General features: G+C 71.3%; 48 protein-coding genes and 1 pseudogene (1 of these 49 running past the window's edge). 25 read left to right on the top strand and 24 right to left on the bottom strand.

Annotated features, from left to right (window positions below; translation table 11 throughout):
• The 3 genes and pseudogenes from ACFYZA_RS14190 to ACFYZA_RS14180 all read right to left on the bottom strand — a co-directional run.
• A pseudogene (locus tag ACFYZA_RS14190) lies at window positions 1-434 on the bottom strand (hypothetical protein); the annotation flags it as partial.
• Complete coding sequence (locus tag ACFYZA_RS14185; RefSeq protein WP_388490262.1) at window positions 431-874, bottom strand: DUF6507 family protein; 444 nt, start codon at window positions 872-874, stop codon at window positions 431-433. The gene ACFYZA_RS14185 and the pseudogene ACFYZA_RS14190, both read right to left, overlap by 4 nt.
• A 211-nt stretch (window positions 875-1085) precedes the next feature.
• Window positions 1086-1862, bottom strand: coding sequence for a DUF4253 domain-containing protein (locus tag ACFYZA_RS14180; RefSeq protein ID WP_388490259.1), 777 nt, complete (start codon window positions 1860-1862; stop codon window positions 1086-1088).
• Between the two features lie 300 nt (window positions 1863-2162).
• Between ACFYZA_RS14180 and ACFYZA_RS14175 the strand changes: the two genes are divergently transcribed.
• Window positions 2163-3419, top strand: coding sequence for a PLP-dependent aminotransferase family protein (locus tag ACFYZA_RS14175; RefSeq protein ID WP_388490256.1), 1257 nt, complete (start codon window positions 2163-2165; stop codon window positions 3417-3419).
• Between the two features lie 46 nt (window positions 3420-3465).
• Here the strand turns inward: ACFYZA_RS14175 and ACFYZA_RS14170 are convergent, their stop codons facing one another.
• On the bottom strand, window positions 3466-4140 hold the full coding sequence (locus ACFYZA_RS14170) for a helix-turn-helix domain-containing protein (RefSeq protein WP_388490253.1): 675 nt from the start codon (window positions 4138-4140) through the stop codon (window positions 3466-3468).
• A gap of 117 nt (window positions 4141-4257) precedes the next feature.
• Between ACFYZA_RS14170 and ACFYZA_RS14165 the strand changes: the two genes are divergently transcribed.
• Window positions 4258-5763, top strand: coding sequence for an MFS transporter (locus ACFYZA_RS14165; RefSeq protein WP_388490251.1), 1506 nt, complete (start codon window positions 4258-4260; stop codon window positions 5761-5763).
• A 22-nt stretch (window positions 5764-5785) separates the two neighbouring features.
• On the opposite strand, the gene ACFYZA_RS14160 is transcribed toward ACFYZA_RS14165, so the two are convergent.
• Window positions 5786-6601: a DUF4232 domain-containing protein gene (locus tag ACFYZA_RS14160; RefSeq protein ID WP_388490248.1), complete on the bottom strand. Its 816-nt coding sequence runs from the start codon at window positions 6599-6601 to the stop codon at window positions 5786-5788.
• A gap of 397 nt (window positions 6602-6998) precedes the next feature.
• On the opposite strand from ACFYZA_RS14160, the gene ACFYZA_RS14155 reads away from it, so the two are divergent.
• A complete protein-coding gene (locus ACFYZA_RS14155; RefSeq protein ID WP_388490245.1) occupies window positions 6999-8405 on the top strand; it encodes a helix-turn-helix domain-containing protein in 1407 nt (468 codons plus the stop codon).
• Window positions 8406-8436: 31 nt separating this feature from the next.
• On the opposite strand, the gene argS is transcribed toward ACFYZA_RS14155, so the two are convergent.
• Window positions 8437-10197: an arginine--tRNA ligase gene (argS, locus tag ACFYZA_RS14150; RefSeq protein WP_382590768.1), complete on the bottom strand. Its 1761-nt coding sequence runs from the start codon at window positions 10195-10197 to the stop codon at window positions 8437-8439.
• A gap of 177 nt (window positions 10198-10374) precedes the next feature.
• On the opposite strand from argS, the gene lysS reads away from it, so the two are divergent.
• Window positions 10375-12093, top strand: a complete 1719-nt coding sequence (gene lysS / locus ACFYZA_RS14145; protein ID WP_388490242.1) for a lysine--tRNA ligase — start codon at window positions 10375-10377, stop codon at window positions 12091-12093.
• Between the two features lie 126 nt (window positions 12094-12219).
• Here the strand turns inward: lysS and ACFYZA_RS14140 are convergent, their stop codons facing one another.
• The 3 genes from ACFYZA_RS14140 to ACFYZA_RS14130 form a co-directional block, all read right to left on the bottom strand.
• The gene (locus ACFYZA_RS14140; protein WP_388490239.1) at window positions 12220-13593 is read right to left on the bottom strand and encodes a DUF2637 domain-containing protein; all 1374 of its coding nucleotides are present in this window, start codon (window positions 13591-13593) and stop codon (window positions 12220-12222) included.
• A gap of 104 nt (window positions 13594-13697) precedes the next feature.
• Entirely contained in the window at window positions 13698-14465 is a 768-nt protein-coding gene (locus ACFYZA_RS14135) for a DUF3558 domain-containing protein (RefSeq protein WP_388490236.1), read from the bottom strand.
• A gap of 34 nt (window positions 14466-14499) precedes the next feature.
• Window positions 14500-15369, bottom strand: coding sequence for a DUF3558 domain-containing protein (locus ACFYZA_RS14130; protein ID WP_388490233.1), 870 nt, complete (start codon window positions 15367-15369; stop codon window positions 14500-14502).
• A 200-nt stretch (window positions 15370-15569) separates the two neighbouring features.
• Here ACFYZA_RS14130 and ACFYZA_RS14125 point away from each other — a divergent pair, with 200 nt between their 5' ends.
• Window positions 15570-16763, top strand: a complete 1194-nt coding sequence (locus ACFYZA_RS14125; protein ID WP_382590782.1) for an RtcB family protein — start codon at window positions 15570-15572, stop codon at window positions 16761-16763.
• 482 nt (window positions 16764-17245) lie between these two features.
• Here the strand turns inward: ACFYZA_RS14125 and ACFYZA_RS14120 are convergent, their stop codons facing one another.
• The gene (locus ACFYZA_RS14120; protein ID WP_382590785.1) at window positions 17246-18322 is read right to left on the bottom strand and encodes a hypothetical protein; all 1077 of its coding nucleotides are present in this window, start codon (window positions 18320-18322) and stop codon (window positions 17246-17248) included.
• A 595-nt stretch (window positions 18323-18917) separates the two neighbouring features.
• Here ACFYZA_RS14120 and ACFYZA_RS14115 point away from each other — a divergent pair.
• Window positions 18918-19745: a helix-turn-helix domain-containing protein gene (locus ACFYZA_RS14115; RefSeq protein WP_382590788.1), complete on the top strand. Its 828-nt coding sequence runs from the start codon at window positions 18918-18920 to the stop codon at window positions 19743-19745.
• A 30-nt stretch (window positions 19746-19775) separates the two neighbouring features.
• Here ACFYZA_RS14115 and ACFYZA_RS14110 read toward each other — a convergent pair whose 3' ends face one another.
• Both ACFYZA_RS14110 and ACFYZA_RS14105 read right to left on the bottom strand, forming a co-directional pair.
• Window positions 19776-20540 carry an SDR family NAD(P)-dependent oxidoreductase gene (locus tag ACFYZA_RS14110; protein WP_382590791.1) on the bottom strand — a complete coding sequence of 255 codons (765 nt, stop codon included), beginning with the start codon at window positions 20538-20540 and terminating at the stop codon, window positions 19776-19778.
• A 117-nt stretch (window positions 20541-20657) separates the two neighbouring features.
• Window positions 20658-20993 (bottom strand): YnfA family protein, encoded by a 336-nt coding sequence (locus tag ACFYZA_RS14105; RefSeq protein WP_388490228.1) that lies wholly within the window; start codon window positions 20991-20993, stop codon window positions 20658-20660.
• Between the two features lie 75 nt (window positions 20994-21068).
• Here ACFYZA_RS14105 and ACFYZA_RS14100 point away from each other — a divergent pair, with 75 nt between their 5' ends.
• Window positions 21069-21791 carry a hypothetical protein gene (locus ACFYZA_RS14100; protein ID WP_382590794.1) on the top strand — a complete coding sequence of 241 codons (723 nt, stop codon included), beginning with the start codon at window positions 21069-21071 and terminating at the stop codon, window positions 21789-21791.
• Between the two features lie 64 nt (window positions 21792-21855).
• Here the strand turns inward: ACFYZA_RS14100 and ACFYZA_RS14095 are convergent, their stop codons facing one another.
• Complete coding sequence (locus ACFYZA_RS14095) at window positions 21856-23406, bottom strand: FAD-dependent monooxygenase (RefSeq protein WP_388490224.1); 1551 nt, start codon at window positions 23404-23406, stop codon at window positions 21856-21858.
• A gap of 185 nt (window positions 23407-23591) precedes the next feature.
• On the opposite strand from ACFYZA_RS14095, the gene ACFYZA_RS14090 reads away from it, so the two are divergent.
• The gene (locus ACFYZA_RS14090) at window positions 23592-24173 is read left to right on the top strand and encodes a TetR family transcriptional regulator (protein WP_382590800.1); all 582 of its coding nucleotides are present in this window, start codon (window positions 23592-23594) and stop codon (window positions 24171-24173) included.
• A gap of 131 nt (window positions 24174-24304) precedes the next feature.
• Window positions 24305-24808, top strand: a complete 504-nt coding sequence (locus ACFYZA_RS14085) for a MarR family winged helix-turn-helix transcriptional regulator (RefSeq protein WP_382590803.1) — start codon at window positions 24305-24307, stop codon at window positions 24806-24808.
• Window positions 24809-24909: 101 nt separating this feature from the next.
• On the opposite strand, the gene ACFYZA_RS14080 is transcribed toward ACFYZA_RS14085, so the two are convergent.
• A complete protein-coding gene (locus ACFYZA_RS14080; RefSeq protein WP_382590806.1) occupies window positions 24910-25662 on the bottom strand; it encodes a Mut7-C RNAse domain-containing protein in 753 nt (250 codons plus the stop codon).
• Window positions 25663-25825: 163 nt separating this feature from the next.
• A complete protein-coding gene (locus ACFYZA_RS14075) occupies window positions 25826-26665 on the bottom strand; it encodes an NAD(P)H-binding protein (RefSeq protein WP_388490219.1) in 840 nt (279 codons plus the stop codon).
• Window positions 26666-26889: 224 nt separating this feature from the next.
• Here ACFYZA_RS14075 and ACFYZA_RS14070 point away from each other — a divergent pair, with 224 nt between their 5' ends.
• On the top strand, window positions 26890-27321 hold the full coding sequence (locus ACFYZA_RS14070; protein ID WP_382590810.1) for a GNAT family N-acetyltransferase: 432 nt from the start codon (window positions 26890-26892) through the stop codon (window positions 27319-27321).
• A 56-nt stretch (window positions 27322-27377) separates the two neighbouring features.
• Here ACFYZA_RS14070 and ACFYZA_RS14065 read toward each other — a convergent pair whose 3' ends face one another.
• From ACFYZA_RS14065 to ACFYZA_RS14035, 7 genes are all read right to left on the bottom strand, one after another.
• On the bottom strand, window positions 27378-27905 hold the full coding sequence (locus ACFYZA_RS14065) for a GNAT family N-acetyltransferase (RefSeq protein ID WP_388490216.1): 528 nt from the start codon (window positions 27903-27905) through the stop codon (window positions 27378-27380).
• A gap of 206 nt (window positions 27906-28111) precedes the next feature.
• Complete coding sequence (gene mgtA / locus ACFYZA_RS14060; RefSeq protein WP_388490213.1) at window positions 28112-30697, bottom strand: magnesium-translocating P-type ATPase; 2586 nt, start codon at window positions 30695-30697, stop codon at window positions 28112-28114.
• Complete coding sequence (locus ACFYZA_RS14055) at window positions 30681-31034, bottom strand: metalloregulator ArsR/SmtB family transcription factor (protein WP_053728831.1); 354 nt, start codon at window positions 31032-31034, stop codon at window positions 30681-30683. The genes mgtA and ACFYZA_RS14055 overlap by 17 nt, the downstream gene beginning before the upstream one ends.
• Window positions 31035-31103: 69 nt before the next feature.
• Window positions 31104-33071 carry an ABC transporter permease gene (locus ACFYZA_RS14050; RefSeq protein WP_388490209.1) on the bottom strand — a complete coding sequence of 656 codons (1968 nt, stop codon included), beginning with the start codon at window positions 33069-33071 and terminating at the stop codon, window positions 31104-31106.
• A 105-nt stretch (window positions 33072-33176) separates the two neighbouring features.
• The gene (gene modA / locus ACFYZA_RS14045; protein ID WP_382591031.1) at window positions 33177-33995 is read right to left on the bottom strand and encodes a molybdate ABC transporter substrate-binding protein; all 819 of its coding nucleotides are present in this window, start codon (window positions 33993-33995) and stop codon (window positions 33177-33179) included.
• A 159-nt stretch (window positions 33996-34154) separates the two neighbouring features.
• A complete protein-coding gene (locus ACFYZA_RS14040; RefSeq protein WP_382590823.1) occupies window positions 34155-34550 on the bottom strand; it encodes a molybdopterin-binding protein in 396 nt (131 codons plus the stop codon).
• 198 nt (window positions 34551-34748) lie between these two features.
• Window positions 34749-35333 carry a hypothetical protein gene (locus ACFYZA_RS14035; protein WP_382591034.1) on the bottom strand — a complete coding sequence of 195 codons (585 nt, stop codon included), beginning with the start codon at window positions 35331-35333 and terminating at the stop codon, window positions 34749-34751.
• Window positions 35334-35507: 174 nt separating this feature from the next.
• Here ACFYZA_RS14035 and hemL point away from each other — a divergent pair, with 174 nt between their 5' ends.
• The 7 genes from hemL (at window position 35508) to ccsB (ending at window position 43374) form a co-directional block, all read left to right on the top strand.
• Window positions 35508-36830 carry a glutamate-1-semialdehyde 2,1-aminomutase gene (gene hemL, locus ACFYZA_RS14030; RefSeq protein WP_388490206.1) on the top strand — a complete coding sequence of 441 codons (1323 nt, stop codon included), beginning with the start codon at window positions 35508-35510 and terminating at the stop codon, window positions 36828-36830.
• Window positions 36827-37522, top strand: coding sequence for a histidine phosphatase family protein (locus ACFYZA_RS14025; RefSeq protein WP_388490203.1), 696 nt, complete (start codon window positions 36827-36829; stop codon window positions 37520-37522). The genes hemL and ACFYZA_RS14025 overlap by 4 nt, the downstream gene beginning before the upstream one ends.
• A 378-nt stretch (window positions 37523-37900) precedes the next feature.
• Window positions 37901-39124: a hypothetical protein gene (locus tag ACFYZA_RS14020; protein WP_388490200.1), complete on the top strand. Its 1224-nt coding sequence runs from the start codon at window positions 37901-37903 to the stop codon at window positions 39122-39124.
• A gap of 77 nt (window positions 39125-39201) precedes the next feature.
• Entirely contained in the window at window positions 39202-39810 is a 609-nt protein-coding gene (locus tag ACFYZA_RS14015) for a TlpA family protein disulfide reductase (RefSeq protein WP_382590835.1), read from the top strand.
• A gap of 7 nt (window positions 39811-39817) precedes the next feature.
• A complete protein-coding gene (locus ACFYZA_RS14010) occupies window positions 39818-40579 on the top strand; it encodes a cytochrome c biogenesis CcdA family protein (protein ID WP_382590838.1) in 762 nt (253 codons plus the stop codon).
• Between the two features lie 3 nt (window positions 40580-40582).
• Window positions 40583-42286, top strand: a complete 1704-nt coding sequence (locus ACFYZA_RS14005; RefSeq protein ID WP_382590841.1) for a cytochrome c biogenesis protein ResB — start codon at window positions 40583-40585, stop codon at window positions 42284-42286.
• The gene (ccsB, locus tag ACFYZA_RS14000) at window positions 42283-43374 is read left to right on the top strand and encodes a c-type cytochrome biogenesis protein CcsB (protein WP_388490195.1); all 1092 of its coding nucleotides are present in this window, start codon (window positions 42283-42285) and stop codon (window positions 43372-43374) included. The genes ACFYZA_RS14005 and ccsB overlap by 4 nt, the downstream gene beginning before the upstream one ends.
• A gap of 299 nt (window positions 43375-43673) precedes the next feature.
• Here ccsB and ACFYZA_RS13995 read toward each other — a convergent pair whose 3' ends face one another.
• Entirely contained in the window at window positions 43674-43949 is a 276-nt protein-coding gene (locus ACFYZA_RS13995; RefSeq protein WP_388490192.1) for a PLD nuclease N-terminal domain-containing protein, read from the bottom strand.
• An 88-nt stretch (window positions 43950-44037) separates the two neighbouring features.
• Here ACFYZA_RS13995 and ACFYZA_RS13990 point away from each other — a divergent pair, with 88 nt between their 5' ends.
• The 3 genes from ACFYZA_RS13990 to ACFYZA_RS13980 all read left to right on the top strand — a co-directional run bounded on the left by ACFYZA_RS13990 (window position 44038) and on the right by ACFYZA_RS13980 (window position 47190).
• On the top strand, window positions 44038-45495 hold the full coding sequence (locus tag ACFYZA_RS13990; RefSeq protein WP_382590849.1) for a menaquinone biosynthesis decarboxylase: 1458 nt from the start codon (window positions 44038-44040) through the stop codon (window positions 45493-45495).
• Entirely contained in the window at window positions 45495-46397 is a 903-nt protein-coding gene (mqnP, locus tag ACFYZA_RS13985) for a menaquinone biosynthesis prenyltransferase MqnP (RefSeq protein ID WP_382590852.1), read from the top strand. Before ACFYZA_RS13990 ends, mqnP begins: the two co-directional genes overlap by 1 nt.
• A 76-nt stretch (window positions 46398-46473) precedes the next feature.
• Window positions 46474-47190 carry a UbiX family flavin prenyltransferase gene (locus ACFYZA_RS13980; RefSeq protein ID WP_382591037.1) on the top strand — a complete coding sequence of 239 codons (717 nt, stop codon included), beginning with the start codon at window positions 46474-46476 and terminating at the stop codon, window positions 47188-47190.
• Here ACFYZA_RS13980 and ACFYZA_RS13975 read toward each other — a convergent pair.
• The gene (locus ACFYZA_RS13975) at window positions 47187-47312 is read right to left on the bottom strand and encodes a hypothetical protein (RefSeq protein WP_262985355.1); all 126 of its coding nucleotides are present in this window, start codon (window positions 47310-47312) and stop codon (window positions 47187-47189) included. The genes ACFYZA_RS13980 and ACFYZA_RS13975 overlap by 4 nt on opposite strands.
• 142 nt (window positions 47313-47454) lie before the next feature.
• Between ACFYZA_RS13975 and ACFYZA_RS13970 the strand changes: the two genes are divergently transcribed.
• The 5 genes from ACFYZA_RS13970 to ACFYZA_RS13950 form a co-directional block, all read left to right on the top strand.
• Entirely contained in the window at window positions 47455-47904 is a 450-nt protein-coding gene (locus ACFYZA_RS13970; protein WP_100578735.1) for an Lrp/AsnC family transcriptional regulator, read from the top strand.
• A gap of 55 nt (window positions 47905-47959) precedes the next feature.
• Window positions 47960-49123, top strand: coding sequence for an aminofutalosine synthase MqnE (mqnE, locus tag ACFYZA_RS13965; RefSeq protein ID WP_100578736.1), 1164 nt, complete (start codon window positions 47960-47962; stop codon window positions 49121-49123).
• A gap of 9 nt (window positions 49124-49132) precedes the next feature.
• Window positions 49133-49657: a GNAT family N-acetyltransferase gene (locus ACFYZA_RS13960; protein WP_388490186.1), complete on the top strand. Its 525-nt coding sequence runs from the start codon at window positions 49133-49135 to the stop codon at window positions 49655-49657.
• Window positions 49658-49757: 100 nt separating this feature from the next.
• The gene (locus ACFYZA_RS13955) at window positions 49758-50054 is read left to right on the top strand and encodes a DUF4229 domain-containing protein (RefSeq protein ID WP_382590861.1); all 297 of its coding nucleotides are present in this window, start codon (window positions 49758-49760) and stop codon (window positions 50052-50054) included.
• Between the two features lie 445 nt (window positions 50055-50499).
• Window positions 50500-50890: the start of a dicarboxylate/amino acid:cation symporter gene (locus ACFYZA_RS13950; protein ID WP_388490183.1), read on the top strand. The gene runs 983 nt beyond the window's last position; 391 of the gene's 1374 nt are visible here — the first part of the coding sequence; its start codon is at window positions 50500-50502; its stop codon lies off the right edge, out of view.

Genomic DNA, 50890 nt, shown 5'->3' with positions numbered 1-50890 from the left:
AACGCCTGCATCGCCGCCTCGACACCGCCCTTCAAGGCGTTGTTCCGGTCGACCTTGTCCTGGTCGCGGTGCCAGTGCGCGTCACCCTCGATGCTTGTGGTGAACGCGAGGGCCTGCGCCTTGAGGTCGTCGAGGCGCTTGGCGAGCGGCCGCACCGTGTCCCCGTACACCGTCAGCGCCCCGGCGACCTTCTCCAAGTCACCGGCGAACGCGTCCGACTTGGCCGCCACCGGCGCCGTCGTCGCGAACAGCCGCTCCGCCTCGGGGGCGTGGTAGAACGCCGACAGGCCCTGGAACTCCTTGTGCACATCGGCACCCGAGTCCCGGAACTGGCCGGCCTGCTTGGCCAGCGCGGCCGCGTCCTTCGTCAACTGGTCCAGATCGCCGGTGAAATGGTAGATCCCGCCCGGCTCTATGACCCCGCCGTCACTCACCGCCCACCACCGTGGCGACCACCATCATGCTGACCACCACCGTGCTCACCGCCCGGCGTCGTGTCATCCAGGACTTCCTTGCCCGTGCCGTCGATGACGGGATCCCTCAGCGCCTGACGCTCCTTGTTCGCCGCCATCTCCAGGTCCCCGTGCACGTACGCGGTCGTCGCCTCCAAGGCGCCGGTCAGCGAATGCCCGGTACGCGCCGCGATATAGCCCAGCTCACGCGCCTTCTTCTCCAGGAACTCGCCCAGCGCGCTCCCGACCGGCCCCATCCGCTCCGGCCCGCACGACGGCCCCGAAATCGTTCCCGCCGCATGCGCCGCCGACGGCAGACTCACCTGCATCGCCTCGCCCGCCTTCGACAGCCCCTCAGCAGCCGTCGCGGCCCTGCCCAGAACCCCCGACACACCCGACGGCGAAACATCCCACCCCGACACGAAAATCCAACCCCCGCACGTCAGTTGACCCCACACACCGCCACACGGGTCCCATACGCCCCCCGGCGAACGCCAATCCTCCCCGAACCGGCATTGCAACCGCAACGAGGTTGCGAACCCATGGACATGGATCCGGCCATGTCCAGCGCCGGCCCGCCTTCTGGGCCTGGTCTTTGCTCCCGCGTGCGAGCCAGTACGCCGAGGTCGTCGCTCAGGCCTGCGGGCGCCAATCCCACCAGAACGTCCAACTCGCGCTCTCCCGAAGGGACTCCGCGTGCTCCGCCAGGTCTGTCGCTATCGCGTCCGGGCAGAACGCGAAGTGTTCCGCCGCGAGCACCAACGCCTCGTCCCCGTCCGTGGGCGGGGTCGCCACCGACACCGTCAGGCGGTCGGGGCTCAGGCCCACCACGCGCGCCCCGAACCTGTCCTCCCACGAGCGCAGCACCGCGCACAGCCGTGCCACGTCGTTCTCGTGGTTCGCCGAGCCGTGCCAGCCCAGGGCCGCCGGTACGTCCGCGCTGCGGCGGGCCGGGACCAGTGCCGCGCGGGCCCCCTTCAAGTGGCCTTCGGACGTCGCCGCCGCCGCGACCTCCGCCGCCCTGCGGTCCGGGTCCGCCCGCGGCTCGGGCGCCTCCGCCAGGCCGGGCCAGTCCTCGGCCCCGAGCCCCAGCTCGCCCTCCGCGTACGCCGCCCAGAACTCTTCCAGTACGTCCTCGGCGTCATGGTCGCCCGGGTACGACATCTCCTCCGGGGCCAGCTCCCATTCCGCCAACTCGGCTTGCCCGCCCAGCAGTACGGGGTGCAGACCCGCCGCCCTGCGGGCCGGCGCCAGGCGCGCCCAGTCCTCCGGGGTCGCCGGGTCGTCCGCGTACCAGAGCAGCGGTCCGGCCGCCGGGCCGATCACCCTGCCCGGCGGCAGGTCGAGCCCCAGCGCCTTGCCCGTCGGGTCGTCCGTCAGCCGGGGGAGTGGATTCGCAAGCATCGCCATGCCCCGAATGTAGGTCCCCCCACTGACAACGCCCCCCACTGACAACGCCGTCAGCGAACTCGCCCCGAACGCGTTGTTGCACGGGGTGCCGCCCGGACGGGGGCTGGTGCTCGTGGCCGTGCCGGCCGGCAAGTGGGGTGTGGGGGAACGGGATCCGGGCAAATTCGTGTGGTGTGAGTTCATTTGCCCGGGCGGCGAACCCGGCGATGGCTCGGATCTTGGAATGGTCGGATTCGAGCCAGGGGGTGCTGCGTAGGGTGCCGGTACTTGGACGTCCGAGCAACTGACAGGAGCCGCCCCATGCCCGCCTCCTCATCGGCAGCCGCCGAGCCGGCCGGAGTCGCGAAGCCCGCCGCGGGCGCCCCCGTGCCGCCGCTCGCCGCGCGTGCCGCGTCCGTCGGGGCCTCGCCCGTGCGGGAGATCCTCGCGTTGACCGCCCGGCCCGAGGTCATCTCGTTCGCGGGCGGGCTTCCCGCGCCCGAGCTGTTCGACGGCGCGGGGATGGCCGCCGCGTTCCGGGCCGTGATGGACGAGCAGGCCGCCACCGCCCTCCAGTACTCCACCACCGAGGGCAGCCCGGCGCTGCGCGCCGCCACCGCCGACCGGCTCACCAAGCGCGGGCTCGCCACCGGTGCCGACGACCTCCTCATAACCACCGGCTCCCAGCAGGGCCTGACCCTGCTCGCGGCCGCGCTGCTCGAACCCGGTGACGTGGTTCTGGTCGAAGACCCCTGCTACCTCGCCGCGTTGCAGGTCTTCGGCTTCGCCGGGGCCCGGGTCGTCGCCGTGCCCTGCGACGAGGACGGGCCCGACCCCGTCGCCCTCGACGAGATCGTCGCGCGCGAGCGGCCCAAGCTGTTCTACTGCGTGCCCACCTTCCAGAACCCCACCGGCCGCACCATGACCGCCGAGCGGCGCCGGGCCGTGGCCGACGTGGCCGTGCGGCGGGGGCTCTGGATCGTCGAGGACGACCCGTACGGCGAGCTGCGCTACGAGGGCGAGGACGTGCCCTGGATCTCCTCGTTTGAGGACGCCGCCGACCGCACGGTGCTGCTCAGCAGCTACTCGAAGATCATGGCGCCGGGCCTTCGGATCGGCTGGGTGCGGGCGCCCCACGCGATCCTGCGTGCCTGCGTCATCGCCAAGCAGGCCTCCGATCTGCACACCCCGACCGTCAACCAGCTCGTCGCGGCACGGTACTTGGCGGACCGGGACCTGGATGCGCACCTCGCCACCGTGCGGGCCGCCTACGGGGAGCGCCGGGACGCCATGCTCGCGGGGCTGGCCGACGCGCTGCCCGACGGGTCCACCTGGAACCGGCCGCAGGGGGGCATGTTCCTGTGGGTCCGGCTGCCCTCGGGGTGGGACGCGACTGCCCTGCTGGGCAGGGTGGTTGAGCACGACGTGGCCTACGTTCCCGGGGCGCCCTTCTTTGCCGGTGTGCCCGATGTGGCGGCCCTTCGGCTGTGCTTTGTCACTTCTGCGCCGGGTGAGATCCGGGAGGGGCTGGGTCGGCTCGGCCGGGCGTTCAACTCCGTTGGTGTAGCTGGTTGTTGAGATGCGGGGGCACCCCTGGGGCTCCGCCCCAGACCCCGTTCGCGCCTTAAGGGCGCTCGCCCTCGAACGCCGGACGGGCTGAAGATGCCTTCGGCTTCGCTCTCACGTGCATTCGTTCGCCCTGCCTTCCGAACAGGCTCAGTACCTCCACCGGGCGCGCGTCCGCGCTGCTGAACCAGTGGGGCACCTTGGTGTCCCACTCGGCCACCTCGCCGGGGCCGAGCACCAGGTCGTGGTCGCCGAGGACGAGCCTGAGCCGGCCGTCCAGGACGTACAGCCACTCGTAGCCCTCGTGCGAGCGGAGGTCCGGCTCGGTGCCGCGGTTCGGGATGACCAGTTTGTACGCCTGGAGGGGGCCGGGCGAGCGGGTCAGCGGGACGAACGAGCCGCCGTTCGCGTGGGGGCGCGGGGTCAGTCTGACCCGGGGGTCGCCGACCTCGGGGGCGCCGACCAGGTCGTCCAGGGGCACGGCGTACGCGCCGGCCAGCGGCAGCAGCAGTTCCAGGCTGGGGCGGCGCTGGCCGGATTCCAGGCGGGACAGGGTGCTCTTGGAGATGCCGGTCGTCTCGGCGAGGGCGGCCAGGGTGAGACCGCGCTGGGTGCGCAGCCTCTTGAGGCGGGGCCCGACCTCGTCCAGTACCGCCTGGTGGGCAGAGGCCGGTGGGGCCTGCTCGGGCGGGGGCGGCTCGGCTCGGGGCGGCTTGCTGTCCGGTCGGGGCATACCCGCATTCCACCCGGCCGTCCCGGAATTGGCAACACAGATTGCCGTTCCAGGCGTACCGGAGGAGCTTCTGCGGCATGAGCCCCTTCGGCGGGCTCCGGCCGGAGAGCGGGGATCATGGTGAAGTCCATAGACGCGGGGACGTCCCGGGCGGTGGCGGGGCGCGGTGGGCCGACGGCCCCGGTGCGATGGGTGCTGGCGGGGCTCTCGCTCTCGATGCTGCTCTCGTCGCTCGGCACCAGCATCGCCAACGTCGGCCTGCCGGCCCTGGCGCACGCGTTCGGCGCCTCGTTCCAGCAGGTCCAGTGGGTGGTGCTCGCCTATCTGCTCGCCGTCACCACGCTGATCGTCGGCGCCGGACGGCTCGGCGACCTCATCGGGCGCCGACGGCTGCTGCTCGCCGGAGTCCTGCTGTTCACTGTGGCCTCGGCCCTGTGCGGGGCCGCGGCCACGCTCTGGCTGCTGATCGCGGCGCGGGCGGCGCAGGGGCTCGGGGCGGCCGTGATGATGGCGCTCACCATGGCGTTCGTCGGCGAGGCGGTTCCCAAGGCGCGGACGGGCCGGGCGATGGGGCTGCTCGGCACGATGTCCGCCATCGGCACCGCGCTCGGGCCCTCGCTCGGCGGTGTCCTCATCTCCGGGTTCGGCTGGCGGGCGATCTTCCTCGTCACCGTGCCGCTCGGCCTCGCGACCCTGGTCCTGGTCCGCCGCCATCTGCCCGCCGACCGCCATCTGCCCGCCGACCGCCACCTGCTCGCGGACCGTACTCCGCCCGGCGGTCCGCAGCGGTCCAGCACGCCCCGGCCCGCCTTCGACCACCCGGGCACGGTGCTGCTCGCCCTGACGCTCGCCGCGTACGCGCTGGCCATGACGCTGGGGCACGGGCACTTCGGCGGCCTCGGCGCGGTGCTGCTCGCGGCCGCCGTCCTCGGGGCCGTCCTGTTCGTACGGGTCGAGGCGCGGGCCGCGTCCCCGCTGATCCGGCCCGCCATGTTCCGCGATCCGGCGCTGAGCGCGAGCCTCGCCATGAGCACCCTCGTCTCGACGGTGATGATGGCGACGCTGGTCGTCGGGCCGTTCTACCTTTCGAGGGCGCTCGGCCTCGACGACGCCCTGGTCGGCCTGGTGCTGTCCGCCGGTCCGCTCGTCGCCGCGCTGACCGGGGTTCCGGCCGGACGGGTCGCGGACCGGTTCGGGGCGTACCGCATGACCGTCGCCGGGCTCGGCGCCGCGGCCACCGGGTGTGTCCTGCTCGCGGTGACGCCGACGGCGTTCGGGGTGCTCGGCTACGTCGGCCCGCTCGTGATCGTCACCGCCGGGTACGCCGTCTTCCAGACGGCCAACAACACCGCCGTCATGGCCGACGTCCCGGCGGACCGGAGGGGCGTCACCTCCGGGATGCTCAACCTGTCGCGCAACCTCGGTCTCATCACCGGGACTTCGGTCATGGGTGCGGTGTTCGCGTTCGCCTCGGCGACGGACGACGTCACCACGGCCGGCTCGGGGGCGGTGGCCACCGGTATGCGGGTGACCTTCGCCGTCGCGGCGGCCCTGGTCCTGGCCGCCCTTGCCCTCGCGGCCACCGGCCGCACCCTCACCCGGCGCCTGGCGCAAGGGAGTTGAGGCGGGGCCGGCCCCGGCCCGGCTACCAGGCCTCGATCGTCGACAGGTCCGACTGCCAGTACGTCGCCATGGCCTGGCTGTCCACGACGGCCACGCTCTTGGAGAGCGCCGCGTAGGCGGACGGGCCCGTGGACTCGTTGCCGGAGCGGCCGTGGAAGTACACGGTCACGTGGTCGGCGTCGTACGCCCTGTGGCCGTCGTCCTCGCCCTGGGTGCGGACCATCGCGTACGCCGAGGCGCCGGGGGACAGCGTGACGACGGCCTGGGGGATGGTGTCCCGGTCGATCCGGATCGGGGACTGCGCGTCCTTGGAGAAGGAGATGGAGGGGGCGCCGTAGGCGCTGCACAGCGTCTTGCCGGTGTTGGTGACCGTCAGGAGGATGTGGTTGACCGGACGGGACACCGGGGTCGCGGTCAGCTTCACATTGGCGCCCGTGCAGGGCGCGTCGACGGCCCCGCCCCCGGACGAGGGCTTCTTCGCGGGCTTGCCGTCCGCCTTGGCGGGGGTCGCGGGGTGCTTGCCGGAGCCCGAACCGGACGACCCCGTACCGGACGACCCCGAACCGCTCGACCCGGAACCGGAAGACCCCGTACCCGTACCGGGACCCGAGTCCGGGCCCTTGCCGTTTCCGGCCGTGGCGCCCGCCGAATCGTTCGCGGAGTCGTTCGCCGAAGGGGCCTGGCCGTCGCCGGTGGCCGGGGTGGCGACCGAGGAGGCGGCCGGCTTGTCGCCCGCCTTCGCTCCGCCGGAACCGTCGGCGCCTCCGCAGGCGGTCAGGGCGAGGGCGGCGACGAGGGTGGTGGTCGCGGCGGCGGCGATACGGAAGTTGGTACGCATGTGAGAGGTGCTCCCCGTGTGATTCGTGAGATGCGAGTTGTGCGCCGTGAGCCGTGAGGCGTGAGTCGTCGTTCGAGCGTGGTGAGCCGGCTCGTCCGACGGCGTGGACGCGTCAGCGGCGGTAGTGGTGGAGAAGCGTGATGAGGGTGGCGATGGACGCGGCCAGGACGACGACGGCCATCGAGTCCGCGAGGTTGAACCGGATGCGGATTCGCATGGACTGCTCCCGGAACGAGCTGTTCGGCTGCTTGCTGCACCTACCTTGCGGGCCGGTCCGGCGGCCCGGCAACGAGCAAGGGACAATGGGGGAAGCTGGAACGCTGAAACACCCTTTGACCTGGGGAAACGACCTGTCCCTGGAATGCGTTCCTGGGATGGATGGGGAGGGAACCGGGGCATGGCGACGACGGAGTCCGAGCAGTTCGCGGCGCTGCTGCGGGAGTTGAAGGACCGCTCGGGGCGCAGCTACGGAGTGCTGGCGGGCAAGCTCCACATGAGTACGTCCACGCTCCACCGGTACTGCAACGGGGACGCGGTCCCCACCGAGTACGCGCCCGTCGACCGGCTCGCCCGGCTGTGCGGGGCGAGCTCCGATGAGTCCGTCGAACTGCACCGGCGCTGGATCCTGGCGGACGAGGCGCGGCGCCGCTCGCGCGGGGCGGGCCCGGCGGCCGCCGCCGCTGTCGAAGCCGCCCCCGCCGCCCCCGCTCCTGGCGATCCCGTCCCCGCCGCTGAGACCGCCCCCGCCGCCACCGAGCCTTCCTCCGCCTCCGCTCCCGTCCCCGCTCCCAAGCCCCCCGCCGAAGTCCCGCCCGCGGAGCGGCGGTCCGGCCCCGAGGCCGGGGAGTTGCCCGATGTGGTCGCGTCCGACGGGGGCGGGGCGCCCTCGGCGGCGGGACGGTTCCGGGGCAAGAAGGTGCGGCTCGCGCTCATCGGCGCGGCCGTCGTGGCGCTCGCCGTGCCCGTCGTGGCCGTCGCCGCCATGTCGGGACCGGACGACGACCGGCCCAGCGGTGCGGTCGCCGATTCCGAGCAGAGCCACCCGGCCCCGAAGAGCGCGGCCGGGCGTACCCCGAGCGCCTCACCGAGCCCGACGCCCAGCCCGTCGGCACCGTCCTCGGCGAGCCCGTCGGCCTCCGCCTCGCACCCGGCGCCTCCGCCGAAGCCGGGCGCCACCGGCACGCCCATCAGCGTGGGGATCAGCTCGTACGACTGGGACACGCCGTGCGGCAAGTACTACCTGCTCGACCAGAAGCCCACCGCCGTGCCGCCGCCCCCGCCCAGCGCGCAGGACCGGCGCTCGTGGGCACGGGCGCTCGGCGGGGTCGACGGCGGGAACCTGAAGCTGGAGCTGACCACGACCGGCAAGGCCCAGGAGGCCGTGGTCATCACCGGGGTCAACGTGCGGGTGGTGGGGCGCGAGGCGCCGCTGAACTGGACGGCGTACTCCATGGGCACCGGCTGCGGCAGCGGCGTCGTCCCGCAGACCTTCGACATCGACCTGGACGCGGCCCAGCCGGTCACGAAGCCGGTCGCGGGGAAGCAGGGCGACGAGGTCGTGCCGGCCAAGGGCTTCCCGTTCAAGGTGTCCACGCACGACCCCGAGGTCTTCGACCTGGACGTGCACGTCCAGGCGCACGACGTCAGCTGGTACCTGGAGGTCGGCTGGAGCAGCGGCGAGCACTCCGGCACGGTCAAGGTGGACGACGGCGGCAAGCCGTTCCGCACCAGCGCGATCAAGGGCCGGCCGTCGTACGACTACAACACCCAGAGCAACGCGTGGGACCGGCTCGAAGAGCAGTGAACCGGCCGGTCCCGCGCGGGAGTTGACGCGATCAGAGGCGCTCGGGCGTCCGGATGCCGAGCAGGGCCATGCCCTGGGTGAGCGTCCGGGCGGTCAGGTCGCAGAGGAACAGGCGGTTCTCCACCTGGGCCTCGGTGTCGGCCTTCAGGACCGGGCACTGGTCGTAGAACGTCGTGTACAGCGAGGCCAGTTGGTACAGGTACGCGGCCAGCTTGTGCGGGGCGTACTCGGCCGTCGCCTCCGCGAGCAGCTCACCGAACGCGTCCAGGTGCAGGGCCAACGCCCGCTCCGCCGGGGCGAGTTCGAGCTCGGGGTGGGCGGCGGGGGCCACGCCCCCGGCCTTGCGCAGGATCGACTTGATCCGGGCGTACGCGTACTGGAGGTAGACCGACGTGTCGCCGTTCAGGGAGACCATCTGGTCCAGGTCGAACTTGTAGTCCCGGTTCGCCGAGGTGGAGAGGTCCGCGTACTTCACGGCGCCGATGCCGACGTACCGGCCGTTCTCGACGATCTCCTCCTCGCTCAGGCCCACCTTCTCGGCCTTCTCGCGCACGACCGCGGTGGCCCGCTCGGCGGCCTCGTCCAGGAGGTCCTCCAGCTTGACCGTCTCGCCCTCACGGGTCTTGAACGGCTTGCCGTCCGCGCCGAGCACCGTGCCGTAGCCCATGTTGTGCGCGGTGACGTCGTCGCCGAGCCAGCCCGCCCGGCGGGCCGTCTCGAAGACCATCTTGAAGTGCAGCGACTGGCGTACGTCCACGACGTAGATCAGCGTCGTGGCGTCCAGGTCCGTGACCCGGTTGCGGATCGCCGAGAGGTCGGAGGCCGCGTAGCCGAAGCCGCCGTCGGCCTTCTGCACGATGAGCGGGACCGGCTGGTCGTCCTTGCCGCGGATCTCGTCGAAGAAGACCACGAGCGCGCCTTCGGAGCGCACGGCGACGCCGGACTCCTCGAGCAGTCGGGCCGTCTCCGGCATGAGGTCGTTGTAGGCGGACTCGCCGACGATCTCGTCGTCCCGGACCTCCATGTCCAGCTTCTCGAAGACCGAGTAGAAGTAGACCTTCGACTCGTCCACGAACTGCTGCCAGAGCTCCAGGGTCTCCTTGTCGCCGGACTGCAGGGCGACGACCCGCTTGCGCGCCCGCTCCTTGAACTCCTCGTCGGAGTCGAAGACCGCGCGGGACGCCTTGTAGACCCGGTTCAGATTGCTCATGGCCTGCTCGCCGTCGACGTCGTCGGCCGGGGCCAGCTCGCCGGGGTTCTCGATCAGGTACTGGATGAGCATGCCGAACTGGGTGCCCCAGTCGCCGATGTGGTGGCGGCCGATCGTCTTCTCGCCGGTGAAGTCGAGCATGCCGCGCAGCGCGTCGCCGATGACCGCCGAACGCAGGTGGCCGACGTGCATCTCCTTCGCCACGTTCGGCTGGGCGTAGTCGATGACCGTGACGCCCGGGTTCTCCTTCAGCGGCACGCCGAGCCGGTCGTCGGCGGCGCGCGCGGCGAGGGTCTCGATGATCGCCTTGTCGGTGAGCGTGATGTTGAGGAAGCCGGGGCCCGAGACCTCGACGTCCTTCAGGAGGCCGGGCGCGTCGAGCGCGTCGGTGACCTTCGTCGCGAGCTCGCGCGGGTTGCCCTTGAGCTTCTTCGCGAGCGCCAGGATGCCGTTGGCCTGGAAGTCGGCCCGGTCGCTTCGTCGCAGCAGCGGGTCGGTGGAGCCGGCCTCCGGCAGGGCAGCCGAGAGGGCGTCCGCCAGGCGCTGCTGGACAGTGGAAGCGAGGGAATGGACCGAGGCCATGAGGTGCCGTTCCTGTCGGGAGTGAGGACGATTGCCCTCCGATTCTCCCACGCGGCCCCCTTGCCTTTCTCCCGAGATACGGGCAACCCCGGAGGAGCTCCTTCCGTCTGGGAGAATGAGCGTGCCGGCCTCTCCAGGGCAGACGAGGGCATTACGAGAAAGAAGGACGTGCCGACCGTGGCTCAGAGCAGCACCGAGACCGACTGGGTCTCCCGTTTCGCGGACGATGTCATCGCCGAGTCGGAGCGACGTGCGCCTGGCAAACCGGTCGTCGTCGCGTCCGGCCTCTCCCCCTCCGGCCCGATCCACCTGGGCAACCTGCGCGAGGTCATGACCCCGCACCTGGTCGCCGACGAGGTGCGCCGCCGCGGGTACGAGGTGCGGCACCTGATCTCCTGGGACGACTACGACCGCTACCGCAAGGTGCCGGCGGGTGTGGCCGGTGTCGACGAGTCGTGGAGCGAGCACATCGGCCGCCCGCTGACCTCGGTCCCGGCGCCGGTGGGCTCGGCGTATCCGAACTGGGCCGAGCACTTCAAGGCCGCCATGACCGAGGCGCTGGCCGAGCTGGGCGTCGAGTACGACGGCATCAGCCAGACCGCCCAGTACACCAGCGGCGTCTACCGCGACCAGGTGCTGCACGCGATGAAGCACCGCGGCGACATCGACGCGATCCTGGAGCAGTACCGGACCAAGAAGGCCCCGGGCAAGAAGTCGCAGAAGCCGGTCGACGAGGCCGAGCTGGAGGCCGCCGAGGGCTCCGGCGCGGCGGCCGAGGACGACGGCACCGGCTCGACGGGCTACTTCCCGTACAAGCCCTACTGCGGCGGCTGCGGCAAGGACCTCACGGTCGTCTCCGCCTACGACGACGACACCACCGAGCTGACCTACACCTGCTCCGCGTGCGGGTTCTCGGAGACGGTCCTGCTCAGCGAGTTCAACCGCGGCAAGCTGGTCTGGAAGGTCGACTGGCCGATGCGCTGGGCGTACGAGGGCGTGATCTTCGAGCCGTCCGGCGTCGACCACTCCTCGCCGGGCTCCTCGTTCCAGGTCGGCGGCCAGATCGTGTCGATCTTCGACGGCGTCCAGCCGATCGGCCCGATGTACGCCTTCGTCGGCATCAGCGGCATGGCCAAGATGTCGTCGTCCAAGGGCGGCGTGCCGACCCCGGCCGACGCGCTCCAGATCATGGAGCCGCAGCTGCTCCGCTGGCTGTACGCCCGCCGCAGGCCCAACCAGTCCTTCAAGATCGCCTTCGACCAGGAGATCCAGCGGCTGTACGACGAGTGGGACAAGCTGGAGGCGAAGGTCGCCGACGGTTCGGTGCTGCCCGCCGACGCGGCCGCGCACAGCAGGGCCGCCCGCACCGCGGCCGGTGAGCTGCCGCGCACCCCGCGTCCGCTGCCGTACCGCACGCTGGCCTCGGTGGTGGACGTCACCGCCGGCCACGAGGACCAGACCCTGCGCATCCTCACCGAGCTGGACCCGGCGAACCCGGTCACCTCGCTCGACCAGGTGCGCCCGCGCCTGGACCGCGCCGAGAACTGGATCACCAGCCAGGTCCCGGCCGACCAGCGCACCCTGGTCCGCGAGGAGGCGGACACCGAACTGCTCGGCTCGCTCGACGCCGAGGGCCGCGAGTCGCTGCGGCTGCTCGTCGAGGGCCTGGACTCGCACTGGTCGCTCGACGGGCTGACCACGCTGGTCTACGGCGTGCCGAAGGTGATGGCCGGTCTGGAGCCGGACGCCAAGCCGACGCCCGAGCTGAAGGTCGCCCAGCGCTCGTTCTTCGCGCTGCTCTACAAGCTCCTGGTGAGCCGTGAGACGGGCCCGCGCCTGCCCACGCTGCTGCTCGCCGTGGGCGCGGACCGGGTGCGCAAGCTGCTCGCCGTCTGATCCCCGTACGAACTCCGCACGAACTCGGTGCGGTCCCGTACACGGCGAAGGGCCGTCACCCGTTCCCGGGTGGCGGCCCTTCGGCTTGGATCAAGTGCGGTGCGCGGTACGGCTTTTGACGAGCCGTCAGGCGATGTGGTCCTCGACGGCCTGGGCCTCGAAGTGCTGCTTGAACTGCGGGTGCAGCTTGCGCAGGACGGCGGCGCTGTCGGGGTAGCGCACCCCGTGCTCGTCGGTGAGCTTTATGTCGAGCGTCTCGACGGTGGGGTAGTCGCCCTCCTGGTGCACGTGCTGGCGGAAGACGTCGTAGGCGATGTCCGCGAACTGGGCGAACTCGTCCTCCGTCGGGGCCGGTTCGGCGACGGGCGCCTGCTCCTGCGCGGGCTGCGGACCCGCCGCGCGCGGCGCGGGCACGCCGAGGGGGCGTTCGCGGCCGGGCCCGGACGGCACCATCACCGGGTCCTGGCCCGGCACTTGGCCCGGCTGGGGCTGCTGTTGTTGCGGTTGCGGTTGCGGTTGCGGTTGCGGTTGCGGTTGCGGCTGCTGCGGCTCGGCCTCGGCGAAGGCCGGGTCGTAGGTGCCCTCGTACTCCTCGGGCGAGACGTGCTGGGCGGCGAACCACGGGCTCTCGTGCGTGGTGGGCTGCTCCGGCCCGGCGTAGGCCCGCGCCTGCGCCTGCTCCCGGCCCGGCTCCGGCTGGGCGGGCTCGGCCTGGAGCGGGGGCTCCTCGGGCGGGGTGTGCGTGTGCACGGGCGGCAGTTCGGGCTGCGGCTCGGGGCGGGGGGCCGGCGGCGCGGGCGGCAGGAGCACCGGTTCCATGCCGGCGGCGGCCAGGCCCGCGGGGGCGGTCTCGGCGAGCGGGACGCCGAACTTGGCCAGGCGCAGCGGCATCAGCGACTCGATGGGGGCCTTGCGGCGCCAGGCGCGGCCGTAGACGGCCTGGAGGCGGGCGCGGTAGACCAGGCGGTCCTGTTCGAGCTTGATGACCTGCTCGTAGCTGCGCAGTTCCCACAGCTTCATGCGGCGCCACAGCCGGAAGGTGGGGATGGGCGAGAGCAGCCAGCGGGTGAGGCGGACGCCCTCCATGTGCTTGTCGGCGGTGATGTCCGCGATCCGGCCGACCGCGTGCCGGGCCGCCTCGACGGAGACGACGAACAGGACCGGGATCACCGCGTGCATGCCCACGCCCAGCGGGTCCGGCCAGGCGGCGGCGCCGTTGAAGGCGATCGTCGCGGCCGTGAGCAGCCAGGCCGTCTGCCGCAGCAGCGGGAACGGGATGCGCATCCAGGTCAGCAGCAGGTCGAGCGCGAGCAGCACACAGATGCCCGCGTCGACGCCGATCGGGAAGACGTAGGAGAAGTTCCCGAAGCCCTTCTGCAGCGCGAGCTCGCGGACCGCGGCGTACGAACCCGCGAAACCGATCCCGGCGATCACCACGGCACCCGCGACCACCACCCCGATCAGAATGCGGTGCGTCCGTGTCAGCTGAGTCGCGGCCACCCGCGTCCCCTCCCCTTGTCAAGCAACTGGCGGGCACAGCCTGGCACATGCGTACGGAGTCCGGCCCACAGGGGAGGGCCGGACTCCGGACGGTCGCGCGGGGGTTACTTGTTGTTCGCGGTGGCCACGGCCGCCACGGCCTCCTTGGCGGCGGCGCTCGCGCCCTCCTGGACGTCGCCGGCCGCCGGGGCGTCCGCGCCCTGGTAGCCGGTGCCGTTGTAGTCGACGGCGACCACGGCGTTGGCGGTGCGCACCACGACGACGCCGTAGCGGAAGTCCGCGTCGGCCTTCTTCAGGTCGAAGGTGATGGCGGTCGCCTGGTCGCCGAGGCCGGAGACCGGCGCGGTCTTCACGTTCTTCGCGTCGCCCGTCGACTGGGCCGCCGAGACCGCCCGGTCGAACTGCTTCTGCGCGAGCGAGTCACCGGTGCCGAGGCCCTGCGTGGAGTCGTAGCGCTTGAAGTCGATGTCGAGCCAGCGGTAGTTCGAGCCGTCGACGCCCTTGTCCTCCAGGCCGTTCCAGGTGCAGCTGGCCTGGGACTGCGGGTCGGAGGTCTTGCCGACCTCGCCCGCCTTCGTCTTCGCCTTGGGCACGTACTTGTCGATCGTCTTCTCGCTGACCGACGGGCACGCCTCGGGGAGCTTCTTGAACTTCGCCGGCGCGAGCGAGGGCGAGGAGGAGGCCTGCTTGCCGGCGCCGGAGGAGGACGCCGAGGACGGCGAGTCCGTCTTCTTGTCGCCGCCCGAGTCGGAGGAGCAGCCCACTGCGACGAGCATCACAGGGACGGCGGCACAGGCGAGGACACGGGCGAGCCGGATGCGCGGGGCCGGGGCGTGGGCCTTTTCGGGGGTGGCCGGGGCTGATCGGTGCATGATTCCTTCGCTCTTCGTTCTTCGCGCTGGCGCGCTATTCGCTGAACTGCTCGACGAGCTTGCCGGCCAGGGCCTGGGCCTGCTCCTGCAGCTCCTTGCTGTCGGGGGCCACGGCGGACGCGGTGGCCTGGTCGGTGTAATCGATGGTCACGATGACATTGGACGTACGGAACACCACTGTGACGGTACGTTGTCCGGCCGCCGAGGCACCGCCGGTGCCGGACGGGGAGGATACGTCGTTGAGGAACGCGGCGTCGCCGAGGCCGCTGAGCCTGCGCGGCTGGAGGCCGTCCTTGTCGCCGCCGTCCGAGGGGCTCGGCGACGCGGTGCCCGTGCCCGTTCCCGTGCCCGGTGAGGACGGGGCGCCGGTGGGCGGCCCCGCCGGGACGGAGGGGGTGCCGGAGGACGGCGAACCGCCGGGGCTCGGGGACTTGGAGGCGGAAGGTGTGGGGGCGGCGCTGTGCGGGGCGGGCAGGTTCGCCGCCGTCTCCTTCTTGGCGTAGAGCTGCTTGGTCTGGTCGTCGTCGCTCACCGTGGGGTCGTAGGAGACGACCCGTTCGAAGTCGACCGTGAGCCTGCGCACACCGTCGGGCGTCTCGTCCTTCCAGCGGCAGCCGACCCGGCGGTCGGTGTCGTAGGTCAGGTCGGCGCTGCCCGCGTACTCCTTGGTGGCGTCCGCCTCCGCGAGGGACGCGGCGCCGGGCAGCATGTCCTTGAGCACGCTCTTGTTCACGGCCCGGCAGGGCTCGGGGAGGGTGCGGTACTTGCCGGGGGGCGCCGCGGCCGTCCTGGTCTCGCCCGCCTTGGAATCGGTGGTCGAGCCGTCGCCGCCGGAGGCCGCGGAACAGCCGGAGGCGAGCGCCACCAGGAGCGCGAGACCAGGCACGTACGCCTTTCGCTGCACGGTTTCCGGGCTCCTTTCAGCGGGCCGACTGGGGAAAAAGTAGTTGCCGCCCGAGGGCGGTGGCCGGACACAATGTGTATCGCACGTGCACCTGTGAACGCCGGTCCACTGTCCTGGTTGTGGGTTTCGGCTCCTGTTTTTGCCATACGTGCGTTTTTGCGGCTTTGGTGCCGTTTCTGCTTTCGGGGGTTCGAGGAATCATGTCGTACACGGAGATGCCCGGGGCGCGGGTGCCCATCAGGATGTGGACCGATCCGGCGTCGGTCGACGACGGCGCGATGCAGCAGCTGCGCAATGTCGCCACGCTGCCGTGGATCAAGGGCCTCGCCGTGATGCCGGACGTCCACTACGGCAAGGGCGCCACCGTCGGCTCGGTCATCGCCATGCACGGCGCGGTGTGTCCGGCCGCGGTCGGCGTCGACATCGGCTGCGGCATGTCCGCGGTGAGGACCTCGCTGACCGCCAACGACCTGCCCGGCGACCTCTCCCGGCTCCGCTCGAAGATCGAGCAGGCCATCCCGGTGGGCCGCGGCCTGCACCGCGACCCGGTGGACCCGTCCCGGCTGCACGGCTTCCCCGCCTCCGGGTGGGACGGCTTCTGGGAGCGGTTCGGGGGCATCGCGGAGTCGGTGCGGTTCCGCGAGGAGCGGGCCGCGAAACAGATGGGGACGCTGGGTTCGGGCAACCACTTCGTCGAGTTCTGCCTCGACGAGACGGGCTCGGTCTGGCTGATGCTGCACTCCGGCTCGCGCAACATCGGCAAGGAGCTGGCGGACTTCCACATCGGCCAGGCGCAGAAGCTGCCGCACAACCAGGGCCTGGTCGACCGCGACCTCGCCGTCTTCGTCGCGGACACCCCGCAGATGGCGGCCTACCGCAACGACCTGTTCTGGGCGCAGGAGTACGCGAAGTACAACCGCGCGATCATGATGGCGCTCTTCCAGGACGTGGTCCGCAAGGAGTTCAAGAAGGCCAGGGTCACTTTCGAGCCGGTCATCTCCTGCCACCACAACTACGTGGCGGAGGAGCGGTACGAGGGCATGGACCTGCTCGTCACCCGTAAGGGGGCGATCCGGGCGGGGTCCGGGGACTTCGGGATCATCCCCGGCTCGATGGGCACGGGCTCGTACATCGTGAAGGGCCTCGGCAACGAGGCGTCCTTCAACTCGGCCTCGCACGGCGCGGGTCGGCGGATGAGCCGCAGCGCGGCGAAGCGGGCGTTCTCGACGCGGGACCTGGTCGAGCAGACGCGGGGCGTGGAGTGCCGTAAGGACTCGGGGGTCGTGGACGAGATCCCGGGTGCCTACAAGCCGATCGAGAAGGTCATGGACCAGCAGCGCGACCTCGTGGAGGTCGTGGCGAAGCTGAAGCAGGTGGTGTGCGTCAAGGGCTGAGGCCCTGAAGGGGGAGCGCGGCCGGGCCGGGGGCGTGAGCCCCCGGCCGCCGCCTCTTCCCGGCCCGCATGCCGGGAAAGCGCCGGAAGGGGCGCACGGCTGTGCCTTCGGCGAGCCGAAGGCTGCCGGACACTGCGCCCGCACCACGAGGACGTACCGGGGAGGGGTCCGGCTTTGCCCGGGCGGCAGTGGCAGAAGCCACCCGGTGTCCGCGGGACGCCCGGCAGGGCATCGTCTGCCCATGCCCTGCACTGCCGGTTCTGGCGTACGCGGACAACGTCCTCGTGAAAGCGGACGTCAGGCGATCAGGTGCCGCCCTTCACAGGGCAGTTGATCGTCCTCATTCAGCATGCAGCAAGCGCCGTTGGTTTTCCGCTGAAGATTTATCCGCTGAAAAGCGGGATGGGAAAAGATCCGGCCCGCCGGGCGGGAAGCCGAGGTCAGGTGGCCGGATGGGCCCGGTCCGGGCCGGTCGCGGGGCGTCAGGCCGTGGCCTGACCGTGGTGGGGCGGGTGGTCGTCGATGAGGCGCTCGTCCGACAGGGCCCACTGATAGGTGAGTTCCTGGAGCGTGGACGCCCCGAACAACTGCCGCAGCGTGTGCACCTCCTTGGAGAGGCTGCGCAGCCCTATGCCCAGGCGCTGCGCGGTGAGCCGCTGCTCGATGCCGCGCGCCATGTCCCGCAGGATCTCGCGCTGGAGCAGCGTGGTGCGGGTGCCGCCGGGCCCGGCGGAGCGGGGCGCACCGCCGTGCGGGTCGCCGTGCCACGGGTCGGCCCGGCGCCAGCACTCCTCGAAGACCTCGGCGATGAACGCCACCACGGCCCGGTCCCGCACGTGCCAGGAGGCATGGCCGGGCGCGGAGTTCACGACGTGGTCGGAGATGAACGCCTGACGCCGGTCGATGACCACACAGCGCTGGAACTGGGTGACCTGGGTACGGAACTGGGCACCCCGGCTCGTCATCGCGCGCACGAAGTCGCGGGTCGTCGCGTCGTCGCGGCCGGTGGCCAGGTACAGGCTGCGGATGTGGACACCCCGGGCCAGCGCGACGCTGTCCCGCTCCTCGGCGGCGGCCCGCTGGGCCTCGGTGCGCGGGCCGCCGGGCTGTGCGGTGAGCAGTTCCGCGCGGGCCCGTCCGATGGCCTGCTCGATACGGGCGTTGACGAGTTCGGCCTCGCCGAGGAACTCCGAACCGCGCCCCGAGCGCCACTTGGCCCGTTCGAAGTGCAGGCCCAGCTCGTCGGTGAGCTGGGGGATGCGGGCCGCGAGCGCGGCCCTTGCCGCCATGCGCCGCAGTTCCTCGTCCAGGCGGCGCCGGCCCGCCTCCTGGGGGTCGAGCGCGATGGGCAGATGGGGCAGGTGCGGGTCGGTGGTGACCAGGCCCCAGTGGCGCAGTTCCGCGAGCGCGCGGGCGTCCCGTTCGGGGTCGAGGTGCTCGTGACGGGTGACCCGCCCGTAGACGTCGACGGCCTCGGGCGACAGCTCCTTGGTGCCCTCGGTGTCCCCGGCCCCGACGGCGTCCTCGGCGTCGGCCGGCCGATCGCCCGGTTCGCCCATCTATGCCCCCGTTGTGCCGTTGCGTGTATACGCCCTGCGTACGTGCGCATCCGTTACCGCTTGATCCGTGCATACCCCATCGGTCACCGTACTGGTGGGGTCTCTCCTGGCGGGTGCCTCGGTGGCCGGCCCTGGGGCGCGGTCCCCAGAGCTGTGCCCGGAGTGGGCCGACCGTACCCGACCCGTCCACGAAAGGGCACACCTCGCCAATCAGCTCCGGCCCGCCCTCCGGCCGTGAGGGCCGGCGCCGTCCTCGCCTCCGCCCGCAGTGACTGTTGTCTCAGCCCCCGACGCCTCCGTCCGGGGCCCTCGCGCTGTCGGCGGCCGTGTGCCCACTGGCCCGTGGGCCGATCCGAACCCGGCGGCCGCGGAGTGGATGCGGTGGAGACCGAGGAAACCATCCGCCCCGACCAGGGCACGTACGCCCACAATGGAACGTACGCCGACCATGGGATGCGCACCGGCCAGCCGGTGCACGCCGAGCACCCGGCCCGGTGCCGATCGCAGAGTCGGGACCGAGAGTCGGGAGCGGCTGTTCCAACCGCGCGGCCAGCGGCTCTGTCGCCGGCCGCCCGTTACCGGGGGAGAACCACAGATGGACAAGCCCGCTCTGCGCTCCCTGCTGCGCGAGCGCCGCGCGCTGATCAAGCCCGAGAGCCACGGGCTGAGCAGACCCACCCGGCAGGGACGGCGGGCGCCCGGCCTGTCGCAGGCCCAGATAGACCAGATCCTGCACCGCGCCCCCGACACCTACGGGCGCCTGGAGTCCGGCCGCTACCCCAACCCGCCGGCCGACCTGCTCCAGGACGTGGCCCGGCTGCTCGGCATGAACGAGCAGGAGTGGGTGGCGCTGTGGCGCTACTGCCTGGGTCAGGACCCGCCGTTCCCGCTGCACTCGCAGTCCGGCGAGGAGATCCCCGGCGTGTGGCAGGAGGCCGTCGACGGCATCGGGCACATGGCGTACGTCAACGACCGGTCCTGGAACCTGCTGGCCTACAACGAGCGCTGGACCACGATGTTCCCCGGCGGCCGGGTGCCGCAGAACACCATGCGGTGGATGGCGGTCGACCCCGCCGCGCGCGAGACCCTGACCGACTGGGAGCACTCCTGGGCGCCGCTGGTGCTGCCCCAGCTGCGCGCCGCGCTCGCCGCCGACCCCGCCGACCAGACGCTGGCGCAGATCGAGAAGGAGGTCCTGGCGGACCCGCTCGCCGCCGGGATCTACCACCAGGCCAGCAGCTACTTCCACCTCGACGGGGACGAGCGCCCGCTCAACCACGCGACCCTAGGGCCCGGCTGGGTGACGATGTGCGCCGCCCAGCCGATGGCCGCGCCGGGGGCCCGCCTGATGATCCTGGTGTTCCACGCGGGCGAGAAGCGCCGCCACACCAGGACCCCGATGCTGCGGGCGAACACGCAGTAGGGCGGTCCCGCCGGGGCCGCCCCAACCGGGTCACGACTCCCGGTGGACCTTGGTGTTGGAGGCCTGGGCGCGGGGCCGGACCACGAGCAGGTCGATGTTGACGTGGCTCGGCCGGGTGACCGCCCAGGTGATGGTGTCGGCGACGTCGTCGGCGGTGAGCGGCTCGGCCACGCCCGCGTACACCTTCGCGGCCTTCTCCGTGTCGCCGCGGAAGCGGGTCGTGGCGAACTCGTCCGTCTTGACCATGCCGGGCGCCACCTCGACGACCCGGACCGGCCGGCCCACGATCTCCAGGCGGAGCGTCTCGGCGAGCACGCGGGCGCCGTTCTTCGCGGCGACATAGCCGCCGCCGCCCTCGTAGGTGGCGTGGCCCGCCGTGGAGGAGAGGATCACGACCGTGCCGTCACCCGACGCCTCGAGCGCGGGCAGCAGGGCCTGGGTCACGTTGAGGGTGCCGATGACGTTCGTCTCGTACATCTGCCGCCAGTCGTCCGGGTCGCCCGTCGCGACCGGATCGGCGCCCAGCGCGCCGCCCGCGTTGTTCACGAGCACCCCGATGGTGCGGAAGGCGGTGGCGAACTCGTCGACGGCGGCCCGGTCGGTCACGTCCAGCGGGTACGCCGTCGCCTGGTGGCCCGCCTCGATGATCTCGGCGGCCAGCGCCTCGATGCGGTCCTTGCGGCGGGCGGTCAGCACCACGCGGTAGCCGGCGGCGGCCAGCCCGCGGGCGGTGGCGGCACCGATCCCGCTGCTCGCTCCGGTGACGACGGCGATCGGGGTCCCGGCGGCAGTCATGTCGTGCTCCTCGCGCGTGTGGTGAGTACGCGGCCAGGATAGGCGGGCCCGGACGCGACCGGCCGGGGCGGGGCGGGGCGGGTCCGGTGGCCCGGATGCGGCGCGGCCGGGGTGGCCTCAGCGGCCGCGCGGGGCGTACATGATCATGGCCATCCCGGCCAGGCAGATCAGTGCGCCGGTGACGTCCCAGCGGTCGGGCCGGTAGCCGTCCGCGACCATGCCCCAGGCGATGGAGCCCGCCACGAAGACACCGCCGTACGCGGCGAGGATGCGGCCGAACTCGGCGTCGGGCTGGAGCGTCGCCACGAACCCGTAGATGCCGAGGGCCAGGACCCCGGCGCCGATCCACACCCAGCCCCGGTGCTCCCTGACGCCCTGCCAGACGAGCCACGCCCCGCCGATCTCGAAGAGGGCGGCGAGGACGAAGAGGAGAACGGAGCGCGCGACGAGCATGGGGTCAGGGTGGCACGGGGCGGACGCCCGGGGTGGCGCGCTTGGTAAATATGGGGCGAAAGGTACCTTTCGCTCATGTTGGTTCGTGTGATGAACAGATCGGGCAGGCCGAACGGGTCTGGCAGACCGAGCGATGCGGGCAAGTCCGGTGGGCCCGGTGGGCGTGGTGGAGCCGGGGCGGCTCGCGCGACCGGGGCCCGCGGGATCCTGGCGACCGTCGCCGTCGCCGTACTGGCCGCGGCGGCGCTGATCGCCACCGGCACGCCGAGCGGCGCGACCGGGCCCGGCCAGGAGGGCGCGGAAACGACGGCCTCCGCCCCTGGGGCGGGTGCCGCCGCCGGAGCCGGGACGGGTGGGGCTGCTTCGGGTGCGGCCGCCGGGGCCGAGGCGGAAGGGGCTGCTTCAGGTGCCGGGGCCGAGGCGGACGTGGCGTACCACGGGCATGTCTCCCTGTGGAACGGTCGGGTCGGCGTCTGGCTCACCACCGACAACCACGGCCCCGCGCAGGTCTCCGGGGCCACCGTGCGGCTGCGCTTCTCGGCGCCGCTCGACCCCGGTGCCACCCTGCCGCCCAGCTGTCTGCGCGGCGGCCCCGCGACGCTGCTGTGCGGCACCGGCTCGATGCGGGCGGCGGGCAGCGGCGTACGGCTCGCCCTGGACGTGGCCGTCGCCGGCGACCCGGCGGAGGTCGCCCTCGACATCGACACCGCCTGGAACGGCGGCGCGAACGACCGCAACCCGGCGAACAACACCCACCGGGTGCTCGCGCCGGCCACGGGCGACCCCTACAGCTTCTGACCCGAACTCCCTTACGGGCTGCGCCAGTTACGGACGGCTCGGCCGCCGGGGCGACCGCCCGCCGTTACGCGTGCCCGGTCCAGCGGCCGAACGCGGCGTGCAGCCCGGCCGGGTCCGGGCGGTCGCTCGCCCAGGCCACGTATCCGTCGGGCCGCACCAGCAGCGTGCTGCCGCGCCCGCTCCGCCAGTGCGCGCCCACCACGCCCCGTGGCGCGATCGGCCGGCTGTCCCGGGGTGTCACCAGGACGAACTCGCCCCGGCGCAGCAGCTCGTAGAGGCGGCCCTCCACGAGGTCGAGGTCGACGGCGCGCTTCCCGGTGAGCGGATGCGCGCCGCGCTCCGCCCGGTAGGAGATGGCGAGCCCGCTGATCATCCCCATCGCCTTGTCGGAGGCCGGGCGGACGAGGTCGAGGACGCGTACGACCAGCGAACGGCCCGCCCGTTGAAGGGGGTTGTGCGCCATGGCGAGCCGCACGAGCGCTCCGCTGCTGCGCAGCACCATCGCGCCGACCGGATGGCGTTCGGCCTGGTAGCTGTCGAGCAGCGCGTCCGCGTCGGCGACGCGGCCGTGCAGGGCGGCGGCGAGCTTCCAGGAGAGGTTCGCGGCGTCCTGGAGACCGGTGTTCATGCCCTGGCCGCCGGCGGGGGAGTGGACGTGCGCGGCGTCCCCGGCGAGGAAGACCCGGCCGACGCGGTAGGAGGGGGTCTGGCGTTCGTCGCTGTGGAAGCGGGAGATCCAACGGGCGTCGTGCATCCCGTAGTCGGTGCCGAAGGCCTCGCGCGCGATGGTGCGCAGCTCTTCGAGGTCCACGGGCTCGGTGTCGGGGACCTGGCGCCGCCGGTTCCACCCCATGACCCGGTAGTAGCCGTCGCCGAACGGGGCGACGACGGCGAACGAGTCGCCCGACCCGCTGACCTTGAGCATGGCGTCCGGTTCGGTGGCGAGGCGTACGTCCGCGAGCACGATCGAACGGATCACGGCGACGCCGGGGAACGGCAGCCCGAGCGCCTCGCGGACCCCGCTGTGCACACCGTCGGTCCCGACGAGATAGCGGGCCCGGACCTCGACGCGTCGCTCGCCGTCGCTGTCCCTGTCGCCTTCGCGCAGCTCGGCGGTCACGCCTTGGCCGTCCTGACGGACACTCAGCAGTGCTGCCCCGTAACGGAATTGGACTCCCTCGGCCTCGGCGCGCCGCTCAAGGAGCCGCTCCATCTCGTACTGCGGGCTAACGAGCAGGTACGGGAAGCGCGAGCGCAGCCGGGTCAGGTCCAGATTGATGTGGCCGAACATGTCCATCTGGTCGATCGTCGTGCCCCGCTTGACCAACTCCTCGGCCAGACCCCGGGCGTCGAGCATCTCCAGGGTGCGCGCGTGGACGCCGAAGGCGCGCGTCATGTTGCTGATCCCGTGCGGCCGGCGCTCGGCGACGGTGACGCGCAGCCCGGCGGCGGCCAGGTCGCCGGCCAGGAGCAGCCCGGTCGGGCCCGCGCCGACCACGAGGACGTCAGTGGCTAAGGGCCGCTCCCGCTCCTGGGCGAGGGAGTCTTCGGAGCCGGCGGGATGTGTGGTGCGGGACGAGCCGGTGGAGCCGGAAGCCTGAGTGGTGTCGTTCATGACTGCCTCCTCGATGCCGAACCCTGTTGGACCGGCGCCCGTGGGCCATCGCGGGTGGAGGTCCGCACAGGGAGGCCGACTGAGGGCCAACGCGTGTGGGTCAACGGGCGTTGGTCAACGCTTGTTGGCAAATGTAGAACCGCCGGGACTGGCATGTCAACAGGTGTTGGCCTACAGTCGTTGGCATGACGACCGAAGCCCAGGCCGGAGGCCCACGGCGCACCTCCGGAGCCACCAAGGCCGCGATCCTGGACGCCGCCCGCGAGCGCTTCGCGGCCGACGGCTACGAGCGCGCGACCATCCGGGCCATCGCCCGGGACGCGGGCATCGACCCGTCGATGGTCATGCGGTACTACGGCAACAAGGAGGGCCTGTTCGCCGCCGCCTCCGAGATCGACCTGCGCCTTCCGCGACCGGACACGCTGCCCGTCGAAGGCCTGGGCGCCGTGCTCGTGGCGCACTTCCTGGACCGCTGGGAGAACGACGACGTGCTGACCGCGTTGCTGCGGGTCGGCGTCACCAACGCGGCCGGCGCCGAACGGGTGCGGGCGGTCTTCACCGGGCAGATGGTCCCGGTCGTCGCGGGCGTCTGCCCGACCCCGGACGACGCCCCGCGCCGGGCTGCGCTGGTCTCCTCCCAGATCCTGGGCATGGCGATAGCCCGCTACGTGCTCCGCTTCCCGCCGGCGGTCACGATGTCCCGCCAGGACGTCATCGATTGGCTGGCCCCCACGGTCCAGCGCTACCTCACGGCCGAGCGGCCCTAGAGGGGCGGGGCTGGGTGCGGGGTCCGGGGCGGAGCCCCGGGAGGGGGGTCGGGAGAGGGTTCCTGGGGGTGCGGCCCCCAGGAGAGCCCGGCCCGTTCCCCCGGAGACAAACTGCTCCGTACACTCTCTGCATGGCACAGAAGAACCGCTCCGGAGGGCCGGCCGACCACGACGGCCGAGCCGATCTGCTGCGCGACCTGGGAGCCGTCTCGCGCCGCTACATGGCCTCGTACGCCCTGTTCAACCAGGCGCTCGCCGACCATCTGCGGCTGCATCCCACCGATGTCCAGTGCCTCAACCTGCTCGGCCTGGAACCCGGACCCGTCACCACGGGCCGGATCGCCGAGCTGACCGGGCTCACCACCGGCTCCGCGACCCGGCTCGTCGACCGCCTGGAGAAGGCCGGCTATGTGACGCGCCACCGGGACACCGAGGACCGCAGGAAGGTCCTGGTCGAGGTGGTGCCCGAGCGGATGGCCGAGTTCGGCAAGGTCTGGGGCCGGCTCAACGGGGCCTGGTGGGAGATGTTCGACGGGTACGAGGACGACGAGATCGCGTTCATCGCCACGCACATGCGCCGCACGGTCGACCTCAGCACCGCCCAGGTGGAGCGCCTCCGGAGCGGCCGGATCTGAGGCACACCGGGCCGGCCGAACCGCCGGGTGTGCGCCCGGACTTGGGCCGTACCCCGCCGAGGCGCGCAGGCCCGAGCCGTACCGGGTAGCCCCGGGTCCGGTTACCCGGCGCGGTCCGCCGGGGCCCCGGCCGCGCCGAACTCCCGCACCGCCTCGTCGACGATCGCCTCAAGCGCGGCGTGATGGGCGCCGCGCCAGTAGACCCGCTCGCAGGAGCCGCACTCGGCGAAGACCTCGTAGGTGCTGCGGGTGCCGTCCTCCAGCCGGTCGCCCACCGCCTCCTTGTCGGCCTCCCGCAGCGGCGCGTTGCAGGCGGTGCACCGCGTCCAGGGCGCGAGGACGGGCGTGAACCGGCCCAGTACGTCCCGCAGTTGCTCCTCGGTGCGGTGGCTGTAGACGTACGCCCCGGCCCACAGCTCCCTGCGGTGCAGCAGGCCGCGGTCCCGGGACAGCAGGACCCGCTGTTCCCGCGCGGAGAGCGCGGCGAGGGCCGGGTCCCCGATGTCCTCGCTCTCGTACGCCGCGTCGACGCCGAGCAGCCTCAACCGCCGTGCCAGCGTGCCGAGATGGACGTCGAGGAGGAAGCGCAACGGGGCGCCCGGCACCTTCTGGGGGCGGTCGACGGCGCGCACCTCGACGGTCTCGCCCGCCGTCGGGATGTGGGAGACCGGGACCTCGCGGCCGTCCGCGAACAGCCGGCCCGCCTCGGTGAGCGGGACGCCCAGCGACTCGACGACATGGCCGAGCGTGGACACGCCGTCGGTCACGAAGCTGCTGGGGCCCTCACGGCGCTTCGCCGGAACGAAGAGCCGCAGCTCGGGGGCGAAGTCGATGTGGATCTCCGGTCCGTTCACGCCGTCAGGATGGCATTGCGACGGTGCTGCGGGCCAGGGATTTCGGGGCGCGCCCCGGTGCTCGCGCCGGAGCGCCGGGGGCTCGGGTTGTCCTGGGCGGCAAGCCGGGTTGGCCTGGAGGTGAGCCGGGATTTCCCTGGGGCGGATCATGAAGGCGCGGTGGCTAGGGGCGGAAGGCGTCCGCGTTCTCGCGGGACCAGGATTCGAAGGTGCGGGCCGGGTGGCCGGTGAGCTCCTCGACGGTGCTGGTGACGGTGTCCGGCCGGCCCTCGTGCGAGGCGAAGTAGTCGAGCAGCGCGTCCGCGATGGCGGGCGGCATGAACTCCGCCGTCGACGCCTTCCAGGCCTCGGCGCTCACGGCGTTGACACCGAGCGGGCGCCCGACCGCATCGGCGAGCACCGCGACCTGCTCGGTGACGCTGAGGGAGGCCGGCCCGGTGAGGTGGTGGGCGCGGCCGCGCAGTTCGGGACGGGTGAGGACGGCGAGCGCGGCGTCCGCGATGTCCGCCTCGTGGATGACGCTGGACTGGGCCCCGGGGAAGGGGTGGTCCACGGCGCCGCTCGACTTGGCCGACCAGGCCCAGCCGAGCGCGTTGCCCGCGAAGCCGCCGGGCTGGAGGAACGTCGACGGGATGCCGGAGTGTTCCAGGCCGCGCTCGACGGCACTGTGCATCGCGGCGATGGCGTTGGCGTCGGCGCCGGGCTCGAAGACGGAGCTGGAGGAGAGCAGCACGATGTGCTGGACCCCGGCCGCCTTCGCCTCGGCGAGGAACTCCTCGATGTGCTGCGGGTTGGCGTACAGGAAGACCGACTCGACCCCGGCCAGCGCGGCCGGGAAGGTCGCCGGGTCGTCTAGGTCGCAGACGACGCGCTCCACGCCGTCCGGAAGCGTCAGCTTGTCGGGGCTCGCGGAGGCGGCGCGCACGTCGAGCCCGCGCTCGCGCAGCAGCGGGATGAGAGTGGTGGCGACCTTGCCGCGGCTGCCGGTGATCAGAATCGTCATGACGGAAATACCCCTCGGTTGAAGGAAGTTGGGACTACGACGGCAGTGCCGGCGAGCGAGGGGCGCGCCTGTGTCGCGGCCGGGCGTCCCCACCTTGTATCAAGAACTTGCATCGAGCGGAATCTGCGTTACGCAGATAAATATCCTCGACGGAGCCGCGACCGTCAAGCGCGTTTCGGCGGCCCGGGCGGGGGCGGGAGGCCCGCGGCCTCTACCCTTCCCGCATGAAGATCATCGACCTCGAGCCGGGCGACCCGCGTCTGACGGACGACCTGCTGCCGGTACTCAGCGAACTGCGCCCGCACCTCACCGAGGAACTCTTCGCCGAGATCTACGCGGAAGGGCACGCCCAGGGGCTGCGCTTCACCGCCGCCTACGCCGACGACGGGGCCTGCGTCGGCGCCGCCGGATGGCGGGTCATCGTCAACACCAGCGCCGTACGGAAGCTGTACGTCGACGACCTCGTCACCGCGGCCGCCGCCCGCTCCGCCGGTGTGGGCCACGCGCTCCTCACGCACCTGGAGGCGCACGCGAGGGCGGCCGGCTGCACCTCGCTCAACCTCGACTCCGGCACCCACCGCACCGACGCCCACCGCTTCTACTTCCGCGAGCGCATGGCGGTGACCGCCTTCAACTTCAACAAGCGGCTGGACTGAGCCGAGCGGCTGGACCGAGCGGAGCGGAAGCGGGTGGACCGAGCCGGGTCACGGCCCTACAGGCCGGTCCACCAGTCGTTGGAGGGGGTCCGTGTGCCCGGCGGGTACTCGAACTCGACCTCGCCGGCGCACTGGAACCCGGCCTTGCGGCAGATGGTGTTGGAGGCCGTGTGGTCCACGGACGGATAGGCGTGCAGCGTGCGCGCGCCGCCCGCGGCACGGGCCCGTGCCACGACGGCCCGGAGCGCCGCGACGGCCAGGCCGCGCCCCCGGAACTCGGGGAGGATGCCGTACCCCGTCTCGTACACCGGCTCGCCCTGCCATATTCGCGGCCAGTACCCGACCGAGCCGACGGCCTCGCCCGTCCCGTCGAGGACGACCTTGAACATCCGGCCCTCGACGGCGGGACGGGCGCTCATCGCCGTGTACTTGGCGTGCCGGGACAGCACCTTCTCCTCGGACTCCGGGCCGCCGAGGTGCTCGGTCATCTCCGGCTCGTTCTTCCTGCGGAGCAGGCCGAGATCTCCGTCCGACCAGGCCATCAGCCGGATGCGCGGGGGAACTTCACGGGCTGTGTCGCTCATGTCCAGAACTGTAGGCGCCGGGTCTGACAATGCCCCCGATCAGGGGCGGGAGGCCCCGGGGCGCAGGACCGAGGGCGGGACGCCGAGCGTCGCGGTGAAGTCCCGTACGAGATGGGCCTGGTCGGCAGGACCCAGTTCGGCGGCGAGGCGCGACCAGTCGACGGACGTCTCCCGCGGAGTGCTCGCGCGGGGTCGGACGCGGCCTCCTACGGAGTGCTCGGCCCGCGCGTCCGTCGGGTGAGCCAGTACAGGGCGCCCGCGTACAGGCTGAGGACCAGGGCGAGCAGCGGGTAGTACGCCAGGGGCAGCGCGGCCATGCCGATCAGCGGGCCGAGCGGCGAGAGCGGGAGCAGCAGGCCGGTCAGTGCGAGCACGCCCGCGGTGACCGGGATGCCACCGCCGCGTCCGGTGCGCAGCAGGACCATCACCAGGGCCTGGGTCAGCAGGTTCTCGGTGAACCAGCCCGCGTGGAAGGACGTTTCGCCCCGGGTGTCGCTGACCGCCCAGACCAGAACGGCGAAGGTGGCGAGGTCGGCGGCGGCATTGAGCACGCCGTATCCGGTCACGGAGGCGAGGACTTCGCGGGGGCGCAGTTTGAGCGGGCGGCGCAGTGCCGAGGCCGGCGGCCGGTCGTAGGCGAAGGCCAGTTGGGCGGCGTCGAAGCACAGGTTCTGGACCAGGACCTGTGCGGGCAGCATCGGCAGGAACGGCAGCAGCAGACCGGCGGTCAGCATCGCGATGACGTTGCCGAGGTTCGAAGACAGGGTGATCCGCAGATAGCCCGCGATGGTGGCCCCGCCGCCGCGCCCGGCCACGATGGCGTGGTCGAGCGAGGTGAGGTCCTTCGCCGCGAGTACGACGTCCGCCGTCTCACGGGCCACGTCCACGGCTTCGGGCGGGCAGATGCCGACGTCGGAGGCGCGCAGTGCGGGCAGGTCGTTGACGCCGTCACCCAAGAAACCGGTGACATGTCCGCGCTCGCGCAGGGCCCGTACGATCCGGGCCTTCCGCTCGGGGGAGCAGCGGGCGAAGACAGTACTACGGTCGGCGAGTTCGCCCACCTCGGCGTCGCCGAGGGCGTCCAGGGAGGCGGCGTTGACGACCTCGCCAGGATCCAGGCCGAGCTCACGGCAGGCGCGGGCCGCCGTGCCGGGGTGGTCGCCGGTCAGCACCTTCACGGCGACGCCCCGGTGGGCCAGCGCGGCGAGTGCGTCCGCCGCCGTCTCCGCCGTGGCGTCACGCAGCCCGACCAGGCCCTTCAGGGTGAGCCCGCGCTCGTCCGCGGTGGTGTACGGGCGCCCGGCGGCCGGCCGTTCGGCGAGCGCCACCGCGAGGACGCGCAGCCCGTCCGCGGCGAGGCGGTCGGCGAGCGCGGCCGTCCGCTCCCGTTCGTCGCCGGCGAGCGCGCACCGGTCCAGCACGTCCTCGACGGCACCCTTGACGACCAGGGTGTGGTGCCCCAGCCGGTGCGGGGTGCTGACCACGGCGGTGGACAGGCGGCGCACCGGGTCGAAGGGAAGGGCGGCGACCGCGTCGTACTCCAGGGCGTCCTCGGGCAGACGCTCCTCGGCCGCGTCGAGCAGCGCCGCGTCCAGGGCGTCGGCGCTGGGCAGTTCGGCGAGCTGCAAGGTCCACAGGCTGTTGACGGCGGCCCAGTGCAGGACCGACTCGTCGGGACGGCCCGACCCGTCGAGCGCGCAGTCCAGGACCGGCCGGTCCTGGGTCAGCGTGCCCGTCTTGTCCAGGCAGACGACATCGACGGCGCCCAGGTCGTGCAGCGCGGGCAGCCGCTTGACGATCACCCGGTGGGTGCGGGCGAGCGCGGACGCACCCCGCGCGAGCGTGGTCGTCACGATGACCGGCAGCATCTCGGGGGTGAGCCCGACCGCGACGGCCACCGCGAACGGCAGCGTCTCAAGGCCCCGGCCGCGCAGCGCCGCGTTGGCCATCAGGACCAGCGGCGGGGTGAGCAGCATGAACCGGATCAGGATCCAGGAGATGCCGTACACCGACCGGTCGAAGGCGGTCGTGCGGCGGTCGTCGTCGCGCGGCTTGTCGGCCCGCGCGAACCGGGTGTCCGCCCCGGTCGCGATCACCACCCCGGTGCCGCTGCCGGAGGCCACGCTGCTGCCCTGGAAGCAGGCCTCGGGCCGGTCGAAGTCCTGCTCGTCGAGAGCGTGCGCCGCACCGGGCTCCGCCCGCGCCGAAGGCTCGTCCACCGGATACTTGGGGACCGGCGCGGACTCCCCGGTCAGCGCCGCCTGATGCATCGTCAGGCCGGTCGCCCGCAGCAGCCGCAGATCCGCCGGTACGAGGTCGCCGGGCGCGAGCCGCACCACGTCGCCGGGCACCACCTGGTCCACCGGGATCTCGCGCGCCACCGGCGCCGCGTCGTCGTCCGTCCTGCGCAGCACGGTCGCGGTGCTGGCCACCAGCTCCCGCAGCCCGGCCGCCGACCGGTCGGCGCGGTGCTCGCCGGCCGCCCGCAGCGCACAGCTCACCACCACGAGCACCGCGATGACCGAGGCCGTGGCCCAGGCCGCGACCAGCGCGGAGACCAGCGCCAGGCAGGCGAGCACGGCGGTGAAGGGGTCGCGCAGACTGCGCAGGAAAATAATCGGCAGGGACGGAACTCGGCGGGCGGGAAGGACGTTTTCCCCATATCGCACGAGTCGTGCCTCTGCTTCGGACTCCACGAGTCCCCGTGGACCGGAGCCGAGCGAACGAAGCAACTGCAGCGGAGTGCTCCTTGACAACTGCAGAGAAGAGATCCGCTCAGGCGCCCAGGTCACGGACGAGTCCCGACGGTCCCGGCAGCTTCACGCCCCCGCCAAGACGGGCGACCAGCCAGCGCACCATCTGAGCCACATCGGGGTCGTCGACGAGATAGACGACCCGCCGTCCCTCCCGCCGGGACCGGACGAGCCCCGCGAGCTTCAGCTTCGCCAGGTGCTGACTGACGGCCGGCAGCGCGCCGCCGACCCTCTCGGCCAGACCCGACACATCGGACTCGCCATGGCTCAGCGTCCACATGATGTGCAGTCGCGCGGGCGAGGCAAGGAGTCCGAAGACGCCCGCTGCCTCGCCGAGCACCTCGGCCGACGGGTCGGTGCTGCTCGTCGTCGTCACCGTCGCCTCCGTCTCCTCGGTGTGGTGGCCCTGTCTGTCGTCGCCCGGGGCCAGTCTAGAGGCGCCGGCTCACAGGGATACGAGGGTCACCTCGGTGGCCTTCACGCTGGACCACACGGCGGCTCCTTCTACGAGGCCGAGCTCGGCCGCCGCGTCGGGGGTGACCTCCGCGATCAGGTCGGGGCACTCGGCGGACCCGATGAGTACGCGCAGCCTGCTCCCGCTTGCCGTGACCTCGCGGACGGTGCCGGACCAGACATTGCGGGGGCTGCCGTCGGGACGGGTGCGGTGAAGGGCCACCGATTCGGGGGCGATGATGGCCAACGCCCGTGTCTCCGGAGGTAGTTGTTCCGCCGCGACGATGTGTCCGCCGTCGTTGAGTGCGAGCCCGTCGCCGTCGGCTCGGCCGGGCCAGGCGTTGCGGCCGAGCATGCGGGCGACCCAGGGGGAGCGGGGGTTGCGGGTGACCTCGGCGGGCGGGGCGTCCTGGAGGGTACGCCCGGCGTCGAGTACGAGGACGCGGTCGGCGAGGGAGACGGCCTCGACGGGGTCGTGGGTGACGATGAGGCAGACGCCGGTGAAGCCGGCGAGGTGGGTGCGCAGGGTGTGGCGGACGTGGGCGCGGGTGGTCTGGTCGAGGGCGGCGAGGGGTTCGTCGAGGAGGAGGAGCCGGGGTTTCGCGGCCAATGCCCTTGCGAGGGCGACGCGTTGGGCCTGGCCGCCGGAGAGCTGGGCGGGTTTGCGGTGGGCGAGGTGGCCGACGCCGAGGCGGTCGAGCCACTGCTGGGCCGCGACCCGTGCCTCCCGGCGGGCGAAGCCCTGGGCGCGCAGCCCGTAAGCCGTGTTGGTGAGGGCGCTGAGGTGCGGGAACAGCGCGCCGTCCTGGGGGACCCAGGCGACCCCGCGCTTGTGGGGCGGCAGCGCGGTGACGTCGAGGTCGCCGAGGTGGAGGGTGGCGTGGGCGCGGTCGGTGAGGCCGAGCAGGGCGCGCAGCAGGGTGGTCTTGCCGGCCCCGTTCTCGCCGACCACCGCGATCGTCGTTCCGGGCTCGGCGTGCAGGGTCAGCTCGTTGAAGCCGGTGACGTCGGCGTCGAGGGACCAACTCTCCTTGAAGGCGCGTGAGTTGAGATCCTCATCCGCTGGTGGGGCGGAGTGCTCTGGGGCGGCCGGGGCGGGGTCGGCGTCCGGGGCGGGGGTGTCCGAGACGGCGCGGGAGGGCCCGGCGCCGCGTACCGAGGCGCCGCCGGTCCAGCGGCCGCGCAGGGCGATGAGCACCGCCATGGCGATGGCGAGCAGCAGGAGGGAGACGGAGGTCGCGGCCTCCGGTGAGTCCTGGAGCAGGAGGTAGACTTGGAGGGGGAGGGTCTGGGTGGTGCCGGGGAGGTTGCCCGCGAAGGTGATCGTCGCGCCGAACTCGCCCAGTGCCCGCGCCCAGGTGAGCGCCGCGCCGGCGGCCAGGCCCGGGGCGACCATCGGCAGCGTCACGGTGAAGAACACCCGCACCGGGGAGGCGCCGAGCGAGGCCGCGGTCTCCTCGTAACGGGGCCGCAGCCCGCCGAGTGCGCCCTCCAGGCTGATGACGAGGAAGGGCATCGCCACGAAGGTGGCCGCGACGATCGCGCCCGAGGTGTGGAAGGGCAGCGTGATGCCGAAGGTGCCCTCCAGCCAGGGCCCGAGCAGTCCGCGCCGCCCGAACCCGAGCAGCAGGGCCACGCCGCCGACCGTGGGCGGCAGCACCATCGGCAGCAGGACGAGCGAGCGCACCAGGGACTTGCCCGGGAAGTCGACCCGGGCGAGCAGCCAGGCCAGGGGCACACCGAGAAGAAGGGAGAGGCCCAGTGCCCAGAACGAGACGAGGAGCGAGAGCCGCAGGGCCTCGGTGACGTCGGGGCCGGTCAGATGTGTGCCGAGCTCGCCCCAGGAGGTGCGGGCCAGGATGCCGAGGAGCGGCATCAGGAGGAACGCGATGGCGAGCAGCGCGGGCAGCGCCAGAGCGACGGGCGGGCGCCGACGGGTGCCGGAGCGGCTGCGGGTCATGAGGATTCCCCCGGTGTCCTGGAGGCGCGGTGTCTGCCCGCCCGGTGCGAACGGGCAGACAACGCAAGGGAGTTGGAGCGGTTTCGGCCAGGGGAGGCGGGCCGGTTACGGCTGCTGGAAGCCCGCGTCCGCCAGGATCTTCTGCGCCTCGGGGGTGGAGAGCCACTTCACGAACGCGGCGGCGGCGTCGGCGTTCTTCGAAGCCTTGAGGGTCGCCGCCGGGTAGGAGGCCACGGCGTTCTGCGCGTCGGGGATGTCGATCGTGTCGACCTTGCCCTTGGCGGAGGCGGCGTCGGTCTTGTAGACGATGCCCGCGTCGGCCTCGCCCAGCTCGACCTTGGACAGGACCGCGCGGACGTTGGGCTCCTGGGAGACCGGCTTCACCGTGAGGTGCTGCTTGTCCAGGACCTGCTTGCTGTAGCGGCCGACCGGCACCTCGGGGGCGGCGAGGACGACCTTCAGGTTGGTGTCGGTCAGGCCCTTGAGGTCCTCGACCTTCTTCGGGTTGCCCTTGCCGGTCGCGATGACCAGACGGTTCTTGGCGATGACCGACGAGTCGTTCACATCGGCCTTGAGGCCGTCCATCGTCTTGGTGTCCGCCGTCACCAGGGCATCCGCCGGGGCGCCCTGCTTGACCTGGGCCGCCAGCTCCTGCGAACCGGCGAAGGAGAACTTGACGTGCGTGCCCGGGTTCTCCTTCTCGTAGGCGGCGCCGGCCGCCTTGAAGACGTCGGTCAGCGAGGACGCGGCGAGCACGGTCAGCTGCGCGGCCTTCGGGGCGGAGCTGGAACTGCCGGACGGGGAGGCGCTCTTGTCGCTGCTGCCGCTGTCCTTGCTGCTGCCGCAGGCCGCGGCCAGCGGGATGAGCAGGGCGGCGGAGACGACGGCCGCGGCGGCGCGGCGGCGCTGGGTACTGAGAGCCATGACAGACATGGATGGAGCTCCTTCGGATGCTTGACGAGCCGCGCCGGGAGGTGAGGGCTTCCCCCGTCGGGTGCACCGGCGGCATCCGGGTCGGATGGCCGTCGGGCACTGGGGAAGGGCGACGCCGCGGGGACGTACGTGAAGTGGCCTGTTGTCGGCCTAGGTGCGGTCGACGTGCACGCTGGTGGACTTCACCCGCGCGGTGGCCTGCATGCCCACCTCAAGGCCCAGCTCTTCGACGGCCTCCCGGGTCAGGAGGGAGACGAGCCGGTGCGGGCCGGCCTGGATCTCGACCTGGGCGGCGACGTCACCGAGCTTGACGGCGGTGACGATGCCGGGGAAGGCGTTGCGGACAGAGGTGTAGGGCACCTCTTCCTCGCTGTTGGAGGACTGGCCGACTTCGATGGAGAAGGCGGCCAGATCCCGCCCGTCGATGAGTCGGCGGCCGCCTTCGTCACGATGGGTCGTGACGCGGCCGCCGTCGGCCCAGCGGCGCACGGTGTCGGGGCTGACGCCGAGCAGACGCGCTGCCTGGCCGATGGTGTAGGACTGCATGTGCGACAAGATAGGCGGCTTCGCGTCGCATATACAAAGGGTCCGTCGGAACATACGTCGCAGCTGCGGGGCCAAATGGACGAAGGTCCAAGCCGGCCGGCGGCATCCTCGGGGGCCCTCCCCGCAGCCTCGCGGCGGGCCCGTCGGCGGCCCCCGCGCTCATCGGCCGCGCTCATCGGCTCAGGGCGCTCGCGGCGCTCAGGGCCAGACCAGGCAGTACGGCTGATGCCCCGCCTCGTGCAGCCGGTGCGAGAAGTCCTGCCATTCGTGCAGGAGTTGGTAGACGTTGAACGCGTCACGCGGGCCGCCGCGGTCCGGGACCGTGGACCATATGAAGGCGGCGGCGCCCACCGACTCCTCGCCGACGCCGCGCAGCGGGTCGACGACCGTCATGGGGAGCTTGACCACCGCGTAGTCGGGATGGAGGACGACCAGTTCCAGCGGTGGGACCTTGTGCAGCGGTATGCCCTGGATGCCGGTGAGGACCATCGCGGCCATCGTCTCCGGCTTGATCTTGGTGAACATGCCGCCCATGCCCAGCTCGTCGCCGCCGAGTTCCTCCGGGCGCATGGTGACGGGCACCCTGGCCGCGGTCGCGCCGTCCGGAGCGCCGAAGTACTTGTAGGTCACCCCCACCCGGCCACTTCCGTTCCCCGCCACAGCGCCGTCCCCGACCCGGTCGATCCGGTCCTGGGCGTCGCGCCGCCGGTGCCGTCCCCGCCGGTGGGCGCGCTCGGGGCCCCGGTCATCGGTCCCCTCGCCCAGTCCGCCACCGCGATGCATATCCTTCACCCGACTGCTTGTAGCCCGACTGCTTTGTAGATGCCGCGGCCCCCACCGCGCAACCCGATCATCCGCCGATGCAACACGATCATCTGCGGATCATCGTGTCATTGACCTCCCCAGCGCGGGTGCGGTGAAACACCAGTCCGCAAGAACGTCCGGGCCTCTGCCACCATGGCGGGTGTGAGCTATCCGTACGAATACGACGCCCCAGTTTCGCAGAACCTCTTCGACCGCGCGTCCGCCGTGACGCCCGGCGGTGTGAACTCCCCCGTCCGTGCCTTCCGGGCCGTGGGCGGTACGCCCCGGTTCATGGTGTCCGGTACGGGGCCCTACCTGACCGACGCCGACGGCCGCGAGTACGTCGACCTGGTGTGTTCGTGGGGCCCGATGATCCTCGGGCACGCGCACCCGGAGGTCGTCGCCGCCGTGCGGGAGGCCGTCGCGCGCGGCACCTCCTTCGGTACGCCCGGCGAGGGCGAGGTCGCGCTCGCCGAGGAGATCGTGGCCCGGATCGAGCCGGTCGAGCAGGTCCGCCTGGTGTCCTCGGGCACCGAGGCGACCATGTCCGCGATCCGCCTGGCGCGCGGCTTCACCGGCCGAGCCAAGGTGATCAAGTTCGCAGGCTGCTACCACGGACATGTGGACGCGCTGCTCGCCGCCGCCGGTTCCGGGGTCGCCACGTTCGGCCTCCCCGACACCCCCGGTGTGACCGGCGCCCAGGCCGGCGACACGATCGTGCTGCCGTACAACGACCTGGACGCGGTGCACGCGGCGTTCCACGCCAACCCGGGCGAGATCGCCTGTGTGATCACCGAGGCGTCGCCCGGCAACATGGGTGTCGTACCGCCGGCGGACGGCTTCAACGCGGGCCTGAAGGCGGCCTGTGCGAAGAACGGCGCGCTGTACATCTCGGACGAGGTGATGACCGGCTTCCGCACCTCGAAGGCCGGCTGGTTCGGCGTCGACGGCGTCGTGCCTGACCTCATGACGTTCGGCAAGGTCATGGGCGGCGGCTTCCCGGCCGCGGCGTTCGGCGGCCGCGCCGACGTCATGGGCCACCTCGCCCCGGCCGGCCCCGTCTACCAGGCGGGCACCCTCTCCGGTAACCCGATCGCGACCGCCGCCGGTCTCGCCCAGCTGCGGCTGCTCGACGACGCGGCGTACGCCAAGGTCGACGCCGTCTCGCGGGAGATCCAGGCGCTGGTCACCGGCGCGCTCAGCAAGGAGGGCGTGGCCCACCGGCTGCAGACGGCGAGCAACATGTTCTCCGTCTTCTTCACGGCCGACGAGGTCCGCGACTACGACGACGCGAAGAAGCAGGAGTCCTTCCGCTTCAACGGGTTCTTCCACTCGATGCTGTCGCAGGGCGTCTATCTGCCGCCCTCGGCGTTCGAGTCCTGGTTCGTGTCGACCGCCCACGACGAGCGCGCGATCGAGCGCATCGCGGCCGCGCTGCCCGCCGCCGCCCGCGCCGCAGCGGAGGCCACCGCATGAGCGAGAACAGCAACGCCGAGAACGACCTGACCGTCGTGCACCTGATGCGCCACGGCGAGGTGCACAACCCGGACGGCGTGCTCTACGGGCGGCGTCCCGGCTACCACCTCTCCGAGCTCGGCCGGCAGATGGCCGACCGGGTCGCCGAGCACCTGGCGGGCCGTGACATCACGCACGTCGTCGCCTCCCCGCTGGAGCGCGCCCAGGAGACTGCGGACCCGATCGCCAAGGCGCACGGCCTGGACCTGGCGACCGACCCGCGGCTCATCGAGGCGGGCAACGTCTTCGAGGGCAAGACCTTCGGCGTGGGCGACGGCGCGCTGCGCAAGCCCGCCAACTGGCAGTACCTCACGAACCCGTTCCGCCCGTCGTGGGGCGAGCCGTACGTCGAGCAGGTCGTGCGGATGATGGGCGCCCTGGACGCGGCGCGCGACGCGGCCCGGGGTCATGAGGCGGTGTGCGTCAGCCACCAGCTGCCGATCTGGATCGTGCGCAGCTTCGCCGAGAAGCGGCGCCTCTGGCACGACCCGCGCAAGCGGCAGTGCACGCTGGCCTCGCTCACCAGCTTCACCTACCAGGGCGACCGGATCGTGTCCGTGGGCTACAGCGAGCCCGCCCGCGATCTCGTACCGGCGCACCTGCTGGCGGGCGCCAAGCCGGTCAAGGGCAAGTCCAAGGCGTTCGGCGCCTGACGTCGACGAGCTGACGTCGACGACCTGACGTCTCCGGCTGGCCGGATCACCCCGGCCAGCCCGTCGGCCCACCGGCCCGCGCCCAACCCGGCCGCCCGACCGACCAGCCAGCCCCCAGCCAGCCCGCCCGGCCAGCCCGCCCCGTGACGCCGTTCGCAGGACCTTCACCCCCCGCCCCCTGGACCCACACCCGCATCTCGTACGGTTTACGAAGATTTGTGCGAGCTGTGTGGAACCGGCCAGGTTTCACCCGGCATCTCACAGATTGCCCAACTGCGGTGACGCGCTTGGGCTTCGAGGACGACGAGACGACGGTGCGAAGCGATGGGAACGGACGGGCTTATGCGGGAGATCGGCCGGAACGTCAGCCGAAGGGGCATGCTGGGACTGGGTCTGGGGGCCGCGGCGGCGGCCGGCCTGGCCGGCTGCGGTACTTCGGGCGGCAGCGGTAGCGGGTCGAGTGGCAAGGGCGGCGGCGAGAGCGGCGACGCGGCCGCCAAGAAGGCCGACGCGAAACTGATTGGCGACGGTTCCACGGCCGACACCGGCAAGCAGCCGCACCAGCCCGAGAAGCCCGTTCCGCTCCAGCCCGGCGAGACCCCGCCCCAGTTCGTCATCTTCTCCTGGGACGGCGCCGGCGAGGTCGGCAACGGCCTCTTCCCGCGCTTCCTCCAGCTCGCCAAGGACCACGGCGCGGGCATGACGTTCTTCCTGTCCGGCCTGTATCTGCTGCCCGAGGCCAAGAAGCGCCTCTACCGGCCGCCGAACAACGCGGTCGGCGCCTCCGACATCGGCTACCTCTCCGACCCGCACATCAAGGAGACGCTGAAGTACGTCCGCCAGGCCTGGACCGACGGACACGAGATAGGCACCCACTTCAACGGTCACTTCTGCACCGGACGCGGCACGGTCGAGCACTGGACCGCCGCCCAGTGGCAGAGCGAGATAGACCAGGCGATCGACTTCGTCACCAAGTGGAAGACGAACACCGGCTGGACGGACGAGGACCCGCTGCCGTTCGACTACAAGCGCGAGCTCGCCGGCGGCCGCACCCCCTGCCTGCTCGGCCAGGACAACCTGCTGCCCACCGCGCAGAAGCTGGGCTGGCGCTACGACGCCTCCTCGCCCGGCGGCACCCAGGTGTGGCCGGTCAAGCGGCACGGCCTGTGGGACCTGCCGCTCCAGCAAATACCCTTCCCCGGGCACTCGTTCCAGGTCCTCTCGATGGACTACAACATCCTCGCCAACCAGTCGAAGAATTCGACCAAGGCGCCGCCGGCCAACTACCCGGGCTGGCGCAAGCAGGCCACCGAGGCCTATCTCGCCGGATTCAAGCGCGCCTATGAGACGAACCGCGCGCCCTTCTACATCGGAAACCACTTCGAGCAGTGGAACGGCGGCATCTACATGGACGCCGTGGAAGAGGCCTTCAAGGGCATCGCGGCGAAGCGGGACGAGAAGAAGGATGTGAGGCTCGTCTCCTTCAAGCAGTACTGCGACTGGCTCGACGTGCAGGACCCGAAGGTGCTCGCCCAGCTCCGCACGCTCGGCGTGGGACAGGCCCCCACCGGTGGCTGGAACACGTTTCTCCAGGCCGTTTAGGCGTTCCTGACAAGGGGCTTTACGGGCAGTCAGGGGGGCGCGGAAGATCCCCGAAACAGACATGCGAAACTTTTCACATGTCCGTGAGTCCTGCCTTCCGCCGCCGTCGCACCCTGACGCTGGCCGCGGCTGCCGCGGCCGCCGGTGCGCTGACCCTGACGGCCTGCGGTTCCGGTGGTACGTCCGGTGGTTCCGGTGACACCAAGTTCGTCACCGGCACCGGCGGCATCGCCACCGTCGCCAAGGGCGACCGCCAGAACGCCCCGGAACTGTCCGGTGCCACCGTCGACGGCAAGCAGCTCGACGTCGCCTCCCTCAAGGGCAAGATCGTCGTGCTGAACGTCTGGGGCTCGTGGTGCGCGCCCTGTCGGGCCGAGGCACCGTATCTGGCCAAGGTCTCCAAGGAGACGAAGTCCAAGGGCGTCGAGTTCGTCGGGATCAATACCCGCGACACCGACAAGGGCCCGGCCCAGCAGTTCGAGAAGGAATTCGGCGTCGACTATTCGAGCCTGTACGACCCGATCGGCAAGCTCATTCTGCGTTTCCCGAAGGGCAGCCTGAATCCGCAGGCCATTCCGTCGACGATCGTTCTCGACCGGAACGGAAAGATCGCCGCACGTGCCCTGATGGCGCTCGACGACGCCAAGCTGCACCAGATGATCGACCCGCTGATCGCGGAGAAGTGATCGCGTGATGGCACTGGCCGCCGTCGGCTCGATGAACGAAACGGTCTTCAGCGGGGCCCTGCTCGTGGCCCTGCCGGTCGCCGTACTCGGCGGCCTCGTCTCCTTCTTCTCGCCCTGCGTTCTGCCCCTGGTCCCCGGCTATCTCTCGTACGTCACCGGGGTCACCGGCACCGATCTGGCCGAGGCCCGGCGCGGCCGCATGGTCGCGGGCGCCGGTCTGTTCGTCCTGGGCTTCACCGCCGTCTTCGTCTCCGGCGGCGCGCTGTTCGGCTACTTCGGCCAGAACCTCCAGGACCACAGCACCACGCTCTCCAAGATCCTCGGCGTGCTGATGATCCTGATGGGCGTCTTCTTCATGGGCCTCATGCCGTGGATGACCCAGCGCGAATTCCGCGTCCACAAGCGGCCGGTGACCGGGCTCGCCGGGGCCCCGCTGCTCGGCGCGCTCTTCGGCATCGGCTGGACGCCGTGCCTCGGCCCCACGCTCACCTCGGTGAACGCGCTCGCGATGGACCAGGCGAGCGCCGGCCGCGGGGCCATACTGACGGTCGCGTACTGTCTCGGCCTCGGGCTGCCGTTCGTGCTCGCGGCGGTCGCCTTCCGCAAGGCGCTCGGCGCCTTCGGCTGGGTCAAGAAGCACTACGTATGGGTGATGCGGATCGGCGGCGGCATGATGATCGTGACCGGCGTGCTGCTGCTCACCGGCGCTTGGGCGGAGCTCGTCCAGCAGGTACAGGGCTGGTCCCAAGGCTTTCAGGTGGGTGTCTGACGCATGAGCAAGACCGAATCGACTCCGGAGCCCGACCTCGGCGAGGCCGGGGCACAGCTCTCCACCGCCCCCACCGAGGAACGGTCCAACGGCCCCGTCGGCATCGGCGTGATCGGCTGGTTCCGCTGGTTCTGGCGGCAGCTGACCTCGATGCGGGTCGCCCTGATCCTGCTCTTCCTGCTGTCGCTCGGCGCCATCCCCGGCTCGCTGATCCCGCAGACCAGCGTCGACGAGATGAAGGTCGCCGACTTCCAGAAGCGGCACGACACCCTCTCGCCGATCTACGAGAAGCTCGGCCTCTTCCACGTCTACAGCTCGGTGTGGTTCTCGGCGATCTACATCCTGCTGTTCGTCTCGCTCATCGGCTGCATCGTGCCGCGCACCTGGCAGTTCGTCGGCCAGCTGCGCGGCCGGCCGCCGGCCGCGCCCGGCCGCCTGACCCGGCTGCCCGCGTACACGACCTGGCGGACCGGGGCGGACCCCGAGCAGGTCCGCGAGGCCGCGCTCGCCATGCTCAAGAAGCGCCGCTTCCGCGCCCGGATCAGCTCGGACGCGGTCGCCGCCGAGAAGGGCTACCTGCGCGAGGCCGGCAACCTGATCTTCCACGTCTCCCTGATCGTGATCCTGGTCGCGTTCGCCACCGGCCAGCTCTTCAAGTCCGAGGGCGGCAAGCTGATCGTCCAGGGCGACGGGTTCTCCAACACCCTCACCCAGTACGACGACTTCAGGTCGGGCTCGCTCTTCAACACCGAGGACCTGGCGCCGTTCAGCTTCACCCTGGACCGCTTCGACGCGACGTACGAGCGCAGCGGGCCGGAGCTGGGCACGGCCCGCGAGTTCAAGGCGCACCTGACGTACTCCGAGGGCGCCGAGGGCAAGTCGCAGCAGAAGACCGTCGAGGTCAACAAGCCGCTCGTGGTCGACGGCTCCAAGGTCTACCTGCTCTCGCACGGCTACGCGCCGTCGGTCACCGTCAAGGACGGCAAGGGCAACGTCGTCTTCCACGGCGCGACGCCGCTGCTGCCGATGGACAACAACCTGACCTCCAGCGGCGCCATCAAGGTGCTCGACGGCTACCGCGACGCCAAGGGCAACAAGGACCAGCTCGGCTTCGCCGCGTTCTTCGTGCCCACGTTCGGCGGCAAGGGCACCGGCGCGACCCAGATGTTCTCGAAGTTCCCGGCGGCCGACTTCCCGGTCCTCAACATCGGTGCCTACCACGGCGACCTCGGCCTCAACTCGGGTCTGCCGAAGAACGTGTACCAGCTGGACACCAGCAGCCGCTCGATCCAGCCCTTCAAGGACGACCAGGGCAAGATCCTCAAGAAGCTGCTGCTGCCCGGCGAGACCCTTCAACTCCCCGACGGCGCCGGGTCGATCACCTTCGACAAGGGCCCCATCAAGCAGTGGGCGAGCTTCCAGATCTCCCACCAGCCGGGCAACGGCCTCGCCCTCACCGGCGCGATCGGTGCCATCGCGGGACTCGCCGGCTCGCTGTTCATCCAGCGCCGCCGGATCTGGGTCCGGGCCGTCAGGGGCGACGACGGAGTGACCGTCGTCGAGATGGCCGGGCTCGGCCGCAGTGAGTCCGCGAAGCTTCCCGAGGAGCTGGCCGATCTCGCGGTCACGCTCATCCCACAGGCGCCGACCGCGCCGGATCCAGAACCCGAACCCTCAGTTGTTCCTGCCGAAGGGGCTGAGAAGTGAATCTCGCCGCCACCACCAATGAGAGCCTGGCCCACACCAGCAACTACCTGATCTACTCGTCGATGGCCGTGTATCTCCTGGCCTTCTTCGCCAACATGGCCGAGTGGCTCTTCGGCAGCCGCAGCAAGGTCGCCCGTACGGCCGCCGCGCTCACCGGCGCCGGGCAGCAGGCCAAGGACGCGGGCACCGTGAAGGTCGAGGTCGCCACGAAGAACGGCGGCACCGCGGTCCTGGAGCGCCCCAAGGTCGTGACCCGCTCGGCCGCCGGCACCCGTGACGTGCCGGACGGCCCCGGGGCCTCCGGCGGTGACGAGAAGGGCGACCTCTACGGCCGCATCGCCGTCTCCCTGACGGTGCTCGCCTTCCTCATCGAGTTCTGCGGTGTGCTCACCCGCGCGCTGTCCGTGCAGCGGGCGCCGTGGGGCAACATGTACGAGTTCAACCTGACCTTCTCCACGGTCGCGGTCGGCGTGTACCTGGCGCTGCTCGCCCTGAAGAAGAACGTCGGCTGGCTCGGCCTTCCCCTGGTCACCACGGTCCTGCTCGACCTCGGCCTCGCCGTCACCGTGCTCTACACCGCGAGTGACCAGCTGGTTCCGGCGCTGCACTCGTACTGGCTGTGGATCCACGTCTCCACCGCGATCTTCTGCGGCGCGGTGTTCTACGTGGGCGCGGTCGCCACGATCCTGTACCTCTTCCGCGACCGATACGAGTCGAAGCTCGCCGAGGGCGGCAAGCCGGGTGCCTTCGCGACGTCGGTCCTGGAGCGGCTGCCGGCCGCGGCCTCGCTCGACAAGTTCGCCTACCGCGTGAACGCGGCGGTCTTCCCGCTGTGGACGTTCACGATCATCGCCGGCGCGATCTGGGCGGGCGACGCGTGGGGCCGGTACTGGGGCTGGGACCCGAAGGAGACCTGGTCCTTCATCACCTGGGTCGCGTACGCCTGCTACCTGCACGCCCGCGCCACGGCCGGCTGGAAGGGCCGCAAGGCGGCGACGCTCGCGCTGATCGCGTTCGGCTGCTGGCTGTTCAACTACTACGGCGTGAACATCTTCGTCAACGGCAAGCACTCCTACGCGGGCGTGTAACCCCCTGGGCGCGGGCCTGCCCCGGTGCTGTCAGGGGCGCGGGGAACTGCGCGAGCAACCGCGCACGGTCCGCGGACAAGGACTCCTGGGGCGCCGCCCCGGACCCCGGGAGTTCGCCCCCACCCCGCCCCTTCCCGAAACCCTCCGGGGGACTGAGTACGGCTGCGGACCGTCCGTGCCGATCGCGCAGTTCCCCGCGCCCCTTGCGGGGCTGGAACAGGGGCATACCCAGCCCGTCATGGGGGTCCCCCTGGCCCTTGAGGCCTTGGGGGAGATTGAGGACGAGCGCCCTCGCGGGGCTAGCCCTCGCCCAAGTCGCGGCGCTTGCGGTCCTCCAGGGACGCCAGGAACTCCGGATTGTCGTCCGGGGCGGTCCAGCGCGTCGGGGCCCGGCGGACCTTGCCCGCGAGGAGCCAGGCGACCGGCCCGACCAGGACCTCGCCGAAGAGCAGCACGATGATGATCCACACCACCTTGGGGAGGCCCTTGACCTCCGCCTCGGGGGTGTTCAGGCAGTCGATGAACGCGTAGATCCACAGCGCCAGGACCAGCAGGAACGGCAGATACCTGAGCATGGTTGGGCGGTCCCCCCGGGAACGGTTGCGGGCCGTGCCTCGGCCCCGGTGACCGGCCCAGGGTATCGGGTGCCCGATACTTGACCCCATGGCTTACGACGATCTCCGATCCCTGCTCAGGGCGCTGGAGCGCGAGGGCGACCTCAAGCGCATCAAGGCCGAGGTCGACCCGTACCTCGAAGTCGGCGAGATCGTCGACCGGGTCAACAAGGCCGGCGGCCCCGCCCTCCTCTTCGAGAACGTCAAGGGCGCCTCCATGCCCCTGGCCATGAACGTGTACGGCACCGACCGCCGGCTGCTCAAGGCGCTCGACCTCAAGTCGTACGAGGAGATCAGCGACAAGATCGGCGGGCTGCTCAAGCCGGAGCTGCCGCAGGGCTTCGTCGGCATCCGCGAGGCCTTCGGCAAGCTCGGCTCGATGGTGCACGTGCCGCCGAAGAAGGTGAAGCAGGAGGCCGCCCCCGTCCAGGAGGTCGTCCTGACCGGCGACGACGTGGACCTGGACCAGCTGCCCGCGCTGTTCACCTGGCCCGAGGACGGCGGCTCGTTCTTCAACCTCGGCCTCACGCACACCAAGCACCCCGAGACGGGCGTGCGCAACCTCGGTCTCTACCGCCTCCAGCGCCACGACAAGCGCACCATCGGCATGCACTGGCAGATCCACAAGGACAGCCGCAACCACTACGCGGTCGCCGCCAAGCGCGGCGAGCGGCTGCCGGTGGCGATCGCCTTCGGCTGCCCGCCGGCCGTCACGTACGCCTCGACCGCGCCGCTGCCGGGCGACATCGACGAGTACCTCTTCGCCGGGTTCATCCAGGGCAAGCGGATCGAGATGGTCGACTGCAAGACCGTGCCGCTCCAGGTCCCGGCCAACGCCGAGGTCGTCATCGAGGGCTGGCTGGAGCCGGGCGAGATGCTGCCCGAGGGCCCGTTCGGCGACCACACCGGCTTCTACACCCCGCAGGAACCGTTCCCCGCGCTGACGATCGACTGCGTCACGATGCGCAGGCGCCCGCTGCTCCAGTCCATCGTGGTGGGGCGTCCGCCGACCGAGGACGGGCCGCTCGGCCGCGCCACCGAGCGGTTCTTCCTGCCGCTCCTCAAGATCATCGTGCCGGACATCGTGGACTACCACCTGCCGGAGTCCGGCGGCTTCCACAACTGCGCGATCGTCTCGATCGACAAGAAGTACCCGAAGCACGCGCAGAAGGTGATGCACGCCATCTGGGGCGCGCACATGATGTCGCTCACCAAACTGATCGTGATCGTGGACGCCGACTGTGACGTCCACAATCTGCACGAAGTGTCCTGGCGGGCCTTCGGGAACACCGACTACGCCCGCGACCTCACCGTCGTCGAAGGCCCGGTCGACCATCTCGACCACGCCTCCTACCAGCAGTTCTGGGGCGGCAAGGCGGGCATCGACGCGACCGCGAAGTGGCCCGAGGAGGGCTACACGCGCGACGGCGGCTGGCCCGCCATGGTCGAGTCGGACCCGCGGACGGCGTCGAAGGTCGACCGCCGCTGGAAGGAGTACGGGCTCTAGTGAGTGCCTCAGCCGCAGCAGTGCCCCAGCCGGGGCGGACCAAGGCGTTCCTGCGCCTGGTCATGATCGAGCACTCGGTCTTCGCGCTGCCCTTCGCCTACACCGCCGCGCTGACCGCGATGTTCCAGCTCGACAAGAACATCCACTGGGGGCGGCTGCTCCTGGTCACCGTCGCGATGGTGGGCCTGCGTACCTTCGCGATGGCCTGCAACCGCATCATCGACCGCGAGATCGACGCCCGTAACCCGCGCACCGCGGGCCGTGAGCTGGTCACCGGCGCGGTGTCGGTGCGCTCGGCCTGGACGGGCGCGGCCATCGCGCTCGTCGTCTTCCTCGGCGCGGCCGCCGCCCTCAACCCGCTGTGCCTGGCCCTCGCGCCGGTCGCGGTGATCCCGATGGTGGTCTATCCGTACGGGAAGCGGTTCACCAACTTCCCGCAGGCCATCCTCGGCCTCGCGCAGGCCATGGGTCCGGTCGGCGCCTGGATCGCGGTCACCGGCTCGTGGTCGTGGGACGCGGTGATCCTCGGTCTCGCCATCGGCATCTGGATCGGCGGCTTCGACCTGATCTACGCCTGCCAGGACGTCGAGGCCGACCGCGGCCACGGCGTGAAGTCGGTGCCGGCCCGCTTCGGCATCCCGGCGGCGATCTACGGTGCGCGCGGCTGCCACTCCGTGACCATGGCCCTGCTCGTCTGGTACGCCCTCGCGACCGGCGCCGGGTTCTTCTTCTGGCTGGGTCTGCTCATCGTGCTCGCGGCCTTCCTGTACGAGCACACCCTGGTCAAGCCGCACGACCTGTCCCGCCTCAACCGCGCGTTCTTCCAGGTCAACGGCTTCATCGGGATCGCGCTCTTCGTGTGCGCGCTGCTCGACCTGCTGGTGCGGGGCCTGACGGTGTAGTTCCCGACCGGCCAGGTGCGACACCTGACCCGGCCCCGCCCGGGGGCCGCCGGATAGGCTCGGACACGTGGAGCACGTGAACGTACACAGTCAGCAGCGCACGCCCTGGATCGTCGGCGTTTCGGGTGCGTCGGGGACGCCTTACGCGGCGGCGGTGCTGCGCGGGCTGCTCGCCGCGGGCGAGAGCGTCGACCTGGTGGTCTCGCGTGCCTCGCGCCTGACGCTGCTCGACGAGACGGGCATCGCGTTCCGCGACGCGCACTGGCAAGAAGACCTGCGGACCTGGCTGGCGCGGGGCGCCGACGGCAAGCCGGACACCTTCGGCGCGCTCGACGTCTCGGACGTACGGCACTGGGCGGCGGGGGATCTGGCGGCGGGGCCCTCGTCGGGCTCGTATCCGGTGAAGGGGATGCTGATCGTGCCGGCGTCGACGGCCTGTGTGGCCGGGGTCGCGCTCGGGCTTTCGAAGGACCTGTTGCAGCGGGCCGCGAGCGTGACGCTCAAGGAGCGGCGGAAGCTGGTGGTCGCGGTGCGCGAGACGCCGTTGAACGGTCAGACGCTCGGGCACCTGGTGACACTGGACGAGGCGGGCGCCGTGGTGCTGCCCGCCTCTCCGGCGTTCTACGCGGGGGCGACGCACATCCAGGATCTGGTGGACTTCGTCGCGGGGCGCGTACTGGATGCGGCAGGGGTGCCGCACGGTCTGTACCGCCGTTGGGAGGGAGAGCTCGGCTCGGGACGTCCCGGGGCCGAGCGGAGCCGAGACCTCGGAGGAGGCCCCCGCGAGGACTAGCGCTTCTTGGCGGCGCGCTTGGGGGCGCGGGGCTTCGTCGCGGACGGCTGGTGGGCACGGGACCGGTTGGCCAGGTCCTGAAGCTCGCGCATCCGGGCGTAGGCCATCTCGATCGTGTACACGGTGACAACTCCTGAAAGATCGTCTTTGATCTGCTGGAAAATTATGCAAGCAGCTGAATGATTCGCAGGGTGTTGGCCCTGCATGCCTTAGATTCTACACTTAAACTCGCGGTATCGCTGAACAATGGAAGGCTTCAGGCATATGGACGCCGTCGATAGGCAGCTCATCCAGGCACTGCGCGAGAACGGCAGGGCCTCGTACGCGGAACTGGGCCGGCTCGTCGGGCTCTCCGGCCCCAGCGTCACCGACCGCATCAACCGTCTGGAGGCCGCCGGTGTCATCACCGGATACCGCGCCACCGTCGACTCGGCATCGCTCGGCCTCGGCGTCACCGCGCTGATCGGCATCTCCCTCTCGGACGCCGCCGACCACGAGGACGTGGCGCGCCGGCTTCGCGATCTGGCCGAGATCGAGGACTGCTGGTTCATCGCGGGCGACGACTCGTACATGCTCAAGATCCGGGCCGGTGACGTGGACGGCCTGGAGAAGACGATCCGCCGGCTCGGCTCGACCAAGGGCGTCTCGCGCACCCGCACCACGATCGTGCTCTCCACGAAGTGGGAGAACCGGGTCGGGGAACTTCCCGAGTAGGGCGGGGCGTACCTTTGGTGGAGCCTGAAAGACACACGTATGGGAGGCGGCCTTGATGGACGCGGGACTCAAGCGCGAGCTGGAGCAGAAGGTCCGCGCCGGTGAGCGGCTCAGCCGCGAGGACGGCGTCGCGCTCTACGCGTCGGACGATCTGGCCTGGCTCGGCGGGCTCGCCCACGAGGTGCGCACGCGGAAGAACGGCGACGTCGTCCACTTCAACGTGAACCGTCACCTCAACATGACCAACGTGTGCACGGCGTCGTGCGCGTACTGCTCGTTCCAGCGCAAGCCGGGCGAGAAGGACGCGTACACGATGCGCATCGAGGAGGCCGTCCGCCTCGCCAAGGCGATGGAGAACGACAACCTCACCGAGCTGCACATCGTCAACGGGCTCCACCCGACGCTCCCTTGGCGCTACTACCCGCGCTCGCTCAAGGCCCTCAAGGAGGCGCTGCCGAACGTCGGGCTGAAGGCGTTCACGGCGACCGAGATCCACCACTTCGAGACGATCTCCGGCCTGACCGCCTCCGAGATCCTCGACGAGCTCATCGACGCCGGTCTCGAATCGCTGACCGGCGGCGGCGCGGAGATCTTCGACTGGGAGGTCCGCCAGCACATCGTGGACCACCGCACGCACTGGGAAGACTGGTCGCGCATCCACCGCCTCGCCCACGAGAAGGGTCTCAAGACCCCCGCGACCATGCTGTACGGGCACATCGAGGAGCCGCGCCACCGCGTCGACCACGTGCTGCGGCTCCGCGAGCTCCAGGACGAGACCGGCGGCTTCCAGGTCTTCATCCCGCTGCGCTACCAGCACGACTTCGTGGACATGCAGGACGGCAAGGTCCGCAACAAGCTCCAGGCGCGCACCACGATGGCGACCGGTGCCGAGTCCCTGAAGACCTTCGCGGTCTCGCGCCTGCTGTTCGACAACGTGCCGCACGTGAAGTGCTTCTGGGTCATGCACGGTCTGCAGACCACCCAGCTCGCGCTCCAGCACGGCGCCGACGACATGGACGGCTCGGTCGTCGAGTACAAGATCACGCACGACGCCGACAACTACGGCACCCCGAACAAGCTCACCCGGGACGACCTGCTCGACCTCATCCGCGAGGCCGGCTTCCGCCCCGTGGAGCGCAACACGCGGTACGAGATCATCCGCGAGTACCCGGGGCCGGAAGCGGGTCTGCGCGAAGCGCCCCAGGCCATGCGTTTCTGAGCGGGCCCCGTGGCACTGACGTTCCGGCTCGACCCGCCGGTCACGCCCGCCCTTCGCGACGGACTCCTCGCCCTGTGGGCCGAGGTGTCCAACGCGGGCGGGGCCGTCGGCTTCGTACCGCCGGTCTCCGTCGAGGACGTACGGCCCGACCTGGTCAAGCACTTCACGGCCATGGCCGAGGGGCGGATGCGGCTGCTCGTCGGGTTCGACGAGGACGGCCGGGTGGCCGCCACCGCGTTCATCGCCTTCAACACCCACCGCCTCATGGCCCACTGGGTGTGGCTGTACACCGTCATGGTGCACCCCGGACACCAGGGCAAGGGCTACGGCCGCGACCTCATGGCGGCGGCCGCCGACGCGGTACGCGGCCTCGACGGCATCGAGGCGATCCGGCTCACCTGCCGGGGCGGCACCGGCGTCGACCGGTTCTACGGCTCGTGCGGTTACAAGGAGGTCGGGCGGGTGCCCGGCGCGATCCGGGTCGCCGAGGGCGACGTCCGGGACGACATCATCATGCTGCTGCCCCTCACCTGAGGCCGGTGAGGCCGGGGCGAGTTCTCCGCCCGCTGAACTGATCCAATTGTGGGCGTGCTTCACTAGTCGGGCAGGGGCCACCGTAGAGAGAAGGTCAGTCGTGAACGCCGCAAAGCCGAGCGCCACCATCTGGTACACCATGCTGCGCGTGGGGATCTTCATCGGCAGCCTGGTGTTCGTCGGCCTGCTGGTCCAGTTCGGCATCGTGCCCAAGGGCAACGGCAACTCGAACCTCATCTGGGTCGTCCTGCTCGCGCTCGTCATCTCCGCGCCGCTCAGCTTCGTCCTGTTGCGCAAGCAGCGCGACGCGATGTCCGCCCAGATCGTCACCAAGGTGGCGAGCGCCAAGGCGAAGCTCGACGCGAACCGCACCCAGGAGGACGGCCTCGCCCAGTAGGCCCGCCCACCAGGTGAGACGCCCCGCGTTAGTCACCTCACACATCCCGGCCGGCCCGGGTCCCGAGCGCACCGCTCCGGACCCGGGCCGTCGCGGTTTCGCGGCCGTCAGGGCGCGTTGGCGAGGGCGCCGGGCCGTTCTGTGGCAAGGGCGGGGTAAAAGAACTGCTTTGAGGTCCTCAAAGTTCAAGTGTTAACGTGTTCGACATGAAGACAGCAGCAGTGCACCAGCACCCCACCGGCGGAGCCGTTCCGCTCGTGGCGCGTCTGCATGTCGACCTCTGCCGCTGCATGTCCGCGGTCTGTTGCCGCGACGTCTGACCCCGGCATCATGCGGCGGTGTCCCCAGCCTTACGTGACCGGTCCACGCTGACCAGTCCCTTGTGAACGGGCGCCGCGCTCATCCGTCTGAACGTCCCCGTCTTCGCTCACCCGGGAGTGTTTCCGTGTCCTCCGCGCCCTCCGCGCCCTCCGCGACCCCCGCGGCCGATCAGGAGAAGAAGGCCAAGCCCGGCTTCTCCATATCCTCGAAGTTCCCGTTCTGGGCCCAGATCATCGCCGGTCTCGTGCTCGGCGGTCTGCTCGGCTGGCTCGCCCGCAGCCAGGACATCAGCTGGCTGAAGGACACCCTCGGGCAGATCGGCGACATCTTCGTCCAGCTCCTGAAGCTGGCCGTCGCGCCGCTCGTCTTCTTCGCGATCCTGGTGTCGATCACCAACCTGCGCAAGGTCAACAACGCCGCCAGGCTGGCCACCCGCACGCTGCTCTGGTTCATGATCACGTCGCTGATCGCGGTGGCCATCGGCCTCGCCATCGGGCTGCTCACCAACCCCGGCT

The sequence above is a fragment of the Streptomyces sp. NPDC001828 genome, from assembly GCF_042892175.1.
GTDB lineage: Bacteria > Actinomycetota > Actinomycetes > Streptomycetales > Streptomycetaceae > Streptomyces.
The sequence above is the reverse complement of the archived record's forward strand: the minus strand, read 5'-3'. Positions and strand labels throughout refer to the sequence as shown.

Excerpts from the sequence above, each read along its gene's own strand:
- ACFYZA_RS14180 (WP_388490259.1), bottom strand. The coding sequence starts at position 1,862 with ATGGCGATGCTTGCGAATCCACTCCCCCGGCTGACGGACGACCCGACG.
- ACFYZA_RS14175 (WP_388490256.1), top strand. The coding sequence starts at position 2,163 with ATGCCCGCCTCCTCATCGGCAGCCGCCGAGCCGGCCGGAGTCGCGAAG.
- ACFYZA_RS14170 (WP_388490253.1), bottom strand. The coding sequence starts at position 4,140 with ATGCCCCGACCGGACAGCAAGCCGCCCCGAGCCGAGCCGCCCCCGCCC.
- ACFYZA_RS14165 (WP_388490251.1), top strand. The coding sequence starts at position 4,258 with ATGGTGAAGTCCATAGACGCGGGGACGTCCCGGGCGGTGGCGGGGCGC.
- ACFYZA_RS14160 (WP_388490248.1), bottom strand. The coding sequence starts at position 6,601 with ATGCGTACCAACTTCCGTATCGCCGCCGCCGCGACCACCACCCTCGTC.
- ACFYZA_RS14155 (WP_388490245.1), top strand. The coding sequence starts at position 6,999 with ATGGCGACGACGGAGTCCGAGCAGTTCGCGGCGCTGCTGCGGGAGTTG.
- argS (WP_382590768.1), bottom strand. The coding sequence starts at position 10,197 with ATGGCCTCGGTCCATTCCCTCGCTTCCACTGTCCAGCAGCGCCTGGCG.
- ACFYZA_RS14135 (WP_388490236.1), bottom strand. The coding sequence starts at position 14,465 with ATGCACCGATCAGCCCCGGCCACCCCCGAAAAGGCCCACGCCCCGGCC.
- ACFYZA_RS14125 (WP_382590782.1), top strand. The coding sequence starts at position 15,570 with ATGTCGTACACGGAGATGCCCGGGGCGCGGGTGCCCATCAGGATGTGG.
- ACFYZA_RS14120 (WP_382590785.1), bottom strand. The coding sequence starts at position 18,322 with ATGGGCGAACCGGGCGATCGGCCGGCCGACGCCGAGGACGCCGTCGGG.
- ACFYZA_RS14115 (WP_382590788.1), top strand. The coding sequence starts at position 18,918 with ATGGACAAGCCCGCTCTGCGCTCCCTGCTGCGCGAGCGCCGCGCGCTG.
- ACFYZA_RS14110 (WP_382590791.1), bottom strand. The coding sequence starts at position 20,540 with ATGACTGCCGCCGGGACCCCGATCGCCGTCGTCACCGGAGCGAGCAGC.
- ACFYZA_RS14105 (WP_388490228.1), bottom strand. The coding sequence starts at position 20,993 with ATGCTCGTCGCGCGCTCCGTTCTCCTCTTCGTCCTCGCCGCCCTCTTC.
- ACFYZA_RS14100 (WP_382590794.1), top strand. The coding sequence starts at position 21,069 with ATGTTGGTTCGTGTGATGAACAGATCGGGCAGGCCGAACGGGTCTGGC.
- ACFYZA_RS14095 (WP_388490224.1), bottom strand. The coding sequence starts at position 23,406 with ATGAACGACACCACTCAGGCTTCCGGCTCCACCGGCTCGTCCCGCACC.
- ACFYZA_RS14090 (WP_382590800.1), top strand. The coding sequence starts at position 23,592 with ATGACGACCGAAGCCCAGGCCGGAGGCCCACGGCGCACCTCCGGAGCC.
- ACFYZA_RS14085 (WP_382590803.1), top strand. The coding sequence starts at position 24,305 with ATGGCACAGAAGAACCGCTCCGGAGGGCCGGCCGACCACGACGGCCGA.
- ACFYZA_RS14075 (WP_388490219.1), bottom strand. The coding sequence starts at position 26,665 with ATGACGATTCTGATCACCGGCAGCCGCGGCAAGGTCGCCACCACTCTC.
- ACFYZA_RS14070 (WP_382590810.1), top strand. The coding sequence starts at position 26,890 with ATGAAGATCATCGACCTCGAGCCGGGCGACCCGCGTCTGACGGACGAC.
- ACFYZA_RS14065 (WP_388490216.1), bottom strand. The coding sequence starts at position 27,905 with ATGAGCGACACAGCCCGTGAAGTTCCCCCGCGCATCCGGCTGATGGCC.
- ACFYZA_RS14050 (WP_388490209.1), bottom strand. The coding sequence starts at position 33,071 with ATGACCCGCAGCCGCTCCGGCACCCGTCGGCGCCCGCCCGTCGCTCTG.
- modA (WP_382591031.1), bottom strand. The coding sequence starts at position 33,995 with ATGGCTCTCAGTACCCAGCGCCGCCGCGCCGCCGCGGCCGTCGTCTCC.
- ACFYZA_RS14040 (WP_382590823.1), bottom strand. The coding sequence starts at position 34,550 with ATGCAGTCCTACACCATCGGCCAGGCAGCGCGTCTGCTCGGCGTCAGC.
- ACFYZA_RS14035 (WP_382591034.1), bottom strand. The coding sequence starts at position 35,333 with ATGCATCGCGGTGGCGGACTGGGCGAGGGGACCGATGACCGGGGCCCC.
- hemL (WP_388490206.1), top strand. The coding sequence starts at position 35,508 with ATGGCGGGTGTGAGCTATCCGTACGAATACGACGCCCCAGTTTCGCAG.
- ACFYZA_RS14025 (WP_388490203.1), top strand. The coding sequence starts at position 36,827 with ATGAGCGAGAACAGCAACGCCGAGAACGACCTGACCGTCGTGCACCTG.
- ACFYZA_RS14020 (WP_388490200.1), top strand. The coding sequence starts at position 37,901 with ATGCTGGGACTGGGTCTGGGGGCCGCGGCGGCGGCCGGCCTGGCCGGC.
- ACFYZA_RS14015 (WP_382590835.1), top strand. The coding sequence starts at position 39,202 with ATGTCCGTGAGTCCTGCCTTCCGCCGCCGTCGCACCCTGACGCTGGCC.
- ACFYZA_RS14010 (WP_382590838.1), top strand. The coding sequence starts at position 39,818 with ATGGCACTGGCCGCCGTCGGCTCGATGAACGAAACGGTCTTCAGCGGG.
- ACFYZA_RS14005 (WP_382590841.1), top strand. The coding sequence starts at position 40,583 with ATGAGCAAGACCGAATCGACTCCGGAGCCCGACCTCGGCGAGGCCGGG.
- ACFYZA_RS13995 (WP_388490192.1), bottom strand. The coding sequence starts at position 43,949 with ATGCTCAGGTATCTGCCGTTCCTGCTGGTCCTGGCGCTGTGGATCTAC.
- ACFYZA_RS13990 (WP_382590849.1), top strand. The coding sequence starts at position 44,038 with ATGGCTTACGACGATCTCCGATCCCTGCTCAGGGCGCTGGAGCGCGAG.
- ACFYZA_RS13970 (WP_100578735.1), top strand. The coding sequence starts at position 47,455 with ATGGACGCCGTCGATAGGCAGCTCATCCAGGCACTGCGCGAGAACGGC.
- mqnE (WP_100578736.1), top strand. The coding sequence starts at position 47,960 with ATGGACGCGGGACTCAAGCGCGAGCTGGAGCAGAAGGTCCGCGCCGGT.